We start from the raw sequence: 56633 nt of genomic DNA, 5'->3' as shown, positions 1-56633 counted from the left end.
CTCTGAGCCGGAAGTGCTGCAAAGGTTCGCGCTTCATTATGAAACGGGCGAACCCATGCCGTCCGCTCTGCTGGATCGGTTGCTGGCCGCCGGCACGTTCAACCAGGGCTTCGCCACGGTGGAATTCCTCAATTCAGGCTTTGTGGATCTGGCGTATCACCTGAACACCGAGCCCGAAGCGATCGAGATCGACGCTTTTGAAAACGAGGTTCTCGGTGAGCGTCAGAGCCCCGAGGACATTCCGATGCGTCACCGCTCCACCCACTTCCTGCATACCTTTGCGGGCGAAGGCTATTCGTCTGGCTATTACAGCTATTTGTGGGCGGGCGTTCTGGACAATGACGGCTTCGCCGCCTTTGAAGAAGCCGGCAATATCTTTGACCCCGAGCTCGCTCAGAAGCTGCTCGACAGCGTCTACTCTGCGGGCGATTCCCAACCGGCCATGGACGCCTATATCGGCTTTAGGGGCCGTGAGCCGGAAGTGACACCGCTTTTGCGCAATCGCGGGTTCATCCAGGCCGAAGGCTAAGCCTAAACGGTTTTCCCATCCTGACAGCCCGGCGCTCCCGCGCCGGGCTGTTTTGCTTTACGCTCAATCCATGACTCAGGACCTGTTGTTCTCAGCCCTTGAAACCGAGCTCGCCCGCGGCGCTGCGCGTGGTGCGGACGCTCTGGCTCCCTTCGCGACGGGCGGGCTGGACCGCGCCGCCCGTCATCTCATGCGAGACACCCGGCCCATCGCCTTGTTCACAGGCTTTTACGTCGCCCATGCCGCTCGGCCCGCCGCTGAGACCGACGGGCCGATGGCGGTAATGGCCATCGCCGAAGCGCTCCATGCACTTGGCCGTGAAGTGATGGTGGTGACCGATGCGCCCTGCGCGCCAGTGCTCGATCAACTGGTGCGTGAAGCGGGCCTGCCCCGCTCAACTCTGTTGGCGCTTGAACACGCTGACGGCTTGCAGGACGCGCTGCATGCGCGCGGTGTCAAAACCGTGTTTTCCATCGAGCGGCCGGGCCGGGCGATAGACGGGCGATGCTATTCCATGCGCGGCCGCGATCTCAGCGCGCATACGCTGGCGTTTGACGCTGTCTTTCATCCCCGCTCGGGTTTTATCCGGCTGGCCGCCGGGGATGGCGGCAATGAGATCGGCATGGGCGCCCTGCCCAGATCCGCGCTGTTCACCCATATCGACCAGGGCCAGACCATCGCCAGCGCCACCGGGGCCGACGCCCTGATAGTGGCGGGCGTCAGCCATTGGACAAGCTATGCGCTCGCCGCGGCGATGATGGCACGCGCCCCCGATCAGGCGCCTGTCTGGCAAGATGCGGTCAGCGATGTGCGCGAGCACCACCGGCTCGCCGCCGCCCTCAAGGCTGGCGCGGTGGACGGTGTGACCGGAGAAGCAACGCCCACCATCGACGGGATGGAGCTGAGCACGCATCTCGACAAACGCGATAGGCTCATCTCCCTTGCGGCTGCGTATGTGCCGCCTGACCGAGTTCTCTGAGCGCAAACCGGGCCTCATGGCGCGCGTCCCCTTTTTCTGCGTTCACTTTGAAACAGATTAGGGGTGGCGAGACGGGCTCACCCGTCTCGCCACAAGAGTTTGAATGACGCGAATCGAGGAGACACACATGGGTAGCTACGCACTATTCGGCGGAGCGGGCGGTGTCGGTTCCGCCCTGGCGCGAAGCCTCACATCAAACGGTCACCAGGTTCATCTGATCGGCCGCAACGAAAACACGCTCGCCAGTCTTGCTGAAGAGATCGGCGCCAGCTACGCCGTCGCCGACGCCACAGACAGCGACGCCGTCGAGCAGGCGCTGGAGCAGGGTCCGGACGCGCTCTCCGGCATGGCCTACGCGGTTGGAACCATTGATCTCAAACCGCTGCGCCGGGTCACCGCCGAAGACATGCGCCATGCCTATGAGGTCAATGTCATTGGCGCGCTGAACGCCGCGCGGTCCAGCCGGTCGCGCATGTCTGACGCCGGATCCATGGTGCTGTTCTCTTCGGTCGCGGCGCAAAAAGGGTTTCAGAACCATACCGCCATCGCTGCTGCGAAAGGCGCAGTGGATGCGCTGACCCGTCAGCTCGCTGCCGAATACGCGCCGAAAGTGCGCGTCAACGCGATTGCGATGAGCCTGACGGAAACGCCGCTGGCGTCGTCGGTGATCAAGAGCGACGCCATGCGCGACGGCATCGCCAAAAGCCACGCTTTGCAGCGCCTGGGCCAGCCTGAAGACCCCGCCGCCCTGGCCCGCTTCCTGTTGTCAGAGGACTCAAGCTGGATCACCGGAACGATACTGAATGTTGACGGCGGCCGCTCCGCGATCGCCTAGACTGACACCGCGTTCGCATATGATCTGCATCTCTGCGCCAATCGCCCCCTCGCTTGAACGCTGCGAGGGGGCATGACCTGACATCTTACCGGCCCCATTCGGGGAAGGGGTCGAGCCGTCCCGCCCAAAGCTCTGGCGCAAACCCTGATGACGGATCCACAAGGCAGGCGTCGAGCTCACGACGGATGAGCGCCTCGTCCATATTGATGCCGATGAAGACCAGTTCCTGACGGCGATCGCCCCAGACCTCGTCCCAATGGGTGTTGATCATCTGATCAAAGTCGCTGCCGCTCGGCCAGTGCTCGCGCGGGACCGCCGCCCACCAGCGCCCCAGCCCCTGATGACGCACCAGAGCGCCGGCCTGGCTCAGCTCCGCCACCCAGTCGGGGCGCGTGGCGATCCAGAAATGCCCCTTGGCGCGGATGACATTGGGCCACTCACGCCCGTAAAAAGCATGCAGCTTCGCCGGGTCAAACGGGGCGCGCGCGCGATAGACGAAATGCTCGACGCCGTATTCCTCGGTCTCAGGCACATGCTGATCAAACTCATATAGCTCCTTGGCCCAGAGCGGGTGATTGTGCGCCTTTTCAAAATCGAACCGCCCCGTGTTCAGTACCCGATCGAGGTCGACTTGGGAGAAACTGGTTTCAATGATCTCGGCCTCGGGATTGAGCCCGGAAACGACCTTGCGCACGGTCGCAAGATGCTCGGGCGTGACCTGCTCGACCTTGTTGATGATGACGATGTCGGAAAACTCGATCTGATCCACAAGCAGGTCAATGACGGCGCGTTGATCCCCCTCGCCCGCGGTCTCGCCGCGGTCAGACAGAAAATCGGTTGAGGCGTAATCCTTGAGGAGGTTCACCGCGTCCACCACAGTGATCATGGCGTCAATTTTGGACACATCGCCCAGCGACTGCCCGGCCTCATCGCGAAAGTCGAAGGTCGCCGCCACGGGCAAGGGTTCGGACACGCCGGTGGACTCAATCACCAGCGCATCAAAGCGTCCGCTCTCAGACAGCTTGCGGACTTCCGTCAGCAAATCCTCGCGCAGGGTGCAACAAATGCAGCCATTGGTCATTTCAACGAGGGTTTCATCCGTCCGGGTGACCTCACCCGTCCGCGCCACCAGATCCCCGTCAATGTTCACTTCGCTCATGTCATTGACAATGACTGCGACCTTCAGCCCCTGCTGATTGGTCAGAATGTGCTTGAGCAGCGTCGTCTTGCCCGCGCCCAGAAAGCCCGACAGGACAGTGACAGGAAGGCGGGTGTCCGGGTGGTGAACGGCCATGGCGAGCTCCAAATGTAACGTTATCACATCACACTTACCTGACCTCTGAGACTTGTCAAAGGATCGCCCCACACGCTTCAAAGCCTGGCGAACAACGCGGCCTGTCGCCGCCATACCTCGGCAGTTGGCCAGTGCCGCTCAAACTCGCCCTCGACGCAAGGCGCAAGTCTCTGGACATTCCTTCCCCTGCACCGCGATTATGCATGCCTCGCCAAACCGCGACGCCCATGCCGGGCTGAACACAATGGCGTTGTCTGTCAGGACCGCCGCGACAACTGAAAGAGCAATCATGAGCTATCTGAAAACGTCCCTCGCCCTTGCTCTGACCGCGACGCTGGTCCTGCTTTCGGGTGCGCCCGCACTGGCGCAAACACTGTCTCCGCCCGTTTATCCCATGCGTGACACCGCGCCAGTCCAACCCGAGCTGCCGCCCCTTCTGCCGCTGCGCGACCGGGCCGCCGTGATCGACCGCATTCTGGAAGAACGGTTGGACACGATCATCCCGCAGATCATGCGCGAAGAGGGCGTGTCCCTGTGGGTTTTGATGGCGCGGGAATATTTCGAGGAGCCCGTAGTCGAGAGCATGCTGGATGCGCGCAGCATGGCGGCGCGCCGGCGCACCATCCTGATCTTCTTTGATCCCGGCGAGGGTCAGCCCATCGAGCGGCTGACCGTCAGCCGCTATGGTCTGGCGGGCCTGTTCGAGCCCTCTTGGGATCCTGAAGCCGAGCCCGATCAATGGCAGGCCGTGGCCGACATCATCACCGCGCGCGACCCGGCCACTATCGCCATCAACGTTTCCGATCTGACCGCCTTTGGCGACGGCATGACGCTGAGCCAGCACCGGCTTTTGATGAACGCCCTGCCCGCCGAGTATCACGCCCGCATCGTTTCGGGCGAAACCCTCGCCATCCGCTGGCTGGAAACCCGCACCCCGTCAGAGGTGGAGATCTATCCCGGCGTGGTGCGCATCGCCCACGCCCTGATCGGTCGCGCCCTGTCGAACGCCGTGATCACACCGGGCGTAACCACGGCTGACGACGTGGTCTGGTGGTATCGCGAGGAATTGTCCCGGCTGGGGCTGACGCCCTGGTTCCACCCCTCCATCGGCATCCAGCGCGAAGGCGCCGACGCCATGCTGCGTGGCGACACGGTGATCGAACCGGGCGATCTGGTGTGGACCGATTTTGGCATTACCTATTTGCGGCTCAGCACCGACACCCAGCATCTCGCCTATGTGCTCAAGCCCGGCGAGACCGCGGCGCCCGAAGGGCTCCGGCAAGGCCTCGCCGCCAGCAACCGGGTGCAGGACATCCTGATCTCCCATTTCGAAACCGGGCTGAGCGGCAATGAAGTGCTGGCGGCGGCGCGCGCCCAGGCCATCGCCGAAGGGCTGGACCCGTCCATCTACACCCATCCCATCGGCACGCATGGCCATGGCGCCGGCCCGGCCATCGGCTTCTGGGACAATCAAAACCCCGACCCGCGCGGCGCCGGAGCCATCAACCCGAACACCGCCTGGGCCATCGAGCTGACCTCCTACAGCGCCGTGCCCGAATGGGGCGGCCAAAGGGTGGATTTCCGCACCGAGGAAGACGCCTTCTTTGACGGCCAAACCGTCCGCTTCCTCGACGGCCGCCAGACCGAGCTGACGCTGATCCAGTCAGGAGAGTGAGTCCTAATGGCCGGATGCCTCTGCCTCTAGTGTCTGCTGGCGTCTGAGAAAATGGTGGGCCCGGAGGGACTCGAACCCCCAACCAAGCGGTTATGAGCCGCCGGCTCTAACCAATTGAGCTACAGGCCCGCTGAGGATGTCAGCGTTTCTGATTGATAACGCGTGAGGCGGTCTTGGCAAAGTCGTCTTGGCGGCGAGACGCAGCTGAACAGGCGTTCAGGGAACGGCCATCAAAGAGTCGCGTTTCCGACATGAGACAGACCTCAAAGCCCGTATACTAAACGCACAACAGACTGGGAGAGCCTCTATGATCCGCACCGTATTTCTGGCCGCCGCCCTTTTGACCACCACCGCCCTGCCCGCTGCGGCGGTCGCCCAAACCGCGCCTGCACAAGAACAGACCGCACAGCTGAGCCTGTCCGCCACTGGCGAGGTGCGCATCACCCCGGACCAGGCGCAGGTCTCCGCCGGCGTCGTCACCGAGGCGCGGACGGCCGCAGAAGCCCTGCGCGCCAATTCCCAACGCATGCAGCGCGTATTCAGCGCGCTGGAGGAGGCCGGCGTCGACGCGCGCGACATCCAGACCAGCCAGCTCAATGTCAGCCCGGTCTATTCCCAACCGTCCAGCCGCGACGGCGGCGCCCGACAGATCACAGGATACAGCGCGCGCAACACCGTCACCGCCCTGGTGCGGGGCATGGAGAGCGTCGGTCCGGCCATCGACGCCTTGTTCGAGTCGGGCGCCAATTCGCTGAACGGCGTGACGTTTTCAAGCTCTGAAGCGGACGCCGCGGAAGCTGAAGCGCGCCGCCGCGCCGTGGCCGAGCTTTACGCAACCCGCGACCTCTACGCCGAGGCGGGCGGCTTTACCGTGGAGCGTTTGCTGAATTTCTCTGAAAGCGGCGGCTATGCCCCCCAGCCGGTGATGTTCTCGCGCGCCATGGCGATGGAAGATGCAGCCACGCCGGTCTCAGGCGGCGAGCTGGTGGTCTCGATCACCGTCAACGGAATGTGGGAGATCGAAGGCTGATCACCAGATGAGCTTCGGCGCACAATAGCGCGCGACAAGGCCGTCCTCCTCAAGGAGGGCGGCCGCTTTTTGGGTGTCAAAGCCCGCTTCGAAGGCCTGCCCCAGAATGCCGTCAGCGATAAAGAGCGCATCCACGCCTTCAGACTGAGCGCCCTGAATATCGGTGTGCGGTCCGTCGCCGATGGCGAGAATCCGGGTCTTGTCCAGACGCTCGCCGCGCAAGCGTTCGATCTCGCGATACGCCAGATCATAAATCGGCGGGTGCGGCTTTCCGGCCATGACGGCCGTCCCGCCCATCTCTTCATATTTCTGCGCCAGAGCGCCCGCGCAATAGCGCAAGCCGTCGCCGAATTGCACGACGATATCGGGATTGGCGCAAATCAGGTCGAGGCGGCGCAGCTTGGCTTCGGTCAGAAGATCCGTGTAGTCGTCCGGGGTCTCGTTTTCCCAGTCGAACAAGCCGGTACAGGAGATAAAGGCGGCGTCTTCGAGCTTGGCGAACTCCAGACCCGTCCCCTCATAGAGCGCATCATCCCAGTTCGGCCCCAGCTTGAAGGCGGGCCCCGGCGCGCGGGCTTCAAGCAAGGCATGGGTCGCCTCGCCCGAGCTGACCGCGCTGTCCCAGACATCCTCGCCCGACCCCATCTGTCTGAGGAAAGTCTCAAGCGAAGACGCCCGGCGCGGCGAATTTGACACCAGCACCACCGTGCCGCCCTGAGCGCGATAGCGGCGCAAGGCGTCGAGGGCTTCGGGCAGAAGGTCCGAGCCGTCGCGGATGACGCCCCAGACGTCACACAAGATAGCGTCGTAATCGGCGGCGAGATCGGAGAGGCGGGGAAAATCAGTCATGGCGCTGAGCTAGGCCAGCCATGCCATGGCGTCAATGTGCGAAGGCTCTGACCTTACCCCGCAGCGCGGCGCAGCTTGTTGTCCGCTTCGTTGAGCACTTCGTCGCGCACCGGACGCGGGGCGCCGAACAGATGGCCCTGGGCGTAGGCGACGTCGAGATCGAGCACTTCGACCACCGTGCCTTCGGACTCGATCTTCTCAGCCACCAGATCGACGCCATAGCGCGCAAACAGACCCGCCACGTCCTCGGGACGCAAGGCGCCGGGCTCGCGGCCGGCAATGGGCTCGGCGCCATGGGCCGCGGCGATCAGACGGTCGCCCGCCACCTTGATGAAGCGCACACCCGCGCGCTGCAGCTCGGCCAGATCGATATTGAGGTCGTTGACCTGGTCGATGGAGAAGCGAAAGCCGAAATCAGCCAACCGCGCCATGTTGCGTGCAGCGGTCGCAGAGCGGTTCTCAAACTGGGCGCGCGGCAATTCAAAGATCAAGGCGCCCGCCAGATCGGAATTGCGGCGCAGGAAATCGAGGAAAGCCGGGAAGAAATCTTCATCAGCGAGCGAACGCAGGGAGACATTGCAGAATACGCCCACCCGGCGATCAGATTTGGTCAGACGGCGCACGATCTGCACGCAGCGCAGCAACAGAAGATTGTCCACATCGGTGATCAGGCCCGCTTCTTCGGCGGCAGCCAGGAACTCGCCCGGTCCCAGCACCTGCCCGTTTTCGTCGCGGATCCGCGTGTAACCCTCATAGAAATACGTCCGGCGCTGCGGCAGGCCGACCACGGGCTGAAGATACAGATCGACGCGATTATCATCGAGCGCCCGGCGCACCAGATCCACGGCATTCGGCGCTTGGGCGGCGACAGGCGCGATCTGGCCGCCGCCTTCCAGTCGCGCCAGAATTTCAGCAACCAGTCGCTCATCCGCGTTTTGCGGATCGGCTGCGGTCTGGATCGGCTGGTTCAATTCAAGCGCGGGCTCCTGACCCTGAGCGCTGCGAGTCTCGGTCGACCTTGGCGAGGCGGGAAGCGTGGTCTCCGCCAACGCCTCAATCCGCTCCTGAGCGCTGCTGAGCTCATCGAGCATGGACATGTTCGCGGCTTTGAGAAGATGGATTTCGTCTTCAAAGAGCTTGCGCTCTTCAGCGCGCGCGACAGAGGCGTGCACCTGACCGCCGATCAGAAAAACCAGCGCGCCCATCATCCAGGCGAGCTCAGCGGACATCAGACCAAAACGGTCAAACGCCAGCGCCGCGACGACGGCGACCATCGCATAGGTTAGGATCACCAATATGTCGCTTGCGCGCGGCATTCTCGCTCCTGAATGTCGCTGCTTGGCGCCAAACGAACCAAGTCCAACGAATCACACTCATTTCGGCGATCATAAAGTGCGTTAACCGGACTTGTCAGAACGTTAACGCTGTGAGGCGTGGACAAACGGAAAAAACAAAGGCGCGCCCGCGGATGCGAGCGCGCCTTGTCGTTAATCGCGGTCTCCCGCCTCGCAGATTACGAGGTGTGCGGGGCGATCTTGATTTCCACCCGGCGGTTCGCAGCGCGCCCCGAATCCGTTTCATTGGAGGCGATCGGCTGGCTTTCGCCCATGCCCGCCACATAAAGGCGATCGCGCATGACGCCGCGTGCGATCAGTTCAGACGCCACAGAGCTGGCGCGGCGCTCGGACAGAGCCTGATTATAGCCGGCGTCGCCGACGCTGTCGGCATGGCCGATCACGTCCACATAAGTGGCCGGATAAGTCATCAGCACGTCCGCCACATCATTGAGCACCGGACCAAAACGGCCGCTGATCTGGGCGGAATTGGTGGCGAAGGTCACATCCCCCGGCATCACGAGATACAGGTCATTGCCCACACGGCGCACGGTCACGCCCGAGCCGCGCAGACGCTCACGGAACGCGTTTTCCTGGCGATCCATGTAATTGCCGATGCCGCCGCCTGCTAGGGCGCCGACGCCGGCGCCGATCAGCGCATTGCGGCGATCATCACCGCCCGCCAGCGTGCCTAGCAGAGCGCCAGCCGCTGCGCCGGCCAGAATGCCGGTGCCGGTATTGTTGCGAGTCACATTGCCATACTGGTCGGTGGTGGTGCAGGCAGCCGCAAGGCCAAGCGCCATGACAGCGGCGATTATTGAACGAAACATCATACTCTCTCCCGTAAACGTCCCCTGAAAACGCAGAACTAGCCTAGAAGTTCCCCGTCTAGATAGCCCCATCATAATCCATCTGCGCGACGGGCGCATGAACGCAGGCTGAACCGCCGGACAATCATGCGAAAATTCAGGCGTAAAAATGTCGCTCGACGCTCTTGACGGTTTCGTGTGCGCCTCTTACCTCCGCCCTGCTAGCAGCCACCCCATGAGAGTGCTAACGCGCAACAGGGCGGCTGAGCTAACCCAGATCTTCAGTGAGCTGACGCTCAAAAACGGAGTACCGGCAATGAAATTTCGTCCTCTGCAGGACCGCGTTGTTGTCAAGCGCGTCGAGGAAGAATCCAAGACCGCTGGCGGCATCATCATCCCCGACACCGCCAAGGAAAAGCCGCAAGAAGCTGAAGTCGTGGCTGTGGGCCCGGGCGCCCGTGACGACAAGGGCGCTCTGATCGCCATGGACGTCAAGGTCGGCGACCGCGTGCTGTTCGGCAAATGGTCCGGCACCGAGATCACTCTGGAAGGTCAGGATCTGCTGATCATGAAAGAGTCCGACATTCTGGGCGTGGTCGGCTAATCGCCGTCTCGCCGCTTTTCCGAACCAAACTTTCAAGAATGATAGGGACGAACAATGGCTGCCAAAGACGTTAAGTTCGGCGCTTCCGCCCGCGAAAAAATGCTCAAAGGCGTGGACACCCTCGCCGACGCCGTGAAAGTCACCCTGGGCCCGAAAGGCCGCAATGTGGTGATCGAAAAATCCTTCGGCGCTCCGCGCACCACCAAGGACGGCGTGTCCGTGGCGAAGGAAATCGAACTGGAAGACAAGTTCGAGAACATGGGCGCCCAGATGGTCCGTGAAGTCGCTTCGCGCACCAATGACGAAGCCGGCGACGGCACCACCACCGCGACCGTTCTGGCGCAATCGATCGTGCGCGAAGGCATGAAGTCGGTCGCCGCCGGCATGAACCCGATGGACCTCAAGCGCGGCATCGACAAGGCCGTGTCTCTGGTCATCGAGCACCTGAAATCTTCTGCGACCCCGATCAAGGGCTCCTCTGAAGTCGCTCAGGTCGGCACCATCTCCGCGAACGGCGAAAAAGAGATTGGCGACATGATCGCCAACGCCATGGAGAAAGTCGGCAATGAAGGCGTGATCACCGTCGAGGAAGCCAAGTCTCTGGCCACCGAACTCGACGTCGTGGAAGGCATGCAGTTCGACCGCGGCTACCTGTCGCCGTACTTCATCACCGACTCTGAAAAGATGATCGCGGATCTCGAAGACCCGTACATCCTGCTGTTCGAGAAGAAACTCTCCTCGCTGCAGGCCATGCTGCCGGTTCTGGAAGCTGTGGTTCAGTCCAACCGTCCGCTGCTGATCATTGCAGAAGACGTTGAAGGCGAAGCGCTGGCGACCCTGGTGGTCAACAAGCTGCGCGGCGGCCTGAAGATCGCAGCCGTCAAAGCGCCGGGCTTCGGTGATCGCCGCAAGGCCATGCTCGAAGACATCGCCGTTCTCACCGGTGGTCAGGTCGTCTCTGAAGACCTGGGCATCAAGCTTGAGAACGTCACGCTCGACATGCTGGGCACCGCCAAGAAGGTCAACATCACCAAAGACGACACCACCATCGTGGACGGCGCCGGTGAGAAAGAGGCCATTGAAGGTCGCGTGAACCAGATCCGCCGTCAGGTCGAGGACAGCTCGTCTGATTACGACAAAGAGAAGCTGCAAGAGCGTCTGGCGAAACTCGCCGGCGGCGTGGCGGTGATCAAAGTCGGCGGCGCTTCGGAAATCGAAGTGAAAGAGCGCAAGGACCGCGTCGACGACGCCCTGAACGCCACTCGCGCTGCAGTGGAAGAAGGCATCGTGCCGGGCGGCGGCATTGCGCTGCTGAAAGCCACCAAGGCGCTTGAAGGCGTGACCGGCGAGAACGAAGACCAGAACCAGGGCATCGCCATCGTGGCGCGCGCTCTGCAGTCTCCGATTCGTCAGATCGTTGAAAACGCTGGCGTCGAAGGCTCCATCGTTGTCGGCAAAGTGCTGGAAAACAACGATGTGAACTTCGGCTACAACGCCCAGACCGGCGAGTACGAAGACCTGGTGAAGTCCGGCGTCATCGATCCGGTGAAAGTGTCCCGCATCGCCCTGCAGGACGCAGCGTCTGTCGCCTCCCTGCTGATCACCACCGAAGCGGCGATCGCTGAAAAGCCCAAAAAAGAAGGCGCAGCTCCGGCCGCGCCCGACATGGGCGGCATGGGCGGCATGGGCTTCTAAGTCCAGCCACTCACGGCTAACAAACGGAAAGGGCGGCCCTCGGGCCGCCCTTTTTGTTTGGCGCTACCGCTCCTAGAGCGACGCGGCTACCTGGGTCGCCAGAGAAACCGGCCCGGCATCCTGACCCTCAGCCATTTCCGAGACTTCAGGCCCCGTCGACGGAGCAACAGGATCAACCTCGAACACAGTCACAGTGGCGCCCTCAGACGGCGCTTCAGCAGACACGATCAGCGGGTCGGCGGGGGCGACTGGCAGAACCTCAAGCGCCACCGGGGTCAGAATAAGGGCCGCCGCAACGGCGCCGCCGCCGGTAGCGCTGGAAGTCACAATCATACGCAGGGATTCAATCATGGTGAGTAGTCTCCTTCGAAGCCGCTGAGCGGCTTTCTGTTTTTCACGCGCTCTTAAGTGAGCGGTGATGAAACCGCGAAGGACCCCACTGACGGTCTCATTATCCTCATGACACTGGGCCACAAAGGCGTCTTTGAGTTCGTCAGACAGCCGCAAATCAATCACAGCGGTCTTTTTGGGGGAGCGGGGCCGGTCTTGTTTCATCACAGGGAGCCATTCCAGTCAGATTTCACCCTCAGGCTACTGAAACCGTGTCGGCACACACATTATTTTGTGTCCATACATGCGATCGCGCGCAGCTCGGCTCGCACATGCCCGGCAAAAAGAAGCGCCTAAAATGACGAAGGGCGACCGAGAGGCCGCCCTTTTGTTTAACTGTCGAGCGTATCAGCCCGTATCGCGACATGGATCTCTGGCCCCTCCTCCCCGTCGAGAGTGAGACTGGCAGGTTGTCCTGTGAGGACGACAAACCGGGGCGAGGACAAAACAGTCTCATCGTGCAAGCTGATGATGGTCATCTGAATATCAACACCGTTCTGAGGACATTCGGAGCTTGCATCTGAGCAAGGATCAACGCGCATTTCGATTGCAAACGCCGCTGACGTCTCTCCGCCCGGATCAGGAAAGTTAATGCGGAACAGCTCACCTGAATCTACTTTAACAGTCGTTCCCATTCGATTGCGACTTGTCTGATGTGCTTCATGTTCGATCAGCTGGACATCAAAGTTGACCGCGTAGTCCTCGGCGCTCGCCGTTGGCGCAAAGACAAAGCTCATCGTCGCGAGGCTCGCCAATACGCTTCCGCCCAACCCACCTGCAATCCACTTGGCGCGTTTCATAACCGTCTCCTTTAGCCAAGCCGCCATGGCCGGCACGCGCCGGGGCTGGGCCGTTACGTAATCAATGATTAACGACCGGATCACCGCCCCGCTGGAGACGCCCTCCTCCCGGCAGCGCGCAAGGAACTCGTCCTTGAGCTGGTCAGGCAAGCGGATATCAAGCTTGGCGTTGTGTTTGAGAGTTTCGATCCGGTCGCGTTTCATGGCGGCTCCGATGAAGAGTGTTCGCGTGCGCTAAAGCTAGCCAAACCCTGTCAGGACAGGGAGTAAAAACGTGTCCGACAGGCCGTTCTTACGGCCTAGACCGGAACTTCGGTGGTGAATTTGACGGTGCTGAGCACCACGGTGGTCTCATAGCGCTTCACGGTCGGATCATTGAGCAAACTCGCCTCGGCCCAGATTTCATAGGCCTCGAGACTGGGCGCATGCACGTGGAGCAGGAAGTCGACCTCCCCCGCCACAGAATAGAGCCCGGTGACCTGGGGATCTGCTGTCATCACAGACCGAAACTGCGCATAGGTTTGCGGTGCGTCATCATTGAACGTCACCGCCACGATCAGGGTCTGGCCCAGGCGTGCGCGGTCCAGCACAGCGACATCTGAGACGATCACACGCTCCTCACGTAAGCGCGCCAACCGTCGCCGCACAGCGGTCTCAGACAAATTCACCTGCTGCGCAATCGCCTGATTGGACAACCGATTATCGCGTTGGACAAGTCCCAGAATCGTCCGGTCCATTTCATCGAGCATATCCGCCACCTTCGAAACTCGGCGTAAAAGGTGCTGAATTCGGCGAGATTGAGCAAGAGCCCCTTGCTATCGTGTCAGCGCATTTGAAAAAGAGACGCCCATGTCCCGCCTCCCTCTGCTCGCTCTTGGCCTGTTCCTGCTTGTCTGGAGTCCGGCTCAAGCTCGGCTCCCCGACACGCCCACTATAGAAACTGCAATCGACGCTATCCTTGAAGACGGCGACATCGCGGGCGCTGTAGTTTTGATTGAAGGGCCTGAAGGCCGCAGGGTTATCACGCGCGGCGTTACGGACCGGGAAAGCGGCGCCCCTATCCCTGAACATGCGCAATTGCGGATCGCCAGCATCGGCAAGATCCACACAGCCGCCGTCATTCACAGCCTGATCGCGGAGGGGCTGGTCTTGTTGGACGACAGGCTGGCAGATCACGTTGCGCCCCATTGGGTGGATGGGATCGCCAATGCGCAGACCGCCACGGTGCGCCAGCTGCTCACCCATACCAGCGGCATTCCCGATTATTATGATGATGTCTGGTTTCAGACCGTCAATACAGTCCAGGGCAACACGCCGCAACGCACGCTGGGCTATATCCATGGCCGCCCCGCCGAGTTCTCGCCCGGCGAAGGGTATGGGTATTCAAACTCGAACTATCAGTATCTGGCGCTGATCGCAGAGGCCGTGTCCGGGGAAAGCTTTGGCGCCTTGATGCATGCGCGCATTATCGCTCCGCTGGACCTTGAAGCGACGAGTTATAATGAGGCGCTGAACGGCGGCGACCTCATCCATGGCTATGGCGCACCAGACAACCCGGAACGCGACGTCTACGCCCTGATAGAAAACCATGGCCCCGATGGCGGCGTCTTCACCAGCGCAAGCGATCTGGCGGACACGCTGATCGGCCTGTTCTCGTCTGAAGGTGAACTGTCAGAACTGGGTCGGTTGATGCTGAGAGAAGAAATAGATCGCGGCGACGGTCGCAGTCGCGCTCTAGGCCCGATGCGCATTCGAGACCCGCGCGGACTGGACGTCATCATGCATGGCGGCTCGATCGCCGGTTATTCAAGCGTGGCGCTGTATGAGCTCAACACTGGCATTGTCGTCATCGTCCATCTGAGCGCAGACCGCCCGGACCTGGCGGGTCAACTGGTGCGCCGCCTTCTGCAATAGACGGGAGGGCGCAGCTTTACGCGCCCCCCCGCCGCGCCATCACGGCAGTTCGCAGCCGTCGCGCAACGCCTTTGTCGCATCAAAGCTCGGTGACGATTGATACTCGATGCAAAGTTGAGTGAGTTGCTCCACGCAATAGGCCCAGCTTGCGCTGCCGCGCGGCACGAAGAGGGCGCAATCCTCTTCGGCTTGCTGCTGGCATTGCACAGGGTCGCCGGCCATCGCAGAACCGGTCGCCATGAGCGACAGTCCCAAAAGCGCCGATGACGCCAGTGCAGTAACACTTATCTTGTTCATGATCGTCTCCTCCATAGTGCGCAATCTTGCGCAGCAAGAAGACTAGCCTGAAACGCGAATTTTGATCTATGAATTCTTTTCATAAGAGACTTTTCTCTTAACAACAGGTTTCTCTGTCTGACACAGCGGCGCGAAACCAACAGGTCGCAGACAATCGGTTCACAGCCTCGTCAACGCACTGGTCAAGATTTCAGCGGAACGCTATTCCAGAACTCTCTGAGTTAAAGGAATACACGATGCTTCGTTTCGCCGCCGTGCTCGCCGCCGTGTCTCTCACCGGCGCCGCCAGCGCACAGAGTTCCGGTTTCGGTCTTGAGGAAATTCGCCTGGGCGTCGCGGCGCACGATCTGACCGACCACACCGAAGACGGCCCGCAAATCGTGGGTGATCTGATGTTTGCGAGCCCTGACTTTCTGGAACGCATCTGGTCGCCACGGCCCTTCCTGTCCGCCAGTATCAGCACTCAAGGCTATACCAATCTGGTGACGGGCGGGCTCGCCTGGGACTATGGCGTCACGGATCGGCTGAGCCTCGAGGCCTCATTCGGGCTCAGTTATAATGACGGCGTGTTGGAGGTGTATCCCGACCGCGACGGCCCGGTGGAGGCCCAGCGCATCAAGGACACGCGCGCCCTTCTGGGCTCTGACTGGCTGTTCCGCACCGGCTTCGCCGCCGATTACGCACTCAGCGAGCAATGGTCGCTTGGCGTGTTTTACGAACACCATTCCCACGGACAGATCCTCGCCAGCGGCCGCAATCAGGGCCTGGACGAGCTGGGCCTGCGGATGAGCTATCGCTTCCGATAAAGAACGACGCAGTGCAGGCGGAGTTAACTCCGCCCCACTTGCGCCTTCAACGCAGCGATCCGGGCGTTAGCGTCGATCAGACGGTCCAGGCTGAGGCGTCCGTCCTCAATCGCCTGCCCGACCCAGTCCACGGCCCGCCGGGGCAGATCGGGATCAGCGTCCGCCGAGTTGGAGATCAGCAATAGATCATTGCCGGCCGCCAGCGAGTCCACGATCGCCTGCTCACGCGTATACTGGTTCCGGATTGCGCCCATATCGAGATCGTCGGTGATCACTGCGCCGCGATAGCCCATCTGATCGCGCAACAGCCCTTGAAGGACAGGACTAGACAGAGTCACCGGGCGTCCTGACGGGTCCAGCCTCCGATTGATCAGATGCCCGCCCATGATCAGATGGGCCTTGTCCTGCTCAATGAGGCGCTCAAAGGGCGCGGCTTCCACCTCGCCCCATGTCTCTGAAATGTCAACGAACCCGTCATGGCTGTCGCCCTGGCTGCGTCCATGACCGGGGAAATGCTTGATGGCGCACGCCACGCCCTCCGCCTCCATGGCGTCAATAAAGGCGCCGCAATAGGCTGCGACTGTGTCCGGATCATCGCCAAAAGCACGCGCCCAGCGGTCGATCACCTGATTGCCCTCATGACGCAGGTCTGCGACCGGGGCGAGGTTCATGGAAAACCCGTTTTGCGCCAGCTCGCGCGCCGCCTGTGCAAAGATCGGACGGGCTGCGTCGAGCCCCATCTCCGCCAACGCCTCTGCGGTGGGAATGTCGGTGAAGCCCATCTCGTCCGTGAGGCGCTGAACGAAGCCGCCTTCCTGATCGATAGCCAGCCAGGGGTTGGGCGCTGCAGACTGGAAGCGTTCTGAAAGCCCCAGCACGCCGTCGCGGCTGCGGGCATTGTGGCGCAGGAAAAGTACGCCGCCGACGCGGCCAGCGGCCAGGTCGCTCTCAAGCTGCGCCGCACCCTCGGCCTGCGCATGATCGCCCAGAAATCCCAAGATCAGGCAGTTGCCGACCAGCGTGTCCAGAGAAACTGACGTTGCAAATGCCGGCGCTGTGCAAAGCGCCGCCATGCTGGCCATCAGCCCGCGTCGTGAAATGATCATGGGCGCCCCTCAGTTCCCTCATCGTCCGAGCTGATTGCTAGAGCGCCGCCGGCCATCTGTCCAGACGGGGACAGAGGCTCTGAAAACAAGAATGACGAAAACTTAAGCCTGCAGACGTGCTGCCGTAAGGGGCGTTCACCCACAGTTCACGCAAAGGGAGGACGCCTAATGAAACACTGGATCGCCACCGCCGCAGCCGTCGCCGCCGCGCCGCTTCTGGTCGCCTGCGCATCGGCCGGCGCTGCACAGACACGTTATGCTGAGGCCGATGAGCGCCATGGCCATGTGCTGGTCGTCAATGGCCAACGCGTCATCATTCGTGACGGCGCGCACGCTGTCCGGGTGATTGAAACGGCTCTGGATGGTGCGGGCGACACCTCAATCAGCCTTGACCTCGACATTGATGTCGACCGCTGGGATGAAGACGAAATCGACGCCTTCACAGAAGAAATGGAGGCTTTGTCCGAGACCCTGGTGGAGCATTTCGCCGAAGGATCTGACTTTCACATTCAGCTCGACCGCCTGAACTTCGACGAAGACGAAATGCAGGCGCGGATCGAAGTCCTCGTCGAGGACGCCGAACGCCAGGCCATGCGTGCGGAGCGCCACGCCGAACGGGCTGCAGAGCGCGCAGAGCGTGACGCCGAACGTATGATAAGACGCGCTGAACAGCGGGCCGAGCGCACAGCCCGACGCGCCGAAGAACGGGCGCGTCACGCCGAACGCCACGCTTTGTCCATTTCCATTGACGCCGAAGCCATTGCTCAGGCGGGTCTCGCCGCCGCCGAGCACGGCCTGGAAGCCGGGCTGCGCGCGATTGATCGCACGCTGGAGCGCGGCTGGAAGACCGAGGACGGCGTCCGGGTTCCCCTGACCGCGGAGGATCGCAGAGAACTGCGTGACGCCCGCGAAGAGCTTGAAGACAGCTTGGCCGAGATGCGAGACGAGCGCGCGGACTGGCGACATGAACGCCATCAGTCTGCATCGCGTCATGAGCACACATATGAAGACCGCCAGGTGCGCATCATAGAACGCGATGGCGAGACGCGCGTTTGGGTCAATGGCCGCGAGCTTGTCGGGGCCGAGAAAGAAACCTGGCTGGACGCCTGGCGCAATTCGGAACAGGCGCAAGGACTGGCAGGTGCGCCCGATGTTCCCACACCGCCGTCTCCACCACGCCGGTAACAGTCTCGCACAGCACCATCAGCTCCGCATGGCGCTTGTGACATCTCTCATAAGCGGAGCGTATCTGGGAGATTAAGAGCATGTCTTTGAAAACACTTTTGGCTGCATTGGGCGTCAGCATCTTCGCACTCACGCTCACTGCATGCGCCACAACACAAACCAACGCGCCGCCAACGCAATCGGCGGAAACCGAGGACAGCACCGACGACAATCCTCGCCGCCCTCGCTGGTCCAACTACTGAGTTTGCTTTCAACAAAAAAAGCCCGGCGTCGAAAGACGCCGGGCTTAAAGATTCTGGTTGGTCGATTAAGAGACGTCTCCTCCCCAGAGACACCACTTAAGAGACAAGACGGTCAGGCCCTGTCTGATAAAACGTTGGCCTAACCGTCATAGGAACGTCAAGCCCCTAGAGTCAGGCGATGTTTCGCTCTGCTGCAATTTTGACACAATTAGCCGCCAGCCAGGCGCGCCTTTATAGCGCTCACGATCTGATCGCGTGACACTGTGAACTGTGCGGGCTGATCTTCGCGCCAGGCCTTGTTATCGGTGATCTCGGCCGCCAGGCGCGCGCCAAGCTTGAGATCCTTGATCTGAGCCTCGCCCGCCTCGCGTTCATCAGAGCCAATGATCACGGCGAACTCCGCATCCCGGCGATCGGCATATTTGAGTTGTTTGCCCATATTGCCGCCGCCTATAAAGGCTTCCGCCCGCAAACCGGCGCCCCGCAGATCAGCCGCCAGGGCGAAATAATCCGCCATGCGGTCTTTCTCCGCCGCCACGATGATCACCAGCGGGTCGGCCTTGGCGGCATCCAGGCGCTTGAGCGCGGACAGGGCCGCCGCAAACCGGCTGACGCCAAAGGAAAAACCTGTCGCCGGGACGGCCTGCCCAGTAAACCGGCTGACCAGATCGTCATAGCGTCCGCCGCCGCCCACTGAGCCAAATCGGATCGGCGAGCCGTCGTCATAATTGGCCTCCGCCAGCAGCTCAGCTTCAAACACCGGCCCAGTGTAATAGCCCAAGCCGCGCACGACCGACGTATCGAGCGTCCAGTTCCCGGACTTGCCCAGAGCGTCCAGCACAGCCGTGATTGTTTCTAGATCGGCGACCGCCAGCTTGCCCGCTTCGGTGTCACCCAGCGCCGCCGTCAGGCGTTTGAGGACTTCTGTATTGCGCGCCGCGCCTGTGAGCGTATCGTCCACCTGCCCGGCTTCAATGAAGCTCAGCACATGGCGGCGCTGATCGGCATCCAGGCCCGCGCCTTCGGTGAAATCGCCGCTGTCATCCTTACGGCCTTCGCCCAGCAGAAGCTCAACGCCTTCAAGGCCAAGGCGGTCCATCTTGTCGATGGCGCGCAAGACGCGCAGACGCTTCTCGCTCGCCGCATCGCCCAGGCGCTCCAGCACGCCGTCGAGCAAACGACGGTCATTGACGCGGATCACGAACTCATCCCCGGACAAGCCTGCAGAGCCCATGACTTCGCTGGCGAGCGCGATCATCTCGGCATCGGCCGCCGGTCCCGGCGCGCCCACGCTGTCGGCGTCACACTGGACGAACTGGCGGAAACGGCCCGGCCCGGGCTTCTCATTGCGCCAGACTTCACCGAACTGATAGCGGCGGAAGGGCTTGGCGAGGTCCTGGAAATTCTCGGCGGCGAACCGGGCGAGCGGCGCGGTCAGATCGTAGCGCAGCGCCATCCATCGCTCATCATCATCCTGCATGGCGAAGACGCCCTCATTGGGACGCTCTTCATCGGGCAGGAATTTGCCCAGCGCATCGGCGTATTCAAACGCCGGGGTCTCAAGCGGCTCAAATCCCCATTGCTCGTACACTGCGCTGGCGGCGCTCACGAGGGCGCGTTCGGCGCGCAGCACATGAGCGGCGCGGTCCTCAAAACCGCGGGGACGACGGGCTTTGGGACGGAACGCCTTGGTCTTGGCCATGAGGATGCTCGCTCAGATTAAAAGTATCGAAGGGCCTGCGAAGTAGCCTTGCCGGACGCAAGGATCAAGCGGCGCCGGGTTTGCACGGCGCTCTAAGCACACAAAACCGGATGCCGTCCATGTTCGCTCACACGCTTCTGATCATTGTACAGGCCGCCAATGCGCCGCACATTGCGCCGAACGCCGCCCACGCGCTGGTGACGCTGTCGCGCAGTCTCGAGGCGCAAGCGCAACGCCGCGCACAGGATATGGCGCGCAGCCCGGCGGCGCCCGTGAACGCCCTGCCTGTTCAGGACCCGTTCCTCACCGCCTTGAGCGAATTCAGCCTGAGATCCTATCAGCTGTCTCGCGCTATCGAAGACAGCGGCGGACCAACCGATCTGCGCTGCATTTTTCGCGGTATGAGCGAGGATGCACAGCATCGCGCAGACTTGCTGTCACAGACTGCGACACGCGCTGATCATGCCCGCGTTTATCAGGGCATCGCGCGGTTGACCGCACAGGCTGCCGAGATCGCCGCCACGCCCGAGGCGCAGACGGCGATGCTCAGCGGCTATTCCTGTGCGGTCGAGGCAAGCGATCAGTAAGCGTATTTGACGTTGCAGCCATAGGGCTGCGTCTGGGCAGGATCAGGGCTTTGCCCAGTGCTGACCGCCGCCAGAGCCATCGTCACATAATCGGTGGGTTCTGGGGAATCCGCCCGCGGGCGAGGCTGATCGTCGATCGCGCCGGCATATTGCAGGACGCCCTCGCCGTCGATGACGTACATGTGCGGCGTGGTGCGCGCATCATAAAGACGGCCCAGCTCGCCAGACGGATCAAGCACCACATGGGCGGGCGCGGCGCCGCGATCCGCATTCAAGGACAGAGCTTCCTCAGCTTCCACATAGCCCTGTTCACCCGGGGCGGAGGAAATGATCTGCACCCAGACCACGTCATCTGCGGCGGCAGAAGCTTGCAGGTTTTGAATATGCTCGGAGCCGTAATGACGCTGCACATAGGGGCAGCCATGATTGGTCCATTCCAGAACAACTGTCTGGCCCGAGAGGCTCTCCAGGGACAGCGCCTCCCCCGTTGCGGTCTGCACGGAGAAGACGGGTGCGGCTTCGCCGGTGACGACATCGGCGCGCGCTTCGAGGGTGAAAGCGGTGATTGTCAGGGCGGCGGCGGCGCAAACGCTCATCAGCTGGCCCAGAGAACGGCGAGACACGGTTACCATCTAGTTAACTCCCCTAATATGCGGCCTATTGTACGGCTTCGTTTACAGATTGGATCACCAGCCCTCCGGTCAAGAGCGGCGGCAAAACGTCAGGAGCGCCCGAATTGGCGGGATACATCAGATAGAGCGGCACGCCCGCTGAGCCGTGACGCGCCAAAGCGGCGGCGATCTCAGGATCCTGATTGGTGAAATCAGCGCGGAACAACGCCACATCATGCTCGGCGAAGGCCGCTTTCACGGCCCCTTCAGACAGTGCGCCGAGCTTGTTCACCTGACAGGTTACGCACCAGGCGGCGGTGAAATCCACAAACACCGGACGCCCGGCGGCTTGCGCCTCCAACACGGCGCTTTCGCTCCAGACCGCCCACTCGCTTTGCCCTTGCACCGTCTGGCTGACCGGCTCCATCCGCGCGGTCACCGACAAGGCGCCCAGCGTCAGAACGACGCCCACAAGCGCCGCCGCGCGACCCGCCAGTCCTGACAATCCCAGCGCCCAAACCGTGAAGCTGGCCGCCAGCAAGGTCAGCATGAGCCAAAGCGCGCCGTTTGGGCCCAGCTGAGCGGTCAGCACCCAGACCAGCCAGATCGCCGTGGCGAACATTGGAAAGGCCAGAATCTGCCGGAACCGGGTCATCCAGGGCCCCGGCTTTGGCAGCAACCCCAGAAGCCCCGGGCTGAAGCTGACCAGCACGAAAGGCAAGGCGAGGCCAACGCCCAGAAAGGCAAAAATTGTCAAAGACGCCAGCGCCGGCTGGGTCAAGGCGAAGGCGAGCGCGCCCGTCATGAAGGGCGCCAGACAGGGCGCAGCGACGAAGACTGCAAGCACACCGGTCAAGAAGGCGCCTTTGCGTCCGCTATCCTTGACGCCAGACCCCACAGACTGAAGCGAGGTTCCGATCTCAAACGCCCCCATGAAGTTCAGACCGATCAGGAACATCAAGGTGGCGAGCCCCGCCACGACAAGCGGCGCCTGAAGCTGCATGCCCCAAAGCGCAGGCAAGCCTGCGACGCGCAGGATCAACAGCAATCCGCCCAGCACCAGGAATGTTCCGATCACGCCGGCTGCGAACATCAGGCCCAGCGTCCGTGCTTCGCGTTTATCCGCCCCGCGCTTTTCAACCAGCGTGAGCGCTTTCATCGACAGGACCGGGAAGACGCACGGCATCAGATTGAGGATCAAACCGCCCAGCAGCGCCAGACCGGCAGCCTGCAGAAAGCTGACCGATTGCGGCGCAGGCGCGAGCGTCCCATTGGCGTCAGAGGCCGGGCTCTGCACAGCTGCAGGCACGGCGTTCAGATCATTCACCCGCAATCCGTTGCGCGCCGTGATCATGACCGCTTCTTCTGTCCATTCATCACCGCGCTGCGCCGTATAAACGAGCACCCCGGACCGCGCCTGATCGACACCATTACGGCTCAGATACCCAGCTGTCAGATCCAGACGCAGGTCTTCGCCTTCATGCACAAGGGCTTGATCGGCGGCGTGATCGATCACACCGGAAACATAGGGGTAAAATGTCAGGTCCGAGAGCGCTGCATCCGCAAAACGCGGCCCGCTCAAGGTCAGCACCAACCCGGTGCTGTCACCGTCCAGCCCGGCGCGCAAGTTGTCATCTTGGACTGGCGCCTGAGCAAGAGCCTGAGAGATCAGCGCCTCCCCCGCCGGATCTAAGGCGGACCCGCCCACCTCAAGCGTGATTTCGACATCGGCCTCTTCGGGGATGCAGATATCTTCACAAACGAGCCAGGTGGCGAATGCAGTGATCGTCAGCGGTCCCGGCGCGGCGTTGCCGGGCACGGTCACCGGAACCGGCAGCGTGACTTCAGCGGAATAGCCATAATTGGTCAAAGGACCGAGATCATAGCTGTTCGGCGCCGGCCAGATCATCTCGCCTGCGCGCCAGCCGTCCGGCAGCGACAGCTCAAGACGGGTCGGCTCGCCTGAATCGCCTGGATTGCGCCAATATGTGTGCCAGCCAGGCGTGATCGTCTGGTGCAGGGCGAGATGAAACGTCTCGCCAGGTTCGACCGCGCGTCGGTCAGAGACCAAGCGTGCGTCCACCATGGGGTCGCCAGAGCCAAACTGCGCCAACGCCGGTGCTCCGGCCATCAGGATCAGTAGTACTGCGAGCAGTCGGAACACGTTGGGGGACTCCTTGGGTCGCGTCACAGATCAGCGGTCTGATCATCTCAGCCCTGATATAGCCGCTTCCACCGGCCGGGCGAAACCGCTCTGACGGGGTTGTGATGCACCGGCGTGAGCGCGCAAAGAAAACCGGCCGGAGCGTCGCCCCGGCCGGTTTCATCATGTTCGCTTTTGACGCGCTTAGGCTTCAGGCGCTGCGGGGGGCGGCGGAGCGCCAACACCGTTATTGCGGGATGATGCGCGTGCGATGAGCGTTTCCCACTGCGGCATGGACAGCATGTGCGCGTAGATCGCGCCCAGATAGGTGTTGTCGCGCAGCTCAGCCAGAACCTTAGGTTCAAGCTTCTGCAGTTTCTCGCCGGAAATGCCCCAATAGCTGGCGACGACCTGCGGTTCGCCTTGCGGCTCGCCATTGGCGTTGCGCGGCTGGAAGGTCGCCTGCTGCTGGTCAAACAGGTCCAGCTCGTTCAAGCGCTTCACGAACGCTTCGGTCAGAGCCACATCGGATTCAAACCGGCGCACAAAATCGATGGCGCGGTTGGTGAACTCGGTCGGCTCGCCCTTGTCGTTGAAGAAAGGCTGTTCGGGATTGTCCGAGAACAGGTGGGAACCGGTGTCCACGCAAACGGTGAAGCGATCGCTGTCCGGGCCATGATTGGCGGCCACAAACGGGTAGCGGCGCACAAAAGCCGGCAGATAGGCGAAACGCTCATACTCACCCGTCGCCGGATCCACGAACAGGTTGGCGCCGGCCTGCAGGCCCATGGCGGCGACCGGGGTTTTGTTCTCACCCAGGAAGATGATCGGGAACCGGGCGCTCGCAGCGCCGAACTCGCCTAGAGTGACCGGCACAAAGTGCGAGTCTTTCAGGAAATCGAACGGGCGGTCGCTATAGCGCAGACCTTTGCCCTGATGCTCTTGCGGGTTCAGTGGCTCAGGTTTTTTATAAAGCGGCAAGGACCCGGACAAGGTCGGCTTGGTGGCGGCGGCGTCAGCCATGGGGCTCCCCCTCTTGAAACGTTGATGGATCGTTAGCGCAGACCTGCCCTCGAGGCAACATAACGGGACACACGCGCCAGGATCATTCGTCCCAATGCAAGACGGGCGCCCCGCAGAGCGGGACGCCCGTCCGATACCTGGCTGTGGAAGCGGACCTAGTAACGCCAGCCGAAGCCGACGCCGACAATCCACGGATCGATGTCCACGTCTGCATTGACGACAGCGCTCAGCGCCGTGGTCGCGTCAACTTCCACATCCGTATTGATCCAAACCTTCTTGACGTCGAAGTTCAGGAACCAGCGCTCATTGAGGGCGTAATCAACGCCAGCTTGCAGCGCGAGACCGAAGGACGGGTCATAGTCGATACCGTCAAGAATGGTGCCTGAGGGCAGATCGTCGTTGAAGAAGATCGTGTAGTTCACGCCCGCACCCACATAGGGCCGGACCTGACCTTCAGGATTGAAGTGATATTGCAGGGTCAGGGTCGGCGGCAGCAAGGTGACGTCGCCCAGGTCCAGATCGCCCACCGCTGTGTTGACAGCCGTCACATCATGCGGCGTCACGCCCAGGATCAGCTCGGCGGCGATGTTGTCGGTGAGGAAGTAGCTGATGTCGAATTCCGGCACCACAGAGGTGTTGATGTCCACATCACCACCAATGGTCTGAATGTTCGCACCTTCATCGGGCTGGACCGTGATGGCGCGCAGGCGGAACTGCCAGTCGCCTTTTTCAGCAAAGGCCGCCGGAGCGGTCATGCCCGTCAGTGCGACAACGCCAGCGGCTGCAAGAAGTAGCTTTTTCATGGGTTCGTCCCCTTTCCCATAGTTTGGATGGGGACTTTCTGCGCCCGGTTTCGCGCGCAGGATATATGGCAAGGCGCCGCGCGTCCGCCTGACGCGCGGCGCCCTGCCGCAGGGAGGGGAGTCCCCGCTATCAGAAGCCGGCGCGGATCGCGATCCGGAAGGAACGCCCCGGCAGCGGGACCATGTCTTTGAGGAAGGATGTGTGCACCCGACCTTCTTCATCGGTGAGGTTGCGCACGCCCAGAACCACACGCACGTCACGGTCAGCGAACGGAGTGACCTCGAGATCAGCGTTGTACATCACATACCCCTCCGTCTCGGTTTCGAAACTGGTGGTTTCATCCTGCTCCGCGACCAGATGCGCCTCGCCCCGCACCGACCAAACGCCTCGCTCGGCGATCAGAGCCAGATTTGAGGAGAGCGGCGGAATGCGCGGCAGATTTCCGCCGTCATCAAGCTCGCCGCGGACATAATCAAGGCTCGCCTCACCCGACATCGCCCAACCGCGAAGTTCGCCCAGGTCTGCGTTCACTTGCGCTTCAAAGCCATAAAGCTGCGCATCCGCCTGGCGATACTCAAAAACGTCAAACCCGTCTTCTTCCTCACCCGTCGGGAACAGGCCGATAAAGCCGTCATAGTCGGCGAGGAAAAGATTGGTTTCGGCGGAAATCCGGCCCTGCGCATAACGCGCGGTCACTTCGCCGGACCAGGCCACTTCCGTATCGAGATTGAGATCGCCGCGCTCATAGGCGCGGGTCGCCACGTGGGGGCCATCCGCGAACACTTCTACATCCGTCGGCGCGCGCTCAGTGCGTGACAGGGTCGCGGCCAGGAACCAGGCGTCGGTGGGACGTGAGAAGATCGAGCCCGACCCTGAATAGGTGTCAAAGGACCGGTTCGCGCGCTGACCGCTCAGCTCGCGCGTTTCTGCGCGCAGGCCGGCCTCAACGCCCCACAAGCCATTATCCCAGCGCTCAGTGATGAACGCGCCCCAGTCCTGGGTGGTCACCGGTTCGATATAGGCTTCCTCGCCCAGAGCCGAGAAATCCTGCGTCAGAACCTGCACGCCCAAGGCGCCCTGGCGGTTATCGCCATGGTCGTGCGCCAGCTCGATGCGGCCTTCAAACCCGTCTTTCTCAAATCGGGTGCCGACTTCGCCGTCTTCCAACTCCACATGCATGTAATCGGCATGGGCGAAGCTCCAGCGCACGCGATTGAACAAGCCGTCCCGGTTCAGCTCTCCACGCAGATCAATGCGGGTCTGTTCGAGCACCAGACGCGGCGCGTCTTCGCCGTGTTCATGCTCGTGCTCATGGTCATGGTCCTCGTCATGATCGTCATCATGATCTTCGTCTTCATGATCGTCTTCATGGGCATGGCTGTGCCCGGGCAGGCCGTATTCAGCGTCGGTTTCTTTCACTGAAACACCGATATAGCCCCAATCGCGAACCAGGGAGACAGCGCCGGAATAGGTCTCGAACGTGAAGTCTGAATCCGGAACTTCCCCAAAGGCGGGCTCTTCCTCGCCCTCGTGTTCGTCGTGGTGATCTTCATCCTCGTCATGATCGTCGTCGTGATCATGATCCTCGTCTTCGTGATGTTCTTCACGCAGAGCTTCGGTCTCGGCGAAACCGGGAATATCGAAAGCACTCCCCTCGCGGCGCAGCCCTTCAATCTGAACCATCAGGCCGTCAAAGTCGGCCTTGACGCGCCCTGCCGCCTGGACGCCCTCATCCACGCTGGTCGCGCCCAGATAGGCAAAACCGTCGATCACGTCTTCATTGCGCTGGGTCGGGATCCGGCCATCCAGCACATTCACCACGCCGCCGATCGCGCCGCCGCCATAAGCGATCGCCGCAGGGCCGCGCAGCACTTCGATCTGCTGGGCGCCCAGCGCTTCAGCGGACACCGCGTGGTCCGGGCTGGAGCTGGAGGCGTCGAGCGTCGCCAAACCGTTCACCAGCATGCGCACCCGGTCCGCCCCCAGGCCGCGAATGATCGGACGCCCGGAAGCGGGGCCGAAATACGTGCTGTTCACACCGGGCATGCGGCTCAGCGTGTCCGCGATATTGCCGTTCAGATTGCGTTCGATGTCTTGCGCCGAAATCAGGTCCACAGACCCCACCATCTCGTCGCTCTGCAATTGCATCGGGGTGGACAGAACCACGATGACGTCCTGCGCCTCATCGTCAGTCTGAGCAAACGCCTGCGGTGCAGCCAGCGCCAGCAAGCTGACAGCGGCGCCGATACGGCGTGCATAGGGAGTGTAGGCGGACATGATGAAGACCCCGTAATGTTATAGTATCTCACTGCGTTACGTCATAACGTCACCCTCTTGGTGCATCAAGTGCGGAGTCCCACTTATATGAAGTAGGCGCCCCGCCCTTGCGCGGAATTGCTGGCTGGCCCTCAGGCTCGCCCTCTCTGCCGAATGCCGTTAGGATGAAACCATGACCAATGCGATTCAAACGCTTGACGCCGCAGAACGGTTTTGCGCCGAACGCGGCCTGTCGCTGACGCCCGTGCGTCGGCGGGTTCTGGAATTGCTTTTGGAGGCAGGCGGGCCAGTGAAAGCCTATGATCTGTTATCCGCGCTCAAACCCGGTGGCGTCGCCCAGCCCCCAACTGTTTATCGCGCGCTCGACTTTCTCACCCGCGCCGGGTTGGCCCACAAACTTGAAGCCTTGAACGCTTACACGGCGTGTCTGAACGGCGACGAACACGACCCGTGCACCGGCTCCGCCGAGCTGTTCATCTGTGAAGCATGCGGCACTGTGGACGAGCGTCATATGCATCGCCCTGTGATGGATACGCCTGAAGGCTTTGCCATCACCCGCAGCGTCATTGAGCACTATGGCCAGTGCCGAAAGTGTGTGAGCTGACCCCGACCGCGCGACCTCTCCCCAGCGCCTGACAGATCGCGCGAAGCGCCCTAGCCTGTCCATCCATCATCAGGGAGCCCGGCGAATGCAGATTTTGTGGCGCGGCAACGCAAATTCTTGGGAATGTGACGAGCTGGGCCATCTCAATGTCCGCTTTTACATGGCCAAGGCGCAAGAAGCGCTGGCCGGGCTTGCGGACCGGCTGGGCATGCATCTCGCTTTCGCCCCGGACGCCACCGCCACCTTGATCCCGCGCGACATCGTCATACGCTTTCTCGCCGAAGCGCGCCCGGGGGCGCCGTTACGGATTTCAGGCGGGGTGACCAGCCATGACGGCGCCAGCCTGACCGTGGCCATGATCCTGTATCACGCGGCCAGCGACACGCCGGCCGCCACTTTTGAAATTCGCGCCGAACATTGCGCCGCCGCCACGGGCCGGGCGTTCAACTGGCCCGTGCGCAGCCTCAAGGCGCTCAGCCTGAACGAGGTGGAACGCCCCGCACTGATGACCCCGCGCAGCCTGAGCGATACGCCGCCCAGCGCGGCGCTGTCGGTTGCTGCGGCGAATGCGCTAGGCCTCCAGGAGATCGGACGCGGCCGCATCAATCGCGACGAGCTGGACGCCTTTGGACGCATGCGGGCCGAGTTTGGCATCGGCAAGGTCTCAGACAGCGTCATTCATTTCAGCGACGGATTTCCCGAGCAATGGCAGGCGTTCGCCAGGGGCGAGCCGCTCACCGTCGCCAGCGCCGTTTTGGAGGCGCGTCTGAATTTCCGTCATTTCCCCGCCCAAGGCGAAGGCTATGTGCTGCGCTCCGGACTGAAATCAGTAACGGACAAGGTGCGCACCCTTATTCACTGGGCGCTCGATCCGGTCTCCGGCAAGCCGTTATGGAGCATGGAAGCCGTGGCCTGCATGCTGGATCTTGAGACACGCAGGCTGGCGCCGGTATCGCCGGAACAGCTCAAGCAGCTGCAATCGAAGACGCAGCCGGATCTGGTGTTTTAGAGCCCCGGCGCCAGATCAGTTTCCGCCCGACCCCGCCAACTCCCGCGCTCGACGTGCAGCCATGCGCGCCTGTACGGCTTGCCCATCGGTGCGCGCCGCGCCAGCGGCGGTTTCAAACAGCTCCGCTGCTGCCTGATGATCATTTTGATCGCTCAGAATGCGCGCCAAGCCAAGCGCTGCCTGAAAATGGCGCGGATCAAACGCCAGAACGCGCTGATAAAGCGCGACGGCGCTTTCGCTGTCGCCCAGGCTGACCAGACAGTCAGCATGGGTGGAAAGAAGGTTCAAATCCCAAGGCGCATCCACCAGACGGGCGGCGCTGTCCGGACAGACGCTTTCATCAATCACCAGGTCACCGCCCAGCGCGCGCATCTGCGCTTGCGTGCCGGCGGCCGAGCCCGGCGACGCGGGTTCGGAGGCCAGATCCTGCGGTGCGGACGCGGCGTCGCGGGCGCTGCCGGCGCTGTGCTGATCGGAAGTCCCAGAGGCCTGGGACGGCGTAGAAGAAGACGAAGTTTCACCAGGCTCTGACGCTGATAAAGGGGTCGGGCCGGGCACTGCGCCCTGCTCGCTGGCGGGCGTGCGCGGCGGTGAGCGACGGATCGGCGCAGACTGTCCGGTGACGCCTGTCAGCGTGACCAGCACGCCGCCCTCTCGCACTTCGGCCTGACCGCCGGAAAAGGCGCCGGACATTGAAATCGACACGCCATTGGGCGCCTGGCTCAGCGCCAGGGTCGAAACCGGTCCGCGGACAGCCGGTTCGATCTGGCGCGACTGGTCGAGACTGACCCCGTCCACATGCAGGACGAGCCCGGATCCAGGCTGAATTTCAACGCTCTGCGGCTGCGTATCAAAAGCCAGCCAAAGCTGGGTCCGCCCCTCTGACTGAAGCAGCGAGACATCGCGCAGCTCCGCCTGAGCGGTGGTGCAGCACAAAGCGGCCAGAGCCGATGCAGTAAGAAGCCGTATCATCATAGCGTCCTTGTGCCGCGAGTCGTTGGGCGTGCGCCAGACATCACTGGTATGAGAGACTTATCGGGGTCCGGGCCGCAGCAAAGCGACAGGGCCGGACTGACACACATCATATCCCAGCGCGCCCAGAACTTCGCCGCCCTCTGAACGCACGCGCTCATACACGGCGCAGGCCTCTCCGGCCTCCGGCACGGCATCCATGATAAAGAAAGGATCCGCTTCGCCAGGCTGAAGCGGCGCCGTCTCAGCCACAACGCGCCAGCGCGCAGCGTCGTTCTCAAGCACGCAATCCCAGCGCCCAGACTCACCAAAACGCATCCGGACGACGGGCGTTTCGCCCTGATCTGACACATGCAGCACCTGCGCGCGGCCTGCACCGCGCACAAACGTCATGGATGACGCCCGGCTTTCGTCAAGGCAGGTGCGGATCAGGGGCAGATAACGCGGCAGGGCTTCGCTCCAGCTCACATGCGGGCCGATCTCAGCGGCGCAGCCCTCATAAGAGCCGCCGGCCGCCTCAATCCGGGCGAAGCGTGCATAGACCCGGCCGTTCACCCGGCAGACGCCCGCCTCCAGCTCAACGGTCATCGACAAGCCGTCTTCGTCCTGGCCTTCAAAGCGTCGCACGCCATCGTGAAGCCAGGCTGCTTCCGGGCGCAAATCGGCATGACGGGTCACCTCCCCCTCTACCGCATGGGCGTAAGCCGCGCGGACCCGGTTGCCCTCTTCGAGATAATGCAAGTCCCCATAGAACCCGGCGCCGTCGATCTGGTAGCCGGAGCGCGGAATATCATCCGGTCGCTCAGACGGCGCCAGTGAAGGCGACGGCGCCGCAGCATCCTCTGTCGATGGGGCGAAACCAGCAACGGGCGAAAGATCGGACTGCGATGTCTGGGCGCACGCTGAGAGAAGCAGGGCGAGACCGCAGAGGCCGACGAGCCGGAATTGGACAGGTTTCATGATATTGCTCCTGGCGCATATGGGCCAAGCCCCTGACGATTGCGGCGCAGTTTAGCGCCCAGTCCGGCTTCGCTCCAAGGGCCAAGCCTGTATGCTGGAGACCATGCGCAGTGATTCCCGATACGGCTATTACGAGTTCTTCTGTGGCGGCGGGATGGCGCGCCTGGGCCTGGGCGCGCATTGGCGCTGCCGGTTCGCCAACGATATCGACACCGACAAGGCGAAGGCCTATCGCGCCAATTTCGGCGATGAGCATTTCCACCAGGGGGATGTTTGTGCGCTGAACGCCGCTGATCTTCCGGGCGAAGCTGATCTCGCCTGGGCCAGTTTTCCCTGTCAGGATTTGTCTCTGGCGGGAAACCGCAACGGTCTGGCGGGCGAGCGCTCGGGGGTGTTTTACGGGTTCTGGCGTTTGATCGAGGCGCTCAACGCGGAAGGCCGGGGTCCAAAACTGATCGCATTGGAAAACGTCACCGGACTTCTGACCTGTTCAGACGGCGCCGATTTTGAAGCCCTGTGCCGAACCCTGGACGAAGGCGGCTACCGGGTCGGAGCCCTGGAGATCGACGCGCGCTGGTTTGTCCCGCAATCGCGCCCGCGCCTGTTCGTGGTGGCCCTGCGCAAGGATATTCCCATCCCAGACGAGCTGGTGCTGGAGGATGCGCCGGACGGGATTTCCCCCTTCCACACCCGCGCCGTGCGTCGCGCCGCAGAGCGCCTGCCGGACGCCCTGAAAGCCAACTGGCTGTGGTGGGCCCTGCCCGTGCCGCCCCTGCCAAACCAGGTGTTGGGCGATCTGATCGAGCCGAGCCGGCGCACGCCGTGGCATAGCCCTGAAGAGACCAAGCGTCTGCTCGCCATGATGAGCCCGGCCAACACCGCCAAGCTCAAGGCGGCGCGCCAGTCAGACACCCCGATGATCGGGGCGCTCTATCGCCGGACCCGGATCGAAAAAGGTGAACGCAAGCAACGCGCCGAGGTCCGCTTTGACGGGCTGGCGGGATGCTTGCGCACGCCCGGCGGCGGCTCATCGCGTCAATTCATTGTCTCCGTCCGCTCCGGCCGGGTCCGCACCCGGCCGATGACGGCGCGCGAATATGCCCGGCTCATGGGATTGCCCGATGACTACACCCTGCCCCAGCGCGAAAGCGCAGGCCTGCATTTGGCGGGTGACGGCGTCGCCGCGCCGGTGGTGGCGTTTCTGCGCGAAGGCCTGTTCGAACCGATCCTGGAACACGCCCGGGCGGTGCTGAGTGCGAGCGAACCTGCGGAGTAAAGATGTCGCGCTCACCCCACGATGTCTTCAGCCCTGAAGAGCGCTCGCGGGTGATGCAAACCGTCAAGAGCAAGGACACCAAGCCTGAAATGATCGTGCGCCGCCTGGCGCATGCTTTGGGCTATCGCTTCCGACTGCATCGCAAGGACCTGCCGGGATCGCCGGACCTCGTTTTTGTGGGCAGGAAGAAAGCCATCTTCGTCCATGGCTGTTTCTGGCACGGCCATGATTGCAAGCGCGGATCACGCCAACCCAAGACCAACGCCGACTATTGGCGCGCCAAGATCGGGCGCAATGTCAGCCGGGACGCCGCGAGCCTGCAAGCGCTGGACGATCAAGGCTGGCGGGCGCTGGTGATCTGGGAGTGCGAGATGAAGGACCGAACGGCGCTGGCGGAACGACTAAAGGGCTTTCTGGATTAGAGCCCGTCCGAGAACCAGTCCACCAGATGATCGACCAGCAAACGGACCCGGTGGGCGAGAAAGCGGTTGGACGGGAAGACCGCCCACAGATCGCGATGGTCCGGCGCCCAGTCCGGCAAGATCTCGACCACGCTGCCATCGTCCAGGGAGGTATGCGCCGCCCAGGCCGGCAAGGAGGCGATGCCCGCGCCATTCGCCGCCGCGCAGACCGCCGCCCGGGCGCCATGAAGCGTCAACCGGCCGGACACTTTCACCTCGACAGCGTCATCCCCGCGCTGAAACCGCCACTGATTGGGAGCGGATTTGTTGCGGTCGATAATGCAGTCATGCTGCGCGAGGTCATTGGGATGCTTTGGCGCGCCGGCCGCTGCAAGATAGGCCGGGCTGGCCACGAGTTTGAGCGGCGCTGGCGCGAGCCGTCGCGCAATCAGGCTGGAATCGCCCAGCTGACCAATGCGGACGCCCAGATCAAAGCCTTCATCCACCAGATCGACCATACGGTCTGAGAACTCGAGCCGCACCTCGACGCCTGGCCATTGCGTCATGAATTCCGTGATCGGCTGGATGAGGCGCGAGGACCCGAAATCCACTGGCGCCGAAATCCGCAAAACGCCTGCCGCCGCGGCCTGCTCGGCCACCAGGCCGTTCTCGATGGCGTCATATTCAGCCAACCAGGGCCCGACCCGCTCGAGCAGGGCGCGCCCGGCATCTGTGAGACGGACCGACCGCGTCGTCCGCTCCAGCAGGCGCGCCTGCATGCGGTCTTCCAACGCCGAAATCTGCTTGGAGGCGGCGCCCGCCGTCATCCCGAGCCGTTCAGCCGCGCGGGTGAAGCTTTCCAGTTCCGCCACAGCAGCGAAGAGGCGAAGCGCGTCGATCCGGTCCATGTGTTTCCTTACGGGAAAGGGTGTGTGGCAATGCGACCGTATTATAGCCCCTCTATGGGTTTGTCATCTTATCCGCGCGTCACGCGCCATCGGCCGCTGCACGATAGGCGACACTCCGAAACAATTCTCAGGGATACGGGGGGCGCTGACCCATCGCCCGGCCCCGCAGGATGATGCGGGGCGGCGGGCGATGGAAGCGCTGGAGCGTGGCAAGGCCAGTGGCCGAGCACACCAGGCTGTCGGCCCCCAGGGGAGAGGCCGGAAGTTGGGCGGCAGCTGAGGGGAAGCCGCCCGTCAGGACCGAGGGAAGCCTGACATATCGGATGATGTTGAACTTGAAAGCAAACAAAGTCTACTCAAGTCAGCACCTTTATCCGACCCTCACATTTAAACAATAGCGCGATTTTTACTCAAGCACTTTGGTTAACAAATATGTTAATAAACGGAATATTCGCAATGTTTCAAAAGGTAGCCAAACGCCTTCACTGCAAGCACATGGCGCTATCAAGGCTCAGGGCCGACGGGGTGTGCGTCATGCGCGCTCCGTCGGCCCTGTTATAGCAAGCCTCAATCATCATCCTCGGACGCGTGTTCGGAGGGGCCGGGATTGGGAAGTTCGTCGGCCCGGGCTGCGTCTGCGCCGGCTTCACGGCGGCGCTGGGCCTCTTGGTCGAGCGATTCTTCAGTCTTGGATGTCGACGTCTGCGATGGTGTATTCACATCGTGCTCCTTTGTCCGCGACACGCTGTCAATTACCCCTCTCCCGGTCGGATGGGCGGAGGGTCAGAGGCCGGAAACGTGTCGTCCAGCGCCTCATCCAGCTTGTCGTCTTTCTCGTCTTCGCTTTGATCGGGTTTTTTCGGCGTGTTCTCGCGATCCGCGTCAGCCACACGCTCGACCACGTCTTCACGCGCCCCCAGGCGACCGGCGGAATCCTGAGCCACCTTTTCGCCAAAGCGCTCGCCGCGTCCGCCATCCAAAGCCTGATCAACAGGTACGGTCTGGTCACCCATCTTGGCGTCGTCGGGACGAAGCTGACCCTTGCGGTCCTCAGATTTCGTTTCGTCAAACGCTTCAGAAAACGCCTGATTATCGGCAGGTGCGGTCTCGGTGGTGTGATGGGAGGCCATTGGGATCCTCCTTCTTTGCTGTTGCTTGTCCTAAAGCAACGCACACACAGCCGCCGCGTTCCGAGAAAGATCAGTCATGAAGGCGCATGTCAGCACGATCAGCTCTCTAAAATTGGCGGGTGCGCTAACAATAAAAAGGCCGGGCGAAACGCCCGGCCTTTTCAGTTCGGTCTGTGACCTGACTTACGCAGCTTTCGCCGGGGCGAAGCGGCCATAGAAGGTCTCGCCTTTGCTGGCCATGTCGCGCAGCAGGGCGGGCACTTCAAACGGCTTGCCGTATTTCGCTTTCAGCGCATCCGCGCGTTCCACAAAGGCTTTGGCGCCGATGGTGTCGATATAGCTCAGCACACCGCCGGTATAGGGCGCAAAGCCCCAGGCGAGGATAGAGCCGACATCGGCTTCGCGCGGGTCAGCCACGATCTCTTCTTCCATCGTCCGGGCCGCTTCGATGGCCTGGGCGTAGAGGATGCGATCTTTGATTTCCTGCACGTCCGGCTGCTCGTCGAGCAGCTTGCCGTTCGGAGCGAACTGATCGAGCTCGTCCCAGAGCGACTTGCCTTCGTCGGTATAGACGTAGAAGCCCTTCTGGTTCTTGCGGCCATAGCGGCCCAGCTCGTACATCTTCTCGATGACTTCTGCGTTCGGGGTGTCTTCAAACGCGTCGCCAAGATCCTTCTTGGTCTGCTGAAGCACCTTGTAGCCAAGATCAATCGCCACTTCGTCCTGCAAAGAGAGCGGGCCGACCGGCATGCCGGCCATCTTGGCCGCGTTCTCGATCAGGGCCGGCTTCACGCCTTCGGTCAGCAGGTACATGCCCTGCTCGATATACCGCATGACGCAGCGATTGGCGTAGAAGCCGCGGGTGTCGGCGACGACGATCGGAGTCTTCTTGATCTTCGCCACGAAATCCAGGCACAGCGAGATGGCGCGACCGCCGGTTTTCTCGCCCACGATCAGCTCGACCAACATCATCTTCTCGACTGGCGAGAAGAAGTGAACGCCGATGAAGTTCTCCGGACGCGAGGAGGCCTCGGCCAGAGAAGAGATCGGAATGGTCGAGGTGTTCGAGCCAAAGATCGCGTCCTTCGGCATATGCTCTTCAGCCGCCTTGGTGATCTTGTGCTTGAGTTCGGAGTTCTCAAACACCGCTTCGACCACCAGATCGACGTCTTTCAGAAGCGAGTAATCGGTGGTCGCGGTGACCAGATTGGTCTTCGCGTCCGCCGCGTCCTGAGTGAGCTTGCCGCGCTTGACGCCCTTGGCGAAGTGCGCCGCCACATGGGCCTTGCCCTTGTCCGCGCCTTCCTGGTTGACGTCAATCAGCACCACTTCAATGCCGGCCTGAGCCGACACGGTGGCGATGCCCGCGCCCATGAAGCCCGCGCCGATAACGGCGATCTTCTTGATCTCGGCTTTCTCTTCGCCTGCCGGACGACGAGCGCCTTTTTCAAGCGCCTGCTTGGACAGGAAGAGCGAGCGGATCATGTTCCGGCTTTCCGGGCGCATGAGCAGCTTGGTGAAATAGCGGCTCTCGATGCGCAAGGCGGCGTCCATCGGCACCTGCAGGCCTTCATAGACGCAGGACAGGATGTAACGCTGGGCCGGGTAGTTGCCGTAGGTTTCCTTGAGCAGCATCGGGGATGCCCCCATGAAGACCTGAAGGCCGGCGGGATGGTAGGGGCCGCCGCCGGGGATTTTGAACTTGTCCTGGTCCCAGGGCTGCTTGCCGCCCATCGGATCGGCTTTGACCAGTTCCTTGGCCTTGGCCACGATCTCTGACAGCGGGGCGATCTCGTTCACCACGCCTTGCTGCTTGGCTTTTTCAGCGTCGAGCTGTTTGCCCTGCAGCATGATCGGAGCGGCGTTCATCACGCCGATCAAACGCGGCAAACGCTGGGTGCCGCCGCCGCCCGGAAGAACGCCGACAAGGGCTTCAGGCAAGCCGAGCTTGGCGCCCGTATCGTTCGCCATGACGCGGTAATGGCAAGCGAGCGTGACTTCAAAGCCGCCGCCCAGCGCCAGACCGTTGATGGCCGCTGCGATGGGCTTGCCGCAGGTTTCAAGATTGCGCAGGGACTGGTTGAGGCGATAGGCGGTCTCAAACAGTTTCGCCTTGGCGTCCTCTTCGGACATGCCCTTGAGGTCGGCCATGCCGCCGCCCAGCTCGGACAGGTCGGCGCCGGCGCAGAAAGCTTTTTTGCCCGACGTGATGACCGCGCCCTTGATGGCGTCGTCAGAGCTGATCTTTTCGACGATCTGCCCCATCTCCTGCATCACAGCGTTGGACAGAACGTTCATGGAAACGTTGGGCGAGTCAAAGGTGATGAGCGCGATGCCGTCGCCATCCACCTCGAATTTGAAATGCGTGTAGGTCATGGATAGTGCCTCAAATCTCGATAATTAAACGCGCTCGATGATGGTCGCCGTGCCCATACCGCCGCCGACGCAGAGCGTGGCGAGGCCGGTGGACTTGCCGGTGCGTTCCAGCTCGTCAAGCACGGTCCCGAGGATCATCGCGCCGGTGGCGCCCAGCGGGTGGCCCATGGCGATGGCGCCGCCGTTCACATTGGTCTTGGAGTGCTCAACGCCCAGATCTTCCATGAAGCGCAGCACGACCGAGGCGAACGCCTCGTTCATCTCAAACAGGTCAATATCGGACGGGCTCATGCCGGCTTTGGCGAGCGCCTTGCGCGCAGACGGCGCCGGGCCGGTCAGCATGATGGTCGGCTCGGAGCCGGTGGACGCCATGGCGCGGATGCGGGCGCGCGGCTTAAGGCCGAGCTTTTCGCCCATTTCCTTGGAGCCGACGAGGATGGCGGCGGCGCCGTCCACGATGCCCGAGGAATTGCCGGCATGGTGGACGAAATTAATCTTCTCGATGTCGGGGTATTTCTGCATCGCGACCTTATCGAGGCCCACAAACGCCGACAGATCCTTAAAGGACGGCTTGAGGCTCGCCAGCGACTGCATGTCGGTGCCGGGGCGCATATGCTCATCATGGTCAAGCTGGGTCAGGCCCAGCTGGTTTTTCACCGGCACGACAGATTTGTCGAAGCGGCGCTCTTTCCAGGCCTGCTCGGCGCGGTTCTGGGATTCGATCGCATAGGCGTCCACATCGTCGCGGGAATAGCCGTACTTGGTGGCGATCAGGTCCGCAGACACGCCCTGAGGCACGAAATAATGGTCAAACGCCATTTCCGGGTCGACCGCCATGGCGCCGCCATCAGAGCCCATCGGCACGCGCGACATGGCTTCCACGCCGCCGCCAATGGCGAGATCAGCCTCGCCGGACATGACTTTCGCAGCCGCGAGGTTCACAGCTTCCAGACCCGAGGCGCAGAAGCGGTTGACCTGAAATCCTGACGCGGTCTCGGCATAGTTCGCATTCAGCGCGGCGGCGCGAGCGATGTCGGCGCCCTGCTCGCCTACCGGCGACACGCAGCCCAGCACCACATCGTCCACAAAGGACGTGTCGAGATTGTTGCGATCACGGATCGCCTCAAGCTGCTGGGTGGCGAGCTGCAGCGCGGTGATTTCGTGCAGCGAGCCATTCTTCTTGCCTTTGCCGCGCGGTGTCCGCGTGGCGTCATAAATATAAGCGTCAGTCATAAAGGGATCCTCCCTGGGTTGAGGGGTAAGCCGCGCCGCAAGCGTGGCGTATCCATTCGTAATGCCCGTCCGACACGCTGAGGGTGTCTTCACTGACGGGTGTGAGCATGTGCGTGTTGTCCGCCATCAGCTGGCCTTCGGCCTGGCACCGGGTGCGAGCGGCGATCCGGTCGCCGTCCCGGGTCAGATTGAGGACCTCGCAAGAGCGCTCGTAAAGCTCGAGGCGCTCTGGCGAGAGGCGGAACATCCCCTCTTGCGGGCACGAGGCGTCAAGGCCCCATTGCCCGGAGAAGGTTTGTTCAAAATAGGCGCGAACCGAAGACGGCTCGGACGGGGCCGCCTCCGGTTCCGCCGTGTCCGGCGTGCAGGCGGCGAGCAGGACGCTCGCCGCACAGAGTATGACACGCCGCGCGATCACCTAGAGCGTCCGCGCGATCAAGAGCTTCATGATCTCGTTGGTGCCGCCATAAATGCGCTGCACCCGTGAGTCCCGCCACATGCGGGCGATCGGGTATTCGTTCATGAAACCGTAGCCGCCGTGCAACTGCACGCATTCGTCAATCAACTCGCACTGGATGTCGGTGCACCAGTATTTCGCCATGGACGCGGTCGCGGCGTCGAGCTGGCCCTTGATCAGAAGATCGGAACAATGCTGGACAAAGACCTCGGCGATGGTCGCCTTGGATTTGAGCTCCGCCAGCTTGAACTGGGTGTTCTGAAAGCCGATCACCGGCTTGCCGAACGCCTGGCGTTCCTTGACGTAGGTGATGGTTTCATGAAGCGCACGCTTCATCATCCCCACAGCCTGAACCGCGATCTGAAGGCGCTCTTGCGGCAATTGCTCCATGAGCTGGAAGAAGCCCTGCCCCTCTTCCTCGCCCAGCAGCGCTTCGGCGGGAACCTTCATGTCCTCAAAGAACAGCTCGGCGGTGTCCTGGGACTTCATGCCGACCTTGTCGAGATTGCGGCCCCGGCGGAAGCCGTCCAGCCCGTCTGTCTCGACCAGGAACAAAGAGGTGCCCTTGGCGCCGCCCTTGGGATCGGTCTTGGCCACCACGACGATGAAATTCGCCATGCCGCCATTGGTGATGAAGGTTTTCGAGCCGTTGATCTTGTAGCCATTGCCGTCTTTCACGGCTGTGGTCTTGATGCCCTGAAGATCAGATCCGGCGCCCGGCTCGGTCATTGCGATGGCGCCGACATACTCGCCCGAGACCAGCTTGGGCAGCAGGCGTTTTTTCTGCTCTTCGGTGCCGTAATGCCAGACATAAGGCGCAACGATGGAATTGTGCAGGCTGGCGCCCCAGCCATCCACGCCCATCTCAGCGACCGCCATGTGGAAGGCGTAGTCATGGCGCCAGTCGCCGCCCGCGCCGCCATATTCTTCAGGCGCCGCCGGACACAGAAGGCCGTTTTCTCCCGCCTTGGTCCAGACCTCCCGGTCCACCGAGCCTTCTTTCTCCCAGCGGTCGCCATGAGGCAGGCATTCCTTCTCGATGAAACCGCGCACGGCCCCGTCGAAAATATTCACGTCTTCCTGGTCCAGCCATTCCGGCTTTGGCACGTTTAGAACTTGCGCCGTCATTGATGTCTTCCTCCCAAGTCTTTCTTGCATAAAAGCCCCCCGCCAGCGGGGCGGAGGGCTTTCATGATCCGTCTCAGAACGCTTCGGCTTTAAGCGTCATCATGGTCTCGGCGCCGGTTTCGATCCGGGCCAGATGCGTGTCCGCCTGGGGCAGCCAGCGCTCGACGAAGTATTTCGCCGTGACCAGCTTGGTGGCGTAAATCGGGTCGCTGTCGTCTTTCTTGCCAGCGGCCACTTTGGCCATTTTCGCCCACATATAGGCAAAGCAGGTCAAACCGAAGAGATGCATGTAATCGGTCGAAGCGGCCCCGGCATTGTCGAAATTCTCAAGACCTTTCTCGACCAGCCAGTTGGTGGCTTTCTGGAGCTTGGCCTTCACATCGGCCAGACCGTCCACATAGATCTTCAGATCGGCGTCGCCCTGATTTTCGGCGATGAACTCGTCCAGCTCGCCAAAGAAGGTGTTGATCGGACGCATGCCGGCCATGGCCAGCTTGCGGCCCACCAGGTCGAGCGCCTGAACGCCGTTGGTGCCTTCATAGATCAAGGTGATCCGCGCATCGCGCAGCAGCTGCTCAATGCCCCATTCGCGGGTAAAGCCCGAGCCGCCATGGACCTGCAGACCGGTGGAGACGCTGTCATAGCCCTTGTCGGTCAGATAGCCTTTCACGATCGGGGTCAGCAGCGCCATGTAGTCGCCCGCCTTTTCGCGCACGGCATCGTCGGTCGCCTTGTGCTCGAGATCGCCCTGCAGCGCCGTCCAGTAGGTGAAGGCGCGCGCGCCTTCCACAAACACTTTCTGGTCCATCAGCATGCGGCGCACATCAGGGTGCACGATGATCGGATCGGCAGGCCCGTCAGGGTTCTTGGGCCCGGTCAGCGAGCGCCCCTGGATGCGGTCTTTGGCGAAGGCCAGCGAGTATTGGTAGGCGGTCTCCGCCAGGCCCAGGCCCTGCAGACCCACGCCCAGACGCGCCTCGTTCATCATGACGAACATGATCTTGAGGCCCTTGTTCTCTTCGCCCACGAGCCAGCCCTTGGCCTCGTCATAATTCATGACGCAAGTGGCGTTGCCGTGAATGCCCATCTTCTCTTCCAGGCCGCCGCACTGAAGCGTGTTGCGCTCGCCCGGATTGCCGTCCGCGTCCGGCAGGTATTTCGGCACCACGAACAGGGAGATGCCTTTGACGCCCTGCGGCGCGCCCTCGACCCGCGCCAGCACCAGGTGAACGATATTGCCGCTCATCTCGTGCTCGCCGGCGGAGATCCAGATTTTCTGGCCGGAAATTTTGTAGCTGCCGTCGCCGTTCGGAACCGCCTTGGTGCGCAGCAGACCCAGATCGGTGCCGCAATGGGGCTCGGTCAGGTTCATGGTGCCCGACCATTCGCCGGAGAACATTTTCGGCAGGTAAAGGTCTTTCTGCTCCTGGCTGCCGCCCACCAGCAAGGCTTGCGCCGCGCCATTGGTCAGGCCCGGATACATGCCGAACGCCATGTTGCAGCTGGTCACCATCTCGTTGAAGGCGAGATTGAGATAATGCGGCAGAGCCTGACCGCCGAATTCCGCGGGCGCAGACAAAGCCGTCCAGCCCGCTTCGGTCATCTGGTCATAGGCGTCCTTGAAGCCAGTCGGCGTGGTCACGACGCCGTCTTTCAGGGAACAGCCTTCATGGTCGCCGACCTTGTTGAGGGGGTGCAGAACGCCTTCGCAGAACTTGCCGCCCTCTTCGAGAATGGCGTTGACGATGTCCTCGGACGCGTCTGCGAAGCCGGGAATGTCACTGTATTGCTGGACGTTGAGCAGCTCGTTCAGGACGAACGTCTGATCGCGATTTGGGGCCTTGTAATCGGGCATTTGAACCGTCTCCGTGTGGAACGAGGGGGTTATAGGCATGGGGCCATGTCGGCCAGCGCGCGTCGAGTCCTGTTACGGTCTCTTCGCGAAAGCGTCATGTGGGGTCATCGGGCGGATGCCCTGACCATTGGGTCAAACGTGCAGACGCCAGCGCCTCAAACGCGGCGGCGCGCCGTTTGATGTCTTCAGAAGGCTCTCGGTCCGCCAGGCGTTCTTCCAGCCAGGCGCAGCCCGCATTCAATTCCGCCAGCGCATCTTCAATATCATTGCGCTGCTGTTCAAGCGCGGCGATTCGGGCGCGAAAACGCCCCAGATTGCGCGACAAGGTTTCATGAGAGCGTGTGGCCAGCGCTTCGAGGTCGAGCATTTCGCCGATCTCTTCGAGGGAAAACCCCACGCGGCGGCCGCGCAGTATCAGCGACAAACGCGCCACATCACCGGGCGTATACCAACGCGATCCGCCCCGCCGCTTGGGATTGAGCAGGCCTTTCTGCTCGTAAAACCGCAAGGTGCGAGGCGTGACGTCGAACTTCTCCGCAATTTCGCGGATGGAAAGATCGGCCTCTGGGATCACAGCATCTGTCATGGGAGTGAGTGTATGCCGCTTGACGTGAACGTCAACGTCAATCTGTTGGCTTGCATGTGACACTCTCAACCTTGTCTCACTGGCGCCTTGACCGCGCCGCATTCCTCGATTGATTTGGCGCTTAACTGAAGCAGACTCGCCGACGTCTCGGCCAAGGATTTGCAAATGCGCCTGTTTGCGTTCGCCGCCTGCCTTCTTCTGACACCCGCTGCGGGCGCTCAGACTGCGCCGGATTTGCACGAAACTCTTGACGAAATACACGCCGCCTGGCGGGTCGAAACATCGCGCACCAGCTCGATCGACACTCTTAATGATCAAACGCGCGTGGCGCGCTATGGTCGTGACTGGGCCAGCTGGGTCACGCAAGCGGACAGTCAGATGTGGCTCGACATGTCCCAAGGCGCCCTGTTCGCCCGGGCGGCGGATCAGGACATTGTCGTCCGCACCAGCCTTTACGCAGAAGCGCGCCGTCATCTCGACATCTATGTGGCGTTGAGCGAGGGCGGCCGTCGGGATGTGATCAGCTTTGGCAATGCCGGCACGTTTGATCGGGTCTGGCTGGAAGCGGCGACCGGTGTGGCGAGCCAGACCGGAACGCTTGCGGTAACCGATACGCCGACCGGCTTCATCGCCCTTTATAACGATCAAGTCGTTTTCAGCGCTGATTATGGGGCGGAGGGTACGCGTTGCGACGCGCCTGCGATCGGGCCCGAGCACGCCCCCAGCGCGCTGGCCTGGCTGCCCTATGTGGCTCCGATTCATCCAGACATTATGGATCGCCTGTCTGCAGACGCCCGCTTCCCCTGCGCGTTTTCATTCGTGGTTTACAGCCCCGACAGCCCGGCCGGGCGTCTGGAGCGCTGGACCCGGACTTCAGAAATCGACGCGCCAGAACCTGTCATGCCGCCCATGCCGCTAGACAGCGAGCCGGTTTATGCCGGCGCAGACCGGCTGCACGCCGTGCTGACCGCAGCGACCGACACGCTGGACGGTGTTTATGGAGCCGGGCCGGATACGGCCGACTTTTTTGAAGAAAGCCAGCGCCTTCAGGAAGAAGGTGATTTTGCCGGCGCTTTGCTGGTTCAAATTCAGGAAACCCATCATTTCGGCCCCTGCCCGGAAGCCTCGATCGGCAGCGCCCGGCTGACTTGCGCCTATGCAAGCGCGCTCGCTCTGGCAGGCCGTCAGGACGACAGCTTTCAAGCGCTCGCCGCTGGACTTGATGCGATGCAACGCAATAATCCAGCCCTCGCAGTCGAACGCTTCGCGCCCTTTATTGAGCGTGAAGGCCATGCCGGAGCCGCCGCCCGCTTGCTGACCGCAAACGCCCTGATCGCCTGGGGCCGGGTCGGGTTGCAGGCGCGGCCCGATCTGGATCCGGCGCAATTGCTCGCGGAATCTTTGATCATGGATCCTTTTGCGCCTGACCCCTATTGGCATCTGGGGCAACGCTATCTCGCGGCGGGCGCGCCGGGGCCGGCCTGGTCGCTTTTTGACCTGGGCCGTCAACTGCCTCGGCCCGTCGAAGCCTCGCCTCTGGCGGAGGCCGATACGCTGGAAGCTCGCATGTCAGACCTGGCGCCACACTGGCTGCCCCATGTCGAAACCGACCGCTGAAACGATTCTCTCCAGTTTAAGAGAGATTTACGAGGCGTTAACCGCATCACCTGCTCTTGATTAAGGTGTGAGTCCATGCGTTCGCCTCGTGGGCGGTGATTCCTTGTGGAATACCAGATATGGCGCCTGCCTGACTGGTTTACACAATATTAACCGCGTCTATAGGGTCGACCATGGAAGAGTGGAGATGAGTCGGCATGCCGCCTGTGGCGCCTTGGAGTGTGAAAGGGATTGATCCCCGCGCCCGCGCCCTCGCCAAATCAGCGGCGAGGCGTGAAGGCATGACTTTGGGCGAGTGGCTGAACCGCGTCATTCTCGATGACGGCGTCTCTGAAACCGCCAAGGACTGGGATGATCAACTGTCACGCTTTCCCGGATTTGGCGGCGGCGATGACGGCGGTCCCGGTCATGACGACCAACTGACCGAACTTGTGCAGCGCCTCTCAGACCGCATGGAAGCGTCCGAACGGCGCTCCACCCAGGCGCTCTCTCATATCGATCAATCCGTCACCGCGATTTCGCGCCGCCTCGATCTGATTGAGGACAGCGTCGATGAAGAGGGCGAGACGGCGCAGGACGCCATCAAGCGCACCCGCGCCCATCAGGACGAAATTCTGGAACGCGTGCGCCGACTGGAGCGCGCCGGGCCTGGCGCTGGCGCAGATCCGGCGGCGCTGAAATCGGTCGAAACCACGGTCGGCAAGCTGGCGGGTCGGCTTTACGAGACCGAGCGCGATGTCCGCTCCGAGCTCGACAATCTCGCCCACAAGGAAGAGCGCCGACGCGACAGCGCCGAGCGCGGGCTGGAAAAACTCGGCCAGCGCCTGGAGGACACTGAAAAGACGCTCAGCGGCGAGACCCGTGACCTGCGAGAGCTGGTGGAGACACGGGACCAGCGCACGCAGTCTCTGCTCAGCGATCTGCAAGACACCTCACGTTCGCTGCAAAGCCGCATCATCTCCGCAGAAGGCGCCACCCAGCGGGCCGCCGAAGCACTGGCGGGATCGCAGGAAAAGCTTGATCATCGTCTTCGCCAGCTTGAGACCGTCCAGTCTCAGGCTCTCAAGGACGAGGATGTGCAACGCCGCATTGATGCGCTGGCGCGCGAAGTTGCGGATGTGATCCGCGAAACGCGCAGCGAATGTGCGCGTCAGATCGCCGAAGTCTCAAAGAGCGCTGACAGTCCGCGACTTGAGCGCGCACTGGCGGAGGCCGAGGCCCGGCTTCGCGCCGCCGAACAGCGCCAGTCTGACGCCTTGCAACGCATAGGTAGTGAAGTGGCGCGCATGGCCCGCGCCGTGGATCAGCGACTGGATCGGACGGAGCAGCGCCTTCAGCGCCGCCTGGACGAAGACGAAGCCAAACGCCAATCCAAGCAGGACCGCTCCGATCTCGAAGCGCGTCTTGAAAAGGTTCGCCAAGACAACACGGTCGCCGTGCGGCGGATTGGAGAACAGGTGGCGAGGCTTGGGGAAAACTTGGCGGACCGCGTCCAGCAAGCCGAGCATCGCTCGGCCGAGGCGGTCGAAGCAGCGGGCGAACGCATGGCCCAGGTTGTAGAACGTCTAGAACACGCGCGCTCGTCCAATGGCGAGCAAGACCTTGAAACCCGTATCCGCGCCTCTGAAGAACGCACGGCGGAGCGCATCGATAAGGCCATGACGGGCCTGCACGAGCGGCTCGACCAGGCGCGCCAGGATACAAGCGAAGCGCTGTCGCCGGTCCAGAAGGCTATGAATGCGCTGGCCGAACGGCTGGAAGCCATCGAGGGCCGCAAGGGCAAGTCCAAAGACAAGGATTCGTCAAAAGCCATCGTGCGCGAAGCCGCAGACGCCATCGACGACTTCAGCAAACCCCTGCCCGAAGCGCCTGACAGCTGGGTCAGCAACACCGAAGCAGACGATGATTTCGCGCTGCCCGCCCATGATGATTTCGACATCAAGGCGGAGCCCGCACGCGCGTCATCCTTCACCCGCGCTGAGCCGGACCCCGGTCTCGCCCCGACCCCCAAGCCGCAGCCGGCGCCCCAACACCGCGCACCTGAGCCGCAGCCAGACGCGGCGCCGCGCAAACCGGCCGCCATAGGCGCGACGGCGGATGCGGATTTCCTCGCCAAAGCCAGAAAACAGGTTCGCGCCAATCGCGGCGGCGAAGCGGGCTGGACACCGCCAGTGGAAGCTGAGCAGCGCCGCTCCAACCGCACCTTGCTGCTGGGCGCCAGCGCGCTGGGCTTTCTGGCGGTCGCAGCAGCGGCGGGCATGCTGGTGATGGAGGCCATCAACGGCCCTGAAGATTCAGCCTTGAATGCAGACCCCAGCGCCACCCTGTCCAGCCTGTTCTCGGAACCGGCGGATTTAACTGCGGCGTCGGCGCCGGATCTGCGCGCCACGGACACTGAGGGCGCAGCGTCAGAGCCCGTGACTACGCCGCCTTCCCCGTCACAAGCAGAGCCGGCGGCGCCTGACGCGCAGGAAGCGACCCCTCCGCCCCCCGCCGCCCAGACACCGCCCCCTGCAGCCCCTGCCCCGCGTTCATCGGTGGATCCGGCGCCCAGCCTTGAGAGCGCCGCCGCCAATGGCGACGCCGTGGCGCGCTATCAACTGGCACTGCAACAACTGGACGAAGGCCGGTTCAGCGACGCCGCCGCCTTGATGCGCCGCGCCGCCGAACAGGACGTGCCTGCCGCCCAACGCCGCTTCGCCCTGATGCTGGCCAATGGCGAGGGCGTGCCCGCCAACCCCGCTTCGGCGAGAGACTGGATGGCCCGCGCCGCAGAAAACGGCAATGTCCTGGCCATGCATGATGCTGGCGGCATGTTCATTAACGCGGAATCCACGCCTGACTTTCAAACGATCGCGGCGCGCTGGTTCGAACAAGGCGCCCTGCACGGGCTGGTGGACAGCCAGGTGAATATTGCGCTGCTGTTCAAGGAAGGCTTCGGCGTTCCTGAAAGTGCGGCGGACGCCTATGCCTGGTTCACCATCGCTGCGAACGCCGGTGATGCGGAAGCGCGTAATTCCGCCGCCGAACTGCGCCCCATGCTGACGCCTGAACAACGCGCCGCTGCAGAATCAGTCGCACGCAATTTCACACCACGCGCCAGCAATCCTGAAGCGCAGGGCGAGTATCCGCCTCAGTCCTGGGAGGTCGGCGCGCTCGCCAGCCCCGACCAGATCGCCCGCACCCAGGCCTTGTTGTCTCAGCTCGGCTATCAGCCTGGCCCTGCCGACGGCATGATGGGCGCCCGCACGCGTGACGCCATACGCAGCTTCCGTCGCGCCGAGGGCCTGACGGTGTCAGATCAAGTGGACCGCACGCTGATCTCACGGCTTGAACAAGCCGCCGCCGGCTAGGCGCGGGGCGGTGCAGATCTACCTGCCCATCGCCGAGATTTCCCTGAACCTCTGGCTGTTGCTTGGCCTGGGTCTGGGCGTGGGCTTCCTGTCAGGCCTGTTCGGCGTTGGCGGCGGGTTTCTGATGACGCCGATCCTGATCTTTCTGGGCATTCCGCCGGCCGTGGCGGTGTCCACTCAGGCCAATCAGATCGTGGCGAGCTCGGTCTCCGGCGCACTCGCCCATTTCAGGCGCAGAACGCTGGACGTCAAAATGGGACTGGTGCTGCTGGCGGGCGGCATAGTCGGCTCAGTGTCCGGCGTACAGCTGTTTGGATTGTTGCAAAGGCTTGGCCAGATCGATCTGGTGATTTCGCTTTGCTATGTGGGTTTTCTGGGCGTCATCGGCAGCTTGATGCTGGTTGAAAGCGTGAACGCCATTCGCAGACGCCGCAGCGCGGGCGGCCCGATCCGCCCCAAACGCCGCAAGCGCGGCCTGATCGACGCTCTGCCCTTCAAGACCCGCTTCGGCGTTTCCGGGCTTTATATGAGCGTGATTCCACCCATCGCCATCGGCTTTCTGGTGGGCGTGCTGGCGGCGCTGATGGGGGTGGGCGGCGGCTTCGTCATGGTCCCCGCCATGATCTATCTGTTGCGCATGCCCACCAATGTGGTGATCGGCACCTCTCTGTTTCAGATCCTGTTCGTCGCCTCGCTGACCAGCTTCCTGCAGGCGGTGCAGAACCAGACCGTGGACATGGTGCTGGCGGGCATCTTGATTGTAGGCGGCGTGGTCGGCGCACAGATCGGGGCGCGTTTCACCAGCAAGATTCCGGCGGAGGAATTACGCGCTTTGCTGGCGCTGATGGTGGTCAGCGTCTGTCTGAAACTCTTGTGGGACCTGACCAGCACGCCAGTGGACATGTTTGTTTTGATGCAAGCGCGCGGGGGAATGTGATGACCGCCCAGGCGCTGATTCTCTGTCTTCTGGCGATGACGCTTGCAAATGCTGGCGCGCACGCGGCGCCGCCCGAAGGCGTGCAGCCGCCTGCCCAGATCGCCGCCGCGCTGACCGAGGATGTGGTCGAAATCCGCTCGACCTTCGCGGGCGCCGAGTTGACGCTGTATGGCGCGGCCATCGGCCTTGAGGAGGGCGATGACATTGTGGTGGCGGTGCGCGGGCCTGCAAGCGATCTGCGGGTGATGCGCAAACGCCGAGTGCTGGGGATCTGGATCAACGCCGCCCCGGTGCGCTTTGAAGACGTTGCAGGCTATTACGCCGTCGCCTCCACCCGGCCCCTGCCTGAGTTTGCAAGCTTCTCCGCCTTGCGCCGCAATCAGATCGGCATGGATCATGTGCGCCTGTTCGCGCCCGAAAGTCTTCGCCGCGAGACCCTGTTTGGCGTGCGCGACGTGCTGGTGACCGATCTGGGCGGTGAAATTGTCGAGTATCGCGCGGCTCTTGTACGCAACAAGGCGCGGCGCGGGCTCTATGCCGAAGCGCCTGGCGGCGTCGAAGTTCTGGAGGCCGGATTGTTCCGGGCGCGAGTCGTCTTGCCGCCCACCACGCCCACGGGACAGTATAACGCGGATGTGTACCTGTTCAGGGATGGACAACCCATCGCGACCCGGCGCACAGAACTGACGGTGGTCAAGGCGGGCGTGGAACGCACGATCTATGATCTGGCCCAGAACCGCCCGGTCGTGTACGCCTTGATCTCGGTCCTGCTGGCCATGCTGGCCGGATGGACCGCAGCGGCGGTCACCCAGCGCCGTTAAACCGGCTCAATTGTGATACGAGGCCTTTTATGCAACGCCTTAGCGAAGCTCCCGCCCTGGTTCTGATTTTGGGGTTTGGCGGATTGCTGCCCTTCATCGCTGGCGCCCTGGGCGTCATGGTGGGCGGCCAGGCCGCGCTTCAGGCCGCCACCGCCCTGCCTGTCTACGCCGCGGTGATCTTGTCGTTTCTGGCGGGCGGCCGCTGGTCGAGCGAGCTGGTGATCCGCTCTGATTCGCCGCGCTCAGGGGTCATGCTTCTCTCCATCATGATCAGCCTCGCCGGCTGGATCGCTGTGGTCATGCAGGTTTGGAACCGGCCCGGACTGCCGATCGATCTCGAGCTGACGGGCTGGAGTGTGCTGATCGCAGGCTTTGTGATCCAGTTCCTGTGGGACCGCAGCGCCATTCGCGGCGCCACTTTCCCGCGCTGGTACTTGCCGCTGCGCTTCCTTCTGACGGCGGTGGCGGTGTTGTGCCTGGGCCTGACTGCGTTCGTGCGCAGCTCGCCCACCTTCAGCCTCTAATCGCCCAAGAGCTTCGCGCCGTTGACGGCATAGACCCGCTCGCGGCCGAGCATGTAGGCGTAAGGCCGCGTCTTGAAGAGCGGCGCATAGGCAGCGTCACAGACATTGAGCCCGCCCGTATAGGCCCCGAAGGCGGGCAGAATCAGCCGCGCGCCATCGGTTGCGAAACAGCGCCGCCGCACCCGGCGACCCTGACCACTGATCTTGGCGCAAGGATGCAGATGCCCCGCCACTTCGCCCGGTCGCTCGCCCGGTTGGGGTTCATGGCGGAGATGCAAGGGCCCAAGCGACAGCTCGAATCCGGCCCGGCCGCCAAAGCGGGCGGGCGGCTTGGGATCGTGATTGCCCTCGATCCATAGCCAGTCCTCCACCGACGCTACGAGCGTTGACAGAGCGTCAGCGTCAGCCGGCGCCATACGCCCGTCTGCGCCCAGATCGTGGAAGCTGTCGCCAAGCGCCACCACCAAGCGCGGTTGATAGAGCGCCAGTGCTGAGGCGAGCCGAGTGAGCGTGGCGCGCGTGTCATAGGGCGGCAAGAGCTGGCCGCGCGCGGCATAGGCGCTGCCCTTCTCAAAGTGCAAATCACTGACCAGCAATACACTTTCATCGGGCCAATAGGCCACTCCGGACGGATCCGCGATCAGGCGGGCGCCGTTCACCGTCATCAGGACAGGATCGGAGAGCGGCGTACGAAGGGCGTCAGTCATGGCCTCACTTAGGCGGGCGCGGGGTGTTGAGGCAAGTCGCTAATCATCCTCGTCTTCATAGCCCACAAGAGACAGGGGCCGCGCCTTATAGCCTTCAAGCTCGGCCCAGCGCGCCAGCGCGTCATCGCGGCCATGGGTGATCCACACCTCATCCGGGTTCACATCGTGGATGGTCTGGGTCAGCTCGTCCCAATCGGCATGGTCGGACAGGATCAACGGCAGCTCGACCCCGCGCTGCCGCGCCCGCGCGCGCACTTGCATCCAACCCGATGCGAAACAGATGACGGGATCGGGGAAGCGCCGCGCCCACGCCGTCTGAAACGACGATGGCGGCGCGATGACGATTGTCCCTGCGAAGTCTTGCTTGGCGCCGCTGGCGTCTTTGACCGTCGCCTTTTCAAGCGGCCCCAGCGCAACGCCATGATCTTCATACAGCGCGCACAGCTGCTCCATCGCGCCATGAATGTAGATCGGTGCGTCATAGCCCGCCTCTCTCAGAAGACGGATCACCCGTTGCGCCTTGCCCAACGCATAGGCGCCCACCAAATGAGCGCGATCGGGATTCTGCCGCACGCTCGTGAGGAGCTTTGCGATTTCATCGCGATCATCAGGATGGCGGAACACCGGCAGGGCGAACGTCGCCTCGGTCACATAGACATGGGCGGGAAAAACCTCGAACCCGGCGCAGGTCGGATCACGGCGGCGTTTGTAATCGCCCGATACGCCGATCACCAGGCCCTTCCAGTCAAGACGGATCTGTGCGCTACCCAGAACATGCCCCGCAGGATGAAAGCTGACCTCGACCTCGCCGATCTTCAACCGCTCGCCATACTTGATGGAAGCCGGGTCAGGCGTGAACGCCTCGCCATAGCGCGCCGCCATGATGGCGAGGGTTTCAGGCGTCGCCAGAACACGCTCATGTCCCGCTCGGGCGTGGTCTGCATGCCCATGGGTGACCAGCGCCCGCTCGGCGGGACGCATAGGGTCAATGAAAAACCCGCCCGGTTCGCACCACAGGCCGCGCTCTGTCTCTCTCAAAAGCTGATCAGGGCGTATCATGGCGCATGACATAGAGTGTCCAGGGCCGCCGGGAAACAGATCGCCCTGCAGATCAGTGAGCGGCGCCGCTCGAGGGGGGAGAGAAAGCGACGCCGCTCGAATACGGGCTGTGCCAAAGCCAGTCGCCCGCAGACACAGGCCGCGCATTGCGCGGTTAGTCTCACCAATCTGACCCCGAGACAGGGGGTCTCGCCCGTAAGGGGACGGACGCGATCTGAATAGCGTCAGCATCTGACGCCTGATCAGCTTCGCTCAGGACGGGTTAATGACGCGTCACAGAGTTGCGCACGCTATGCTTAAGAGCTTGAACTGCCCGAGCTCGAGCTGGTGGTCGTTACAACGCTGGTCGCAGCAATCACACTCACCATCATGGCCATCTGAGCCGCCAGGACGGCGTCCATCGCGCTGAGCGCACCATCCTGAGCGCCGTTCCGGCCCGCCGTGTGAACCAGATGCGCCAGAGCGGTGCGCGCCCCGCCCGTCGAGCTGACCGAACGCGGCAAAGCCTCGCGCACCTCATGGATGGCGAGCGCGTCCTCTACGGTCAGCCCCTGAACCGCCCATAGCAGATAGCTTTGGCGGAAAGCGTAACGCCGCAAGGGTTTGTGCGTCTGCCGCGCAGCGTCCAGGGCCTTGAACCGCGCCAGCGCCTCCCGAGGGTCCGTTCCGAGCAGGGCGCAAAGCTTCGCGCCATCACGGCGGTGGCCCCGGGCGCGCGGGTGCGCTTCAAACACGGTTTCCGCGGCCGTGCGAGCGGACTTTACCTCTGCCGGATCATCACCACGCGCCGCATGGATGGCGGCATAGGTATCGGTCACCGCCGCATTGGCGCGCCACCAGGGCGGCGTCAACGCCTGCCGCATCTCAAAGAAGCGCTCCACCGGCGTGTCGTCTTTTGACCCGATGCAGAGCATCAGCGCGGCGCGAGCGCCGCCCGCATGAAGGCTCATCCGCTTGAATCCGCTCACACCCTCGCGCAAGGCTGCGCGGGCGGCCAGAAAGCGCTCCACTGGAATATCGCCTTGGGTGAGCATCGAAGCGTAGAGCCAGCGCAGAACACCGGTCGGCGAACGCCAGCCTAGCTCGGCGCGCAACTGAGCGTGTGTCTCGCCCACAGTCCTGGCCAACGCGTCAGGCGTGTCCTCGCGCGTGAGCAAGGTGGAGGCGGACAGCCAGGCCGTCAGTTTATCAGGACGCGGACGCTGGGACCGCAAAGCCTCAAACAGGGCTTCCAGACGGTCCAGGTGTTGTGCGTCGTTCATAATGGCCTCACTCTAAATCACTGAGTTTCCATCCTAGCTCGCGTCGGCCCCGAAGACAAAAAACCCCGGAGCCAGGCTCCGGGGTTTTTCCGGCCATTCTTTGGCAGGCCACTAATCCTCGATCTCAAGCCCGGTGTGATAGGCGATGAAGGCCCAACGGTCCGCCGCTTCCTCAATCAGTTTCGACACCGGTGTGCCTGCGCCATGCCCGGCGCGGGTCTCGATGCGGATCAGGGTCGGCGCCTCGCCTGTCCGAGCTGCCTGAAGCGCGGCGGCGTATTTGAAGGAATGGCCCGGCACCACACGGTCATCGGTATCGGCGGTAGTGATCAGGGTGGCGGGATACTCCCCCGTCTGCGGGATGTTGTGATAGGGCGAATAGCCATAGAGGATGTCAAACATCTCAGGGTCTTGAGGGCTGCCATAATCATCCACCCAGAACCGGCCGGCCGTGAACTGGTTGAAGCGCAGCATGTCCATCACGCCCACAGCCGGAAGCGCTGCTGCGAACAGCTCCGGCGCCTGATTGGCGACCGCCCCGACCAGCAGGCCGCCATTGGAGCGGCCATGGATGGCGAGGTGCTCGGGGCTGGTCCAGCCCATGTCAACCAAGGCATGGCCCGCATTGATGAAGTCATCAAAGACGTTCTGCTTGTTCGCCAGCCGCCCGGCGTCATGCCAGTCACGGCCATAGGCCGAGCCGCCACGCAGATTGGCGATGGCGTATACCCCGCCCATCTCCATCCATTGCAGGCGCCTGACATCAAAATCCGGACGGCGGGTGATCGCAAAGCCGCCATAGCCATAAACAAGGGTCGGACGCGACCCGTTCGGGTCGACATCGCGATGGTGGGCGACAAACAGCGGTATACGCGCCCCGCCCGTGCTCTCGTAGAAAGTCTGGCTGACCACATAATCGTCCGGGTTGAAGGTCAGGTCCGGCGCGCGAAACACCGTGCTCTCGCCCGTCACCACATCATAGCGATACAGTGTCGCGGGCTGGTTCAGGCTTTCATAGGCATAAAAGGTTTCTGTCCGCTCGCGATCCCCGCCAAAGCCGGACGCCACGCCCAGTCCCGGAAGCTCAACTTCGCGCACAAAATCGCCCGCAAGCGTGTAGACGCTGACCGCGCTCGCCACGTCGCGCAGGGATTCAATGATCAAATGCCCGCCCACATGGTCCGCGCCGGTGATCGGGCCGTCGCCTTCAGGAACCACATCGCTCAGCGATTGGGGATCAGATAGTGAGACCGACACGATCCGGCCATTGGGCGCGTCCAGATCGGTCTGGAATAAGAAGGCCTCGCCCTGATTGCCCACATAGGAATGATTGTTGCCAAAGCCTGCAAAAATTTCGACCGGCTCGGCGCCCTCCGTCTCAAGGTCGAGGATGTGAACGCCGTTGCCGTCCGTGCCAGTGGAGGAATTGATGATCAGATAGCGTCCGTCATCGCTGACAAAGCCGCGCCAGCCCACTTCGGGGGCGTCCGCGTCGGCCATGATCTGAACATCCTCGCTCTGATCGGTTCCCAGCGTATGGAAGTAGATCGCCTGGTTGAGATTGAGCGCTGTAAAGGCCTCGCCGTCCTCCGGCGCCGGATAGCGCGAATAGTAAAAGCCCGAGCCATCCTTGGCCCAGCTCAAGGGTGAGAATTTCACCCATTCGATCTCGTCAGACAGCTGTTCGCCGGTCTCCACATCCAGAACCCGGATCGAGCGCCAGTCCGATCCGCCATCCGCGATCAGATAGGCGAGTTTCGTTCCATCCGGGCTCGGCACGGTTCCGGCGAGCGCCGTCGTGCCATCCGCCGCCCACTCATTGGGGTCGATCAGCGGCCGCGCTTCGCCGTCCAGCCCGTCCTGAACCATGAACACCGACTGGTCCTGCAGTCCGTCATTGCGCGAGAAGAAATAGCGCAGCCCGTCCGCGGTCTCGCGCGTGGTCGGCAAGCCATACCGCTCATAATTCCACAGCTCGGCCAGGCGCGCCGCGATGCGCTCACGGCCGGGCAGCTGGTCGAGATAGGCGTTGGTGGTTTCGGTCTGCGCGGTCACCCAGTTCGCCACGTCTTCAGAAACGCGCACATCCTGTTCCAGCCAGCGATACGGGTCAGACACCGCCACTTCGCCCTCGGCCGCAGACGCATAGACATCCACCTGCTCGACCGTGGCCGTCTCTGGATAGATCGGTGCAGCGATCATGCGGGCGTCTTCGCCGACCATTCCGGACTGCGAGCTCGCTTCGGGTTCGGCGGCCGGTTGACCACACGCGGTCAGGGCCAGAACGGATACGAAGGCGAACAGGGCTGCACGCATCGGGCGTCTCCTCAAAGCTTATTGTGTTGCGCAGGAGACTAGGGCCAGACACGCGCAGAGGAAAGACTGTGCCTCGTCCCGGCCCATGCTATCTCTTTCGCGGATGAAGCACGCCCGTCTGCCCGCCCTGCCTGATCGGTTCGAAGCCTGGTTTGAACGCCGGGGCTGGACGCCGCGCGCGCATCAGCGCGAAATGGTCGCCGCCGCACAAGCAGGCCAGGACGCGCTTTTGATCGCACCGACCGGTGGCGGCAAGACGCTGGGTGGTTTCCTGCCCAGCCTGATGGATCTGGCTGAGATCGCAGACACCGGCGGCAAGGACCGGCCCTATCGCCTGCACACGCTTTATGTCAGTCCGCTGAAAGCGCTGAGCCAGGATGTGGCGCGCAATCTGATGACGCCAATCGAGGAGATGGGGCTCAATCTGCGGGTCGAGACCCGCACCGGCGACACGCCTGCCTCCAAACGCACACGCCAGCGCGCCAAGCCGCCTGACATCTTGCTGACGACGCCCGAACAGATCGCGCTGTTTTGCGCCCAGGAAAACGCCAGCGCGTTCTTTGAAGACCTGCAATGCATCATCATTGACGAGGTGCACGCCCTGGCCCCGGCCAAGCGCGGCGACCTTCTGGCGCTAGGCCTTGCAACGCTTCAGCACTATGCGCCGAGCATGCGCCGGGTGGGCCTGTCCGCCACGGTGAAGGACGAGATGGGGCATGCGCGGTGGCTGACAGCGCAACGCGCAGGCGAAGACACCCGCTTCGCCCGCATCGTCCGCGGCAGCGCCGGCGCCGCGCCCGAGGTCGAAGTGATGACGCCCGATGAGCGCATCCCCTGGTCTGGCCATTCGGGCCGCCACGCCATGGGCGATGTCTATGCGCAAATCAAAGGCGCGGGGACGGCCCTGATCTTTGTGAACACCCGCGCGCAAGCTGAAATGGTGTTTCAGGAACTCTGGTCGATCAATGACGACAATCTGCCCATTGCCCTTCATCATGGCTCGCTGTCCGTCGAGCAGCGCCGCAAGGTGGAGGCGGCTATGGGCGCAGGCGTTCTGAAAGCCGTGGTCTGCACCTCCACTCTCGATCTGGGGATTGATTGGGGAGATGTGGACCTGGTGATTCAGATGGGCGCGCCCAAGGGCACATCGCGCTTGCTGCAGCGCCTGGGTCGCGCCAATCACCGGCTGGATGCGTCGAGCCGCGCCATGCTGGTTCCCACAAACCGGTTCGAGCATCTCGAATGCGCCTGCGCCCGCGAGGCGGTCTTGGCGGGCGCGCTGGACGGCGACCCGCTGAAAGCCGGCGCGCTCGATGTTCTGGCCCAGCATGTGATGGGCCGCGCTTGCGGTGATCCGTTCGACGCCGACGCGCTCTATAGCGAAATCACCGCCGCCGCGCCCTATGCCGAATTGGACCGCGCGACCTTTGACAAGGTTCTGACTTTCATCGCCGATGGCGGTTATGCGCTGGGGAGTTATGACCGCTTCAAGCGTCTGGTGAAGACCCGCGACGGGCTCTGGCGCGCGCGTAACCGCGATGTGGCCCAGCGTCACCGCATGAATGTGGGCACCATTATCGAAGCGCCCATGCTCAATGTGCGTCTGGCGCGCAGGACCGGCG

Annotated in this window: 52 protein-coding genes and 1 tRNA gene (2 of these 53 running past the window's edge); 22 read left to right on the top strand and 31 right to left on the bottom strand. The window is 62.6% G+C overall.

All coding sequences use genetic code 11. From position 1 onward, the window contains the following. The 3 genes from ACP154_RS09030 to ACP154_RS09020 form a co-directional block, all read left to right on the top strand. On the top strand, nt 1–529 hold the end of the coding sequence (locus ACP154_RS09030; protein WP_421859773.1) for a M3 family metallopeptidase. Its footprint begins 1634 nt before the window's first position; 529 of the gene's 2163 nt are visible here — the last part of the coding sequence; its start codon lies beyond the left edge, outside the window; its stop codon occupies nt 527–529. A 70-nt stretch (nt 530–599) separates the two neighbouring features. Beyond that, nucleotides 600–1508, top strand: a complete 909-nt coding sequence (locus ACP154_RS09025) for a glutamate cyclase domain-containing protein (protein WP_421859775.1) — start codon at nt 600–602, stop codon at nt 1506–1508. A 127-nt stretch (nt 1509–1635) separates the two neighbouring features. After that, nucleotides 1636–2343: an SDR family NAD(P)-dependent oxidoreductase gene (locus ACP154_RS09020; RefSeq protein WP_421859777.1), complete on the top strand. Its 708-nt coding sequence runs from the start codon at nt 1636–1638 to the stop codon at nt 2341–2343. An 85-nt stretch (nt 2344–2428) separates the two neighbouring features. Here ACP154_RS09020 and ACP154_RS09015 read toward each other — a convergent pair whose 3' ends face one another. Continuing rightward, a complete protein-coding gene (locus tag ACP154_RS09015; protein WP_421859779.1) occupies nt 2429–3637 on the bottom strand; it encodes a GTP-binding protein in 1209 nt (402 codons plus the stop codon). Nucleotides 3638–3926: 289 nt separating this feature from the next. Between ACP154_RS09015 and ACP154_RS09010 the strand changes: the two genes are divergently transcribed. Beyond that, nucleotides 3927–5312, top strand: coding sequence for a M24 family metallopeptidase (locus ACP154_RS09010; RefSeq protein WP_421859781.1), 1386 nt, complete (start codon nt 3927–3929; stop codon nt 5310–5312). A gap of 52 nt (nt 5313–5364) precedes the next feature. Here the strand turns inward: ACP154_RS09010 and ACP154_RS09005 are convergent. Beyond that, nucleotides 5365–5441: transfer RNA gene (locus ACP154_RS09005), tRNA-Ile, on the bottom strand. 178 nt (nt 5442–5619) lie between these two features. Between ACP154_RS09005 and ACP154_RS09000 the strand changes: the two genes are divergently transcribed. Continuing rightward, nucleotides 5620–6342, top strand: a complete 723-nt coding sequence (locus ACP154_RS09000; RefSeq protein ID WP_421859782.1) for an SIMPL domain-containing protein — start codon at nt 5620–5622, stop codon at nt 6340–6342. Here ACP154_RS09000 and ACP154_RS08995 read toward each other — a convergent pair whose 3' ends face one another. The 3 genes from ACP154_RS08995 to ACP154_RS08985 form a co-directional block, all read right to left on the bottom strand. Next, nucleotides 6343–7191, bottom strand: a complete 849-nt coding sequence (locus ACP154_RS08995; protein ID WP_421859784.1) for a TIGR01459 family HAD-type hydrolase — start codon at nt 7189–7191, stop codon at nt 6343–6345. 53 nt (nt 7192–7244) lie between these two features. Further along, nucleotides 7245–8507: an EAL domain-containing protein gene (locus ACP154_RS08990; RefSeq protein ID WP_421859786.1), complete on the bottom strand. Its 1263-nt coding sequence runs from the start codon at nt 8505–8507 to the stop codon at nt 7245–7247. A 197-nt stretch (nt 8508–8704) separates the two neighbouring features. After that, nucleotides 8705–9358, bottom strand: coding sequence for an OmpA family protein (locus ACP154_RS08985; protein WP_107712658.1), 654 nt, complete (start codon nt 9356–9358; stop codon nt 8705–8707). Nucleotides 9359–9650: 292 nt separating this feature from the next. Between ACP154_RS08985 and groES the strand changes: the two genes are divergently transcribed. Together groES and groL are read left to right on the top strand one after the other, a co-directional pair. Then, entirely contained in the window at nt 9651–9938 is a 288-nt protein-coding gene (gene groES / locus ACP154_RS08980; RefSeq protein ID WP_022700132.1) for a co-chaperone GroES, read from the top strand. A 54-nt stretch (nt 9939–9992) separates the two neighbouring features. Further along, entirely contained in the window at nt 9993–11633 is a 1641-nt protein-coding gene (gene groL / locus ACP154_RS08975; RefSeq protein ID WP_107712657.1) for a chaperonin GroEL, read from the top strand. A 72-nt stretch (nt 11634–11705) separates the two neighbouring features. On the opposite strand, the gene ACP154_RS08970 is transcribed toward groL, so the two are convergent. The 3 genes from ACP154_RS08970 to ACP154_RS08960 form a co-directional block, all read right to left on the bottom strand. Continuing rightward, a complete protein-coding gene (locus ACP154_RS08970; protein WP_146160072.1) occupies nt 11706–11984 on the bottom strand; it encodes a hypothetical protein in 279 nt (92 codons plus the stop codon). A gap of 371 nt (nt 11985–12355) precedes the next feature. Then, nucleotides 12356–13027: a hypothetical protein gene (locus ACP154_RS08965; protein ID WP_421859787.1), complete on the bottom strand. Its 672-nt coding sequence runs from the start codon at nt 13025–13027 to the stop codon at nt 12356–12358. Nucleotides 13028–13122: 95 nt separating this feature from the next. Continuing rightward, complete coding sequence (locus ACP154_RS08960) at nt 13123–13572, bottom strand: Lrp/AsnC family transcriptional regulator (protein WP_107712655.1); 450 nt, start codon at nt 13570–13572, stop codon at nt 13123–13125. A 100-nt stretch (nt 13573–13672) separates the two neighbouring features. Between ACP154_RS08960 and ACP154_RS08955 the strand changes: the two genes are divergently transcribed. Next, nucleotides 13673–14737 (top strand): serine hydrolase domain-containing protein, encoded by a 1065-nt coding sequence (locus ACP154_RS08955; RefSeq protein WP_421859789.1) that lies wholly within the window; start codon nt 13673–13675, stop codon nt 14735–14737. Nucleotides 14738–14776: 39 nt separating this feature from the next. On the opposite strand, the gene ACP154_RS08950 is transcribed toward ACP154_RS08955, so the two are convergent. Then, entirely contained in the window at nt 14777–15034 is a 258-nt protein-coding gene (locus ACP154_RS08950) for a hypothetical protein (RefSeq protein WP_133725001.1), read from the bottom strand. Nucleotides 15035–15270: 236 nt separating this feature from the next. Here ACP154_RS08950 and ACP154_RS08945 point away from each other — a divergent pair, with 236 nt between their 5' ends. Beyond that, nucleotides 15271–15840, top strand: coding sequence for an acyloxyacyl hydrolase (locus ACP154_RS08945; protein WP_421859791.1), 570 nt, complete (start codon nt 15271–15273; stop codon nt 15838–15840). A 23-nt stretch (nt 15841–15863) separates the two neighbouring features. Here ACP154_RS08945 and ACP154_RS08940 read toward each other — a convergent pair whose 3' ends face one another. Further along, complete coding sequence (locus tag ACP154_RS08940) at nt 15864–16946, bottom strand: glycoside hydrolase family 3 N-terminal domain-containing protein (RefSeq protein ID WP_421859792.1); 1083 nt, start codon at nt 16944–16946, stop codon at nt 15864–15866. A gap of 168 nt (nt 16947–17114) precedes the next feature. On the opposite strand from ACP154_RS08940, the gene ACP154_RS08935 reads away from it, so the two are divergent. Together ACP154_RS08935 and ACP154_RS08930 are read left to right on the top strand one after the other, a co-directional pair. Continuing rightward, entirely contained in the window at nt 17115–18131 is a 1017-nt protein-coding gene (locus tag ACP154_RS08935; RefSeq protein ID WP_421859794.1) for a hypothetical protein, read from the top strand. Between the two features lie 80 nt (nt 18132–18211). Continuing rightward, a complete protein-coding gene (locus ACP154_RS08930) occupies nt 18212–18373 on the top strand; it encodes a hypothetical protein (RefSeq protein WP_421859796.1) in 162 nt (53 codons plus the stop codon). Between the two features lie 208 nt (nt 18374–18581). Here the strand turns inward: ACP154_RS08930 and hisS are convergent, their stop codons facing one another. Further along, nucleotides 18582–20075, bottom strand: coding sequence for a histidine--tRNA ligase (gene hisS, locus ACP154_RS08925; protein ID WP_421859798.1), 1494 nt, complete (start codon nt 20073–20075; stop codon nt 18582–18584). Nucleotides 20076–20194: 119 nt separating this feature from the next. Between hisS and ACP154_RS08920 the strand changes: the two genes are divergently transcribed. Next, complete coding sequence (locus ACP154_RS08920) at nt 20195–20662, top strand: hypothetical protein (protein ID WP_421859800.1); 468 nt, start codon at nt 20195–20197, stop codon at nt 20660–20662. Here the strand turns inward: ACP154_RS08920 and ACP154_RS08915 are convergent. From ACP154_RS08915 to ACP154_RS08895, 5 genes are all read right to left on the bottom strand, one after another. Further along, nucleotides 20656–21294, bottom strand: a complete 639-nt coding sequence (locus tag ACP154_RS08915; RefSeq protein ID WP_421859802.1) for a redoxin domain-containing protein — start codon at nt 21292–21294, stop codon at nt 20656–20658. The two genes, ACP154_RS08920 and ACP154_RS08915, sit on opposite strands and share 7 nt — an antisense overlap. 25 nt (nt 21295–21319) lie before the next feature. Continuing rightward, nucleotides 21320–23437 carry a protein-disulfide reductase DsbD family protein gene (locus ACP154_RS08910; RefSeq protein ID WP_421859804.1) on the bottom strand — a complete coding sequence of 706 codons (2118 nt, stop codon included), beginning with the start codon at nt 23435–23437 and terminating at the stop codon, nt 21320–21322. A 183-nt stretch (nt 23438–23620) separates the two neighbouring features. Next, the gene (locus tag ACP154_RS08905) at nt 23621–24439 is read right to left on the bottom strand and encodes a SapC family protein (RefSeq protein WP_421859806.1); all 819 of its coding nucleotides are present in this window, start codon (nt 24437–24439) and stop codon (nt 23621–23623) included. 155 nt (nt 24440–24594) lie between these two features. Beyond that, nucleotides 24595–25242 carry an OmpW/AlkL family protein gene (locus ACP154_RS08900; RefSeq protein ID WP_107712646.1) on the bottom strand — a complete coding sequence of 216 codons (648 nt, stop codon included), beginning with the start codon at nt 25240–25242 and terminating at the stop codon, nt 24595–24597. Nucleotides 25243–25372: 130 nt separating this feature from the next. After that, nucleotides 25373–27520, bottom strand: a complete 2148-nt coding sequence (locus ACP154_RS08895; RefSeq protein WP_421859808.1) for a TonB-dependent receptor — start codon at nt 27518–27520, stop codon at nt 25373–25375. 172 nt (nt 27521–27692) lie between these two features. Here ACP154_RS08895 and ACP154_RS08890 point away from each other — a divergent pair, with 172 nt between their 5' ends. Then, nucleotides 27693–28124, top strand: coding sequence for a transcriptional repressor (locus ACP154_RS08890; protein WP_107712644.1), 432 nt, complete (start codon nt 27693–27695; stop codon nt 28122–28124). Nucleotides 28125–28209: 85 nt separating this feature from the next. Next, complete coding sequence (locus ACP154_RS08885) at nt 28210–29133, top strand: thioesterase family protein (RefSeq protein WP_421859810.1); 924 nt, start codon at nt 28210–28212, stop codon at nt 29131–29133. Nucleotides 29134–29148: 15 nt separating this feature from the next. On the opposite strand, the gene ACP154_RS08880 is transcribed toward ACP154_RS08885, so the two are convergent. After that, on the bottom strand, nt 29149–30105 hold the full coding sequence (locus ACP154_RS08880; protein ID WP_421859812.1) for a tetratricopeptide repeat protein: 957 nt from the start codon (nt 30103–30105) through the stop codon (nt 29149–29151). A 60-nt stretch (nt 30106–30165) separates the two neighbouring features. After that, nucleotides 30166–31065: a hypothetical protein gene (locus tag ACP154_RS08875; protein WP_421859814.1), complete on the bottom strand. Its 900-nt coding sequence runs from the start codon at nt 31063–31065 to the stop codon at nt 30166–30168. Between the two features lie 103 nt (nt 31066–31168). On the opposite strand from ACP154_RS08875, the gene ACP154_RS08870 reads away from it, so the two are divergent. Both ACP154_RS08870 and ACP154_RS08865 read left to right on the top strand, forming a co-directional pair. Beyond that, complete coding sequence (locus ACP154_RS08870) at nt 31169–32341, top strand: DNA cytosine methyltransferase (protein ID WP_421859816.1); 1173 nt, start codon at nt 31169–31171, stop codon at nt 32339–32341. Nucleotides 32342–32343: 2 nt separating this feature from the next. Further along, nucleotides 32344–32763 carry a very short patch repair endonuclease gene (locus ACP154_RS08865; RefSeq protein ID WP_421859818.1) on the top strand — a complete coding sequence of 140 codons (420 nt, stop codon included), beginning with the start codon at nt 32344–32346 and terminating at the stop codon, nt 32761–32763. On the opposite strand, the gene ACP154_RS08860 is transcribed toward ACP154_RS08865, so the two are convergent. From ACP154_RS08860 to ACP154_RS08820, 9 genes are all read right to left on the bottom strand, one after another. Then, nucleotides 32760–33650: a LysR family transcriptional regulator gene (locus ACP154_RS08860; RefSeq protein WP_107712638.1), complete on the bottom strand. Its 891-nt coding sequence runs from the start codon at nt 33648–33650 to the stop codon at nt 32760–32762. The two genes, ACP154_RS08865 and ACP154_RS08860, sit on opposite strands and share 4 nt — an antisense overlap. Nucleotides 33651–34217: 567 nt before the next feature. Then, nucleotides 34218–34370 (bottom strand): hypothetical protein, encoded by a 153-nt coding sequence (locus ACP154_RS08855; protein WP_421859820.1) that lies wholly within the window; start codon nt 34368–34370, stop codon nt 34218–34220. A 32-nt stretch (nt 34371–34402) separates the two neighbouring features. Further along, complete coding sequence (locus ACP154_RS08850; RefSeq protein ID WP_421859822.1) at nt 34403–34780, bottom strand: hypothetical protein; 378 nt, start codon at nt 34778–34780, stop codon at nt 34403–34405. Nucleotides 34781–34963: 183 nt separating this feature from the next. Beyond that, complete coding sequence (locus ACP154_RS08845; protein ID WP_421859824.1) at nt 34964–37156, bottom strand: 3-hydroxyacyl-CoA dehydrogenase NAD-binding domain-containing protein; 2193 nt, start codon at nt 37154–37156, stop codon at nt 34964–34966. A 24-nt stretch (nt 37157–37180) separates the two neighbouring features. Then, entirely contained in the window at nt 37181–38389 is a 1209-nt protein-coding gene (locus tag ACP154_RS08840) for an acetyl-CoA C-acetyltransferase (RefSeq protein ID WP_421859825.1), read from the bottom strand. After that, a complete protein-coding gene (locus ACP154_RS08835) occupies nt 38382–38807 on the bottom strand; it encodes a hypothetical protein (RefSeq protein ID WP_133724983.1) in 426 nt (141 codons plus the stop codon). Before ACP154_RS08835 ends, ACP154_RS08840 begins: the two co-directional genes overlap by 8 nt. Next, nucleotides 38808–39974 carry an acyl-CoA dehydrogenase family protein gene (locus ACP154_RS08830; RefSeq protein ID WP_421859827.1) on the bottom strand — a complete coding sequence of 389 codons (1167 nt, stop codon included), beginning with the start codon at nt 39972–39974 and terminating at the stop codon, nt 38808–38810. A gap of 73 nt (nt 39975–40047) precedes the next feature. Beyond that, a complete protein-coding gene (locus ACP154_RS08825; protein WP_421859829.1) occupies nt 40048–41829 on the bottom strand; it encodes an acyl-CoA dehydrogenase C-terminal domain-containing protein in 1782 nt (593 codons plus the stop codon). 94 nt (nt 41830–41923) lie between these two features. Next, nucleotides 41924–42415 (bottom strand): MerR family transcriptional regulator, encoded by a 492-nt coding sequence (locus ACP154_RS08820; RefSeq protein WP_133724980.1) that lies wholly within the window; start codon nt 42413–42415, stop codon nt 41924–41926. Between the two features lie 165 nt (nt 42416–42580). Between ACP154_RS08820 and ACP154_RS08815 the strand changes: the two genes are divergently transcribed. The 5 genes from ACP154_RS08815 (at nt 42581) to ACP154_RS08795 (ending at nt 49667) form a co-directional block, all read left to right on the top strand. After that, a complete protein-coding gene (locus tag ACP154_RS08815) occupies nt 42581–44032 on the top strand; it encodes a hypothetical protein (protein ID WP_421859831.1) in 1452 nt (483 codons plus the stop codon). A gap of 197 nt (nt 44033–44229) precedes the next feature. Then, complete coding sequence (locus ACP154_RS08810) at nt 44230–47385, top strand: peptidoglycan-binding protein (protein ID WP_424993779.1); 3156 nt, start codon at nt 44230–44232, stop codon at nt 47383–47385. Nucleotides 47386–47395: 10 nt separating this feature from the next. Further along, nucleotides 47396–48322 (top strand): sulfite exporter TauE/SafE family protein, encoded by a 927-nt coding sequence (locus ACP154_RS08805; RefSeq protein ID WP_421859835.1) that lies wholly within the window; start codon nt 47396–47398, stop codon nt 48320–48322. Beyond that, nucleotides 48322–49143: a TIGR02186 family protein gene (locus ACP154_RS08800; RefSeq protein ID WP_421859837.1), complete on the top strand. Its 822-nt coding sequence runs from the start codon at nt 48322–48324 to the stop codon at nt 49141–49143. Before ACP154_RS08805 ends, ACP154_RS08800 begins: the two co-directional genes overlap by 1 nt. A 29-nt stretch (nt 49144–49172) precedes the next feature. Further along, nucleotides 49173–49667 carry a DUF3429 domain-containing protein gene (locus tag ACP154_RS08795; protein WP_166643790.1) on the top strand — a complete coding sequence of 165 codons (495 nt, stop codon included), beginning with the start codon at nt 49173–49175 and terminating at the stop codon, nt 49665–49667. Here the strand turns inward: ACP154_RS08795 and pdeM are convergent. From pdeM to ACP154_RS08775, 4 genes are all read right to left on the bottom strand, one after another. After that, nucleotides 49664–50374, bottom strand: coding sequence for a ligase-associated DNA damage response endonuclease PdeM (gene pdeM, locus ACP154_RS08790; RefSeq protein ID WP_421859839.1), 711 nt, complete (start codon nt 50372–50374; stop codon nt 49664–49666). The genes ACP154_RS08795 and pdeM overlap by 4 nt on opposite strands. 39 nt (nt 50375–50413) lie before the next feature. Beyond that, nucleotides 50414–51433 carry a ligase-associated DNA damage response exonuclease gene (locus ACP154_RS08785; RefSeq protein WP_421859841.1) on the bottom strand — a complete coding sequence of 340 codons (1020 nt, stop codon included), beginning with the start codon at nt 51431–51433 and terminating at the stop codon, nt 50414–50416. A gap of 296 nt (nt 51434–51729) precedes the next feature. Beyond that, nucleotides 51730–52695, bottom strand: a complete 966-nt coding sequence (locus ACP154_RS08780) for a hypothetical protein (protein WP_421859843.1) — start codon at nt 52693–52695, stop codon at nt 51730–51732. Between the two features lie 111 nt (nt 52696–52806). Further along, nucleotides 52807–55011, bottom strand: coding sequence for a prolyl oligopeptidase family serine peptidase (locus tag ACP154_RS08775; RefSeq protein ID WP_421859845.1), 2205 nt, complete (start codon nt 55009–55011; stop codon nt 52807–52809). Nucleotides 55012–55114: 103 nt separating this feature from the next. On the opposite strand from ACP154_RS08775, the gene ACP154_RS08770 reads away from it, so the two are divergent. Next, nucleotides 55115–56633: the 5' portion of a ligase-associated DNA damage response DEXH box helicase gene (locus ACP154_RS08770; protein WP_421859846.1), read on the top strand. The gene runs 1049 nt beyond the window's last position; only the first 1519 of its 2568 coding nucleotides appear in the window; it begins with the start codon at nt 55115–55117; its stop codon lies off the right edge, out of view.

This window comes from Oceanicaulis sp. (assembly GCF_965249665.1).
In the GTDB taxonomy this organism is placed as follows: domain Bacteria; phylum Pseudomonadota; class Alphaproteobacteria; order Caulobacterales; family Maricaulaceae; genus Oceanicaulis.
The sequence above is the reverse complement of the archived record's forward strand: the minus strand, read 5'-3'. Positions and strand labels throughout refer to the sequence as shown.

Excerpts from the sequence above, each read along its gene's own strand:
- ACP154_RS08860 (WP_107712638.1), bottom strand. The coding sequence starts at position 33,650 with ATGGACCGGATCGACGCGCTTCGCCTCTTCGCTGCTGTGGCGGAACTG.
- ACP154_RS08965 (WP_421859787.1), bottom strand. The coding sequence starts at position 13,027 with ATGAAACGCGACCGGATCGAAACTCTCAAACACAACGCCAAGCTTGAT.
- ACP154_RS08970 (WP_146160072.1), bottom strand. The coding sequence starts at position 11,984 with ATGATTGAATCCCTGCGTATGATTGTGACTTCCAGCGCTACCGGCGGC.
- ACP154_RS08920 (WP_421859800.1), top strand. The coding sequence starts at position 20,195 with ATGTTCGCTCACACGCTTCTGATCATTGTACAGGCCGCCAATGCGCCG.
- ACP154_RS08780 (WP_421859843.1), bottom strand. The coding sequence starts at position 52,695 with ATGAACGACGCACAACACCTGGACCGTCTGGAAGCCCTGTTTGAGGCT.
- ACP154_RS08840 (WP_421859825.1), bottom strand. The coding sequence starts at position 38,389 with ATGACTGACGCTTATATTTATGACGCCACGCGGACACCGCGCGGCAAA.
- ACP154_RS08945 (WP_421859791.1), top strand. The coding sequence starts at position 15,271 with ATGCTTCGTTTCGCCGCCGTGCTCGCCGCCGTGTCTCTCACCGGCGCC.
- ACP154_RS09000 (WP_421859782.1), top strand. The coding sequence starts at position 5,620 with ATGATCCGCACCGTATTTCTGGCCGCCGCCCTTTTGACCACCACCGCC.
- ACP154_RS08795 (WP_166643790.1), top strand. The coding sequence starts at position 49,173 with ATGCAACGCCTTAGCGAAGCTCCCGCCCTGGTTCTGATTTTGGGGTTT.
- ACP154_RS09020 (WP_421859777.1), top strand. The coding sequence starts at position 1,636 with ATGGGTAGCTACGCACTATTCGGCGGAGCGGGCGGTGTCGGTTCCGCC.
- ACP154_RS08820 (WP_133724980.1), bottom strand. The coding sequence starts at position 42,415 with ATGACAGATGCTGTGATCCCAGAGGCCGATCTTTCCATCCGCGAAATT.
- ACP154_RS08930 (WP_421859796.1), top strand. The coding sequence starts at position 18,212 with ATGTCTTTGAAAACACTTTTGGCTGCATTGGGCGTCAGCATCTTCGCA.
- ACP154_RS08880 (WP_421859812.1), bottom strand. The coding sequence starts at position 30,105 with ATGATACGGCTTCTTACTGCATCGGCTCTGGCCGCTTTGTGCTGCACC.
- ACP154_RS08990 (WP_421859786.1), bottom strand. The coding sequence starts at position 8,507 with ATGCCGCGCGCAAGCGACATATTGGTGATCCTAACCTATGCGATGGTC.
- ACP154_RS08785 (WP_421859841.1), bottom strand. The coding sequence starts at position 51,433 with ATGATACGCCCTGATCAGCTTTTGAGAGAGACAGAGCGCGGCCTGTGG.
- ACP154_RS08865 (WP_421859818.1), top strand. The coding sequence starts at position 32,344 with ATGTCGCGCTCACCCCACGATGTCTTCAGCCCTGAAGAGCGCTCGCGG.
- pdeM (WP_421859839.1), bottom strand. The coding sequence starts at position 50,374 with ATGACTGACGCCCTTCGTACGCCGCTCTCCGATCCTGTCCTGATGACG.
- ACP154_RS08870 (WP_421859816.1), top strand. The coding sequence starts at position 31,169 with ATGCGCAGTGATTCCCGATACGGCTATTACGAGTTCTTCTGTGGCGGC.
- ACP154_RS08915 (WP_421859802.1), bottom strand. The coding sequence starts at position 21,294 with ATGGTAACCGTGTCTCGCCGTTCTCTGGGCCAGCTGATGAGCGTTTGC.
- ACP154_RS08800 (WP_421859837.1), top strand. The coding sequence starts at position 48,322 with ATGACCGCCCAGGCGCTGATTCTCTGTCTTCTGGCGATGACGCTTGCA.
- ACP154_RS08950 (WP_133725001.1), bottom strand. The coding sequence starts at position 15,034 with ATGAACAAGATAAGTGTTACTGCACTGGCGTCATCGGCGCTTTTGGGA.
- ACP154_RS08775 (WP_421859845.1), bottom strand. The coding sequence starts at position 55,011 with ATGCGTGCAGCCCTGTTCGCCTTCGTATCCGTTCTGGCCCTGACCGCG.
- groES (WP_022700132.1), top strand. The coding sequence starts at position 9,651 with ATGAAATTTCGTCCTCTGCAGGACCGCGTTGTTGTCAAGCGCGTCGAG.
- ACP154_RS09015 (WP_421859779.1), bottom strand. The coding sequence starts at position 3,637 with ATGGCCGTTCACCACCCGGACACCCGCCTTCCTGTCACTGTCCTGTCG.
- ACP154_RS08845 (WP_421859824.1), bottom strand. The coding sequence starts at position 37,156 with ATGACCTACACGCATTTCAAATTCGAGGTGGATGGCGACGGCATCGCG.
- ACP154_RS08815 (WP_421859831.1), top strand. The coding sequence starts at position 42,581 with ATGCGCCTGTTTGCGTTCGCCGCCTGCCTTCTTCTGACACCCGCTGCG.
- ACP154_RS08890 (WP_107712644.1), top strand. The coding sequence starts at position 27,693 with ATGACCAATGCGATTCAAACGCTTGACGCCGCAGAACGGTTTTGCGCC.
- ACP154_RS08955 (WP_421859789.1), top strand. The coding sequence starts at position 13,673 with ATGTCCCGCCTCCCTCTGCTCGCTCTTGGCCTGTTCCTGCTTGTCTGG.
- ACP154_RS08960 (WP_107712655.1), bottom strand. The coding sequence starts at position 13,572 with ATGCTCGATGAAATGGACCGGACGATTCTGGGACTTGTCCAACGCGAT.
- ACP154_RS08810 (WP_424993779.1), top strand. The coding sequence starts at position 44,230 with ATGCCGCCTGTGGCGCCTTGGAGTGTGAAAGGGATTGATCCCCGCGCC.
- ACP154_RS08900 (WP_107712646.1), bottom strand. The coding sequence starts at position 25,242 with ATGAAAAAGCTACTTCTTGCAGCCGCTGGCGTTGTCGCACTGACGGGC.
- ACP154_RS08935 (WP_421859794.1), top strand. The coding sequence starts at position 17,115 with ATGAAACACTGGATCGCCACCGCCGCAGCCGTCGCCGCCGCGCCGCTT.
- hisS (WP_421859798.1), bottom strand. The coding sequence starts at position 20,075 with ATGGCCAAGACCAAGGCGTTCCGTCCCAAAGCCCGTCGTCCCCGCGGT.
- ACP154_RS08995 (WP_421859784.1), bottom strand. The coding sequence starts at position 7,191 with ATGACTGATTTTCCCCGCCTCTCCGATCTCGCCGCCGATTACGACGCT.
- ACP154_RS08875 (WP_421859814.1), bottom strand. The coding sequence starts at position 31,065 with ATGAAACCTGTCCAATTCCGGCTCGTCGGCCTCTGCGGTCTCGCCCTG.
- ACP154_RS08940 (WP_421859792.1), bottom strand. The coding sequence starts at position 16,946 with ATGATCATTTCACGACGCGGGCTGATGGCCAGCATGGCGGCGCTTTGC.
- ACP154_RS08905 (WP_421859806.1), bottom strand. The coding sequence starts at position 24,439 with ATGGCTGACGCCGCCGCCACCAAGCCGACCTTGTCCGGGTCCTTGCCG.
- ACP154_RS08830 (WP_421859827.1), bottom strand. The coding sequence starts at position 39,974 with ATGACGGCGCAAGTTCTAAACGTGCCAAAGCCGGAATGGCTGGACCAG.
- ACP154_RS08895 (WP_421859808.1), bottom strand. The coding sequence starts at position 27,520 with ATGTCCGCCTACACTCCCTATGCACGCCGTATCGGCGCCGCTGTCAGC.
- ACP154_RS08850 (WP_421859822.1), bottom strand. The coding sequence starts at position 34,780 with ATGGCCTCCCATCACACCACCGAGACCGCACCTGCCGATAATCAGGCG.
- ACP154_RS09010 (WP_421859781.1), top strand. The coding sequence starts at position 3,927 with ATGAGCTATCTGAAAACGTCCCTCGCCCTTGCTCTGACCGCGACGCTG.
- ACP154_RS08825 (WP_421859829.1), bottom strand. The coding sequence starts at position 41,829 with ATGCCCGATTACAAGGCCCCAAATCGCGATCAGACGTTCGTCCTGAAC.
- groL (WP_107712657.1), top strand. The coding sequence starts at position 9,993 with ATGGCTGCCAAAGACGTTAAGTTCGGCGCTTCCGCCCGCGAAAAAATG.
- ACP154_RS08885 (WP_421859810.1), top strand. The coding sequence starts at position 28,210 with ATGCAGATTTTGTGGCGCGGCAACGCAAATTCTTGGGAATGTGACGAG.
- ACP154_RS08985 (WP_107712658.1), bottom strand. The coding sequence starts at position 9,358 with ATGATGTTTCGTTCAATAATCGCCGCTGTCATGGCGCTTGGCCTTGCG.
- ACP154_RS09025 (WP_421859775.1), top strand. The coding sequence starts at position 600 with ATGACTCAGGACCTGTTGTTCTCAGCCCTTGAAACCGAGCTCGCCCGC.